The sequence below is a fragment of the Rhodanobacter sp. B04 genome (assembly GCF_002001125.1).
Classification (GTDB): Bacteria; Pseudomonadota; Gammaproteobacteria; order Xanthomonadales; family Rhodanobacteraceae; genus Rhodanobacter.
The window spans coordinates 1-54,767 of record NZ_MUNV01000026.1; the positions used below are offsets into that span (position 1 = coordinate 1).

Annotated in this window: 55 protein-coding genes, 2 pseudogenes and 1 riboswitch (1 of these 58 running past the window's edge); of the genes and pseudogenes, 27 read left to right on the forward strand and 30 right to left on the reverse strand. The window is 65.3% G+C overall.

Features of this window, described 5'->3' with window-relative positions:
• Window positions 1-2,569 (forward strand): annotated as a pseudogene (locus tag B0E46_RS17785) (S-layer family protein); the annotation flags it as partial.
• Window positions 2,570-2,607: 38 nt separating this feature from the next.
• Entirely contained in the window at window positions 2,608-3,717 is a 1,110-nt protein-coding gene (locus B0E46_RS14585) for a hypothetical protein (RefSeq protein ID WP_139350569.1), read from the forward strand.
• 152 nt (window positions 3,718-3,869) lie between these two features.
• On the opposite strand, the gene tssA is transcribed toward B0E46_RS14585, so the two are convergent.
• The 3 genes from tssA to B0E46_RS14600 all read right to left on the reverse strand — a co-directional run bounded on the left by tssA (window position 3,870) and on the right by B0E46_RS14600 (window position 6,028).
• Window positions 3,870-4,946 carry a type VI secretion system protein TssA gene (tssA, locus tag B0E46_RS14590; protein WP_254425177.1) on the reverse strand — a complete coding sequence of 359 codons (1,077 nt, stop codon included), beginning with the start codon at window positions 4,944-4,946 and terminating at the stop codon, window positions 3,870-3,872.
• 215 nt (window positions 4,947-5,161) lie between these two features.
• The gene (locus B0E46_RS14595; RefSeq protein ID WP_077556908.1) at window positions 5,162-5,449 is read right to left on the reverse strand and encodes a hypothetical protein; all 288 of its coding nucleotides are present in this window, start codon (window positions 5,447-5,449) and stop codon (window positions 5,162-5,164) included.
• Window positions 5,450-5,473: 24 nt separating this feature from the next.
• Window positions 5,474-6,028: an NAD(P)H-dependent oxidoreductase gene (locus B0E46_RS14600; RefSeq protein ID WP_077556507.1), complete on the reverse strand. Its 555-nt coding sequence runs from the start codon at window positions 6,026-6,028 to the stop codon at window positions 5,474-5,476.
• A gap of 332 nt (window positions 6,029-6,360) precedes the next feature.
• Between B0E46_RS14600 and dapD the strand changes: the two genes are divergently transcribed.
• The 5 genes from dapD to B0E46_RS14625 all read left to right on the forward strand — a co-directional run bounded on the left by dapD (window position 6,361) and on the right by B0E46_RS14625 (window position 10,985).
• Window positions 6,361-7,188 (forward strand): 2,3,4,5-tetrahydropyridine-2,6-dicarboxylate N-succinyltransferase, encoded by an 828-nt coding sequence (gene dapD / locus B0E46_RS14605; RefSeq protein WP_077556508.1) that lies wholly within the window; start codon window positions 6,361-6,363, stop codon window positions 7,186-7,188.
• Window positions 7,185-7,541 carry a Spx/MgsR family RNA polymerase-binding regulatory protein gene (locus B0E46_RS14610; RefSeq protein ID WP_077556509.1) on the forward strand — a complete coding sequence of 119 codons (357 nt, stop codon included), beginning with the start codon at window positions 7,185-7,187 and terminating at the stop codon, window positions 7,539-7,541. Before dapD ends, B0E46_RS14610 begins: the two co-directional genes overlap by 4 nt.
• Window positions 7,542-7,548: 7 nt before the next feature.
• Entirely contained in the window at window positions 7,549-8,613 is a 1,065-nt protein-coding gene (locus tag B0E46_RS14615; protein WP_077556510.1) for a VIT1/CCC1 transporter family protein, read from the forward strand.
• 77 nt (window positions 8,614-8,690) lie between these two features.
• Window positions 8,691-9,839 carry a succinyl-diaminopimelate desuccinylase gene (gene dapE, locus B0E46_RS14620; protein WP_077556511.1) on the forward strand — a complete coding sequence of 383 codons (1,149 nt, stop codon included), beginning with the start codon at window positions 8,691-8,693 and terminating at the stop codon, window positions 9,837-9,839.
• A gap of 66 nt (window positions 9,840-9,905) precedes the next feature.
• Complete coding sequence (locus B0E46_RS14625) at window positions 9,906-10,985, forward strand: class I SAM-dependent methyltransferase (RefSeq protein ID WP_077556512.1); 1,080 nt, start codon at window positions 9,906-9,908, stop codon at window positions 10,983-10,985.
• 38 nt (window positions 10,986-11,023) lie between these two features.
• Here the strand turns inward: B0E46_RS14625 and B0E46_RS14630 are convergent, their stop codons facing one another.
• Window positions 11,024-13,447, reverse strand: coding sequence for a penicillin acylase family protein (locus B0E46_RS14630; protein WP_077556513.1), 2,424 nt, complete (start codon window positions 13,445-13,447; stop codon window positions 11,024-11,026).
• The gene (locus B0E46_RS14635) at window positions 13,444-14,262 is read right to left on the reverse strand and encodes a phosphodiester glycosidase family protein (protein ID WP_077556514.1); all 819 of its coding nucleotides are present in this window, start codon (window positions 14,260-14,262) and stop codon (window positions 13,444-13,446) included. The genes B0E46_RS14630 and B0E46_RS14635 overlap by 4 nt, the downstream gene beginning before the upstream one ends.
• Window positions 14,263-14,538: 276 nt before the next feature.
• Here B0E46_RS14635 and B0E46_RS14640 point away from each other — a divergent pair, with 276 nt between their 5' ends.
• A complete protein-coding gene (locus B0E46_RS14640) occupies window positions 14,539-15,027 on the forward strand; it encodes an 8-oxo-dGTP diphosphatase (RefSeq protein WP_077556515.1) in 489 nt (162 codons plus the stop codon).
• Window positions 15,028-15,079: 52 nt separating this feature from the next.
• Here B0E46_RS14640 and B0E46_RS14645 read toward each other — a convergent pair whose 3' ends face one another.
• The 5 genes from B0E46_RS14645 to B0E46_RS14665 all read right to left on the reverse strand — a co-directional run bounded on the left by B0E46_RS14645 (window position 15,080) and on the right by B0E46_RS14665 (window position 20,052).
• Window positions 15,080-15,856, reverse strand: coding sequence for a biotin/lipoate A/B protein ligase family protein (locus B0E46_RS14645; protein WP_139350570.1), 777 nt, complete (start codon window positions 15,854-15,856; stop codon window positions 15,080-15,082).
• Complete coding sequence (locus B0E46_RS14650; protein ID WP_077556516.1) at window positions 15,853-16,143, reverse strand: biotin--protein ligase; 291 nt, start codon at window positions 16,141-16,143, stop codon at window positions 15,853-15,855. Before B0E46_RS14650 ends, B0E46_RS14645 begins: the two co-directional genes overlap by 4 nt.
• Before the next feature lie 82 nt (window positions 16,144-16,225).
• Window positions 16,226-16,669, reverse strand: coding sequence for a hypothetical protein (locus B0E46_RS14655; protein ID WP_343124474.1), 444 nt, complete (start codon window positions 16,667-16,669; stop codon window positions 16,226-16,228).
• 108 nt (window positions 16,670-16,777) lie between these two features.
• Window positions 16,778-19,018 (reverse strand): DNA topoisomerase IV subunit A, encoded by a 2,241-nt coding sequence (gene parC, locus B0E46_RS14660; RefSeq protein ID WP_077556518.1) that lies wholly within the window; start codon window positions 19,016-19,018, stop codon window positions 16,778-16,780.
• 164 nt (window positions 19,019-19,182) lie between these two features.
• Window positions 19,183-20,052 carry a TraB/GumN family protein gene (locus tag B0E46_RS14665; protein ID WP_168171222.1) on the reverse strand — a complete coding sequence of 290 codons (870 nt, stop codon included), beginning with the start codon at window positions 20,050-20,052 and terminating at the stop codon, window positions 19,183-19,185.
• A gap of 288 nt (window positions 20,053-20,340) precedes the next feature.
• Here B0E46_RS14665 and B0E46_RS17790 point away from each other — a divergent pair, with 288 nt between their 5' ends.
• Window positions 20,341-20,520, forward strand: a complete 180-nt coding sequence (locus B0E46_RS17790; protein ID WP_168171223.1) for a hypothetical protein — start codon at window positions 20,341-20,343, stop codon at window positions 20,518-20,520.
• A 15-nt stretch (window positions 20,521-20,535) separates the two neighbouring features.
• Here the strand turns inward: B0E46_RS17790 and cfa are convergent.
• From cfa to crcB, 3 genes and pseudogenes are all read right to left on the reverse strand, one after another.
• A pseudogene (gene cfa, locus B0E46_RS14670) lies at window positions 20,536-21,660 on the reverse strand (cyclopropane fatty acyl phospholipid synthase); the annotation flags it as partial.
• A 27-nt stretch (window positions 21,661-21,687) separates the two neighbouring features.
• A complete protein-coding gene (locus B0E46_RS14675) occupies window positions 21,688-22,026 on the reverse strand; it encodes a DUF190 domain-containing protein (protein WP_077556520.1) in 339 nt (112 codons plus the stop codon).
• Window positions 22,027-22,040: 14 nt separating this feature from the next.
• Window positions 22,041-22,427 (reverse strand): fluoride efflux transporter CrcB, encoded by a 387-nt coding sequence (gene crcB, locus B0E46_RS14680; RefSeq protein WP_077556521.1) that lies wholly within the window; start codon window positions 22,425-22,427, stop codon window positions 22,041-22,043.
• Window positions 22,428-22,496: 69 nt separating this feature from the next.
• Window positions 22,497-22,600: riboswitch (Fluoride riboswitch) on the reverse strand.
• Between the two features lie 179 nt (window positions 22,601-22,779).
• Here crcB and B0E46_RS14685 point away from each other — a divergent pair.
• The 4 genes from B0E46_RS14685 to B0E46_RS14700 all read left to right on the forward strand — a co-directional run bounded on the left by B0E46_RS14685 (window position 22,780) and on the right by B0E46_RS14700 (window position 28,846).
• Window positions 22,780-23,337, forward strand: coding sequence for a DUF3228 family protein (locus tag B0E46_RS14685; protein ID WP_077556910.1), 558 nt, complete (start codon window positions 22,780-22,782; stop codon window positions 23,335-23,337).
• A 151-nt stretch (window positions 23,338-23,488) separates the two neighbouring features.
• Window positions 23,489-26,098: a Fe/S-dependent 2-methylisocitrate dehydratase AcnD gene (gene acnD / locus B0E46_RS14690; RefSeq protein WP_077556522.1), complete on the forward strand. Its 2,610-nt coding sequence runs from the start codon at window positions 23,489-23,491 to the stop codon at window positions 26,096-26,098.
• Window positions 26,099-26,270: 172 nt separating this feature from the next.
• On the forward strand, window positions 26,271-27,458 hold the full coding sequence (prpF, locus tag B0E46_RS14695; protein WP_077556523.1) for a 2-methylaconitate cis-trans isomerase PrpF: 1,188 nt from the start codon (window positions 26,271-26,273) through the stop codon (window positions 27,456-27,458).
• A gap of 119 nt (window positions 27,459-27,577) precedes the next feature.
• Window positions 27,578-28,846 carry a multidrug effflux MFS transporter gene (locus tag B0E46_RS14700; RefSeq protein WP_077556524.1) on the forward strand — a complete coding sequence of 423 codons (1,269 nt, stop codon included), beginning with the start codon at window positions 27,578-27,580 and terminating at the stop codon, window positions 28,844-28,846.
• Window positions 28,847-28,894: 48 nt separating this feature from the next.
• Here B0E46_RS14700 and B0E46_RS14705 read toward each other — a convergent pair whose 3' ends face one another.
• On the reverse strand, window positions 28,895-30,049 hold the full coding sequence (locus tag B0E46_RS14705) for a DUF2235 domain-containing protein (protein ID WP_077556525.1): 1,155 nt from the start codon (window positions 30,047-30,049) through the stop codon (window positions 28,895-28,897).
• Window positions 30,050-30,331: 282 nt separating this feature from the next.
• On the opposite strand from B0E46_RS14705, the gene B0E46_RS14710 reads away from it, so the two are divergent.
• Entirely contained in the window at window positions 30,332-30,922 is a 591-nt protein-coding gene (locus tag B0E46_RS14710) for a DNA-3-methyladenine glycosylase (RefSeq protein ID WP_077556911.1), read from the forward strand.
• Window positions 30,923-30,948: 26 nt separating this feature from the next.
• Here the strand turns inward: B0E46_RS14710 and B0E46_RS14715 are convergent, their stop codons facing one another.
• The 5 genes from B0E46_RS14715 to B0E46_RS14735 all read right to left on the reverse strand — a co-directional run bounded on the left by B0E46_RS14715 (window position 30,949) and on the right by B0E46_RS14735 (window position 34,057).
• Window positions 30,949-31,446, reverse strand: coding sequence for a hypothetical protein (locus tag B0E46_RS14715; RefSeq protein WP_077556526.1), 498 nt, complete (start codon window positions 31,444-31,446; stop codon window positions 30,949-30,951).
• A 78-nt stretch (window positions 31,447-31,524) separates the two neighbouring features.
• Window positions 31,525-31,791, reverse strand: coding sequence for a cell division topological specificity factor MinE (gene minE / locus B0E46_RS14720; RefSeq protein WP_077556527.1), 267 nt, complete (start codon window positions 31,789-31,791; stop codon window positions 31,525-31,527).
• 5 nt (window positions 31,792-31,796) lie between these two features.
• Entirely contained in the window at window positions 31,797-32,612 is an 816-nt protein-coding gene (gene minD / locus B0E46_RS14725; RefSeq protein ID WP_077556528.1) for a septum site-determining protein MinD, read from the reverse strand.
• A 48-nt stretch (window positions 32,613-32,660) separates the two neighbouring features.
• Complete coding sequence (gene minC / locus B0E46_RS14730; RefSeq protein ID WP_077556529.1) at window positions 32,661-33,440, reverse strand: septum site-determining protein MinC; 780 nt, start codon at window positions 33,438-33,440, stop codon at window positions 32,661-32,663.
• Window positions 33,437-34,057, reverse strand: a complete 621-nt coding sequence (locus B0E46_RS14735) for a GNAT family N-acetyltransferase (protein WP_077556530.1) — start codon at window positions 34,055-34,057, stop codon at window positions 33,437-33,439. Before B0E46_RS14735 ends, minC begins: the two co-directional genes overlap by 4 nt.
• A gap of 211 nt (window positions 34,058-34,268) precedes the next feature.
• On the opposite strand from B0E46_RS14735, the gene B0E46_RS14740 reads away from it, so the two are divergent.
• The 7 genes from B0E46_RS14740 (at window position 34,269) to B0E46_RS14770 (ending at window position 42,676) form a co-directional block, all read left to right on the forward strand.
• Window positions 34,269-35,492: a sensor histidine kinase gene (locus B0E46_RS14740; protein WP_077556912.1), complete on the forward strand. Its 1,224-nt coding sequence runs from the start codon at window positions 34,269-34,271 to the stop codon at window positions 35,490-35,492.
• A gap of 97 nt (window positions 35,493-35,589) precedes the next feature.
• Entirely contained in the window at window positions 35,590-36,231 is a 642-nt protein-coding gene (locus tag B0E46_RS14745; RefSeq protein WP_077556531.1) for a response regulator transcription factor, read from the forward strand.
• Window positions 36,232-36,518: 287 nt separating this feature from the next.
• Window positions 36,519-37,877: a polyketide cyclase gene (locus B0E46_RS14750; protein WP_077556532.1), complete on the forward strand. Its 1,359-nt coding sequence runs from the start codon at window positions 36,519-36,521 to the stop codon at window positions 37,875-37,877.
• A 198-nt stretch (window positions 37,878-38,075) separates the two neighbouring features.
• On the forward strand, window positions 38,076-39,032 hold the full coding sequence (locus B0E46_RS14755; RefSeq protein WP_077556913.1) for an ABC transporter ATP-binding protein: 957 nt from the start codon (window positions 38,076-38,078) through the stop codon (window positions 39,030-39,032).
• A complete protein-coding gene (locus B0E46_RS14760) occupies window positions 39,029-39,763 on the forward strand; it encodes an ABC transporter permease subunit (protein ID WP_077556533.1) in 735 nt (244 codons plus the stop codon). The genes B0E46_RS14755 and B0E46_RS14760 overlap by 4 nt, the downstream gene beginning before the upstream one ends.
• Window positions 39,764-39,766: 3 nt before the next feature.
• On the forward strand, window positions 39,767-41,668 hold the full coding sequence (locus tag B0E46_RS14765; RefSeq protein ID WP_077556534.1) for a Gldg family protein: 1,902 nt from the start codon (window positions 39,767-39,769) through the stop codon (window positions 41,666-41,668).
• A gap of 129 nt (window positions 41,669-41,797) precedes the next feature.
• The gene (locus B0E46_RS14770) at window positions 41,798-42,676 is read left to right on the forward strand and encodes a cytochrome c oxidase assembly protein (RefSeq protein WP_077556914.1); all 879 of its coding nucleotides are present in this window, start codon (window positions 41,798-41,800) and stop codon (window positions 42,674-42,676) included.
• Between the two features lie 13 nt (window positions 42,677-42,689).
• Here B0E46_RS14770 and B0E46_RS14775 read toward each other — a convergent pair whose 3' ends face one another.
• Both B0E46_RS14775 and B0E46_RS14780 read right to left on the reverse strand, forming a co-directional pair.
• Window positions 42,690-43,208: a copper chaperone PCu(A)C gene (locus B0E46_RS14775; protein ID WP_077556535.1), complete on the reverse strand. Its 519-nt coding sequence runs from the start codon at window positions 43,206-43,208 to the stop codon at window positions 42,690-42,692.
• Entirely contained in the window at window positions 43,205-43,822 is a 618-nt protein-coding gene (locus B0E46_RS14780; RefSeq protein WP_077556536.1) for an SCO family protein, read from the reverse strand. Before B0E46_RS14780 ends, B0E46_RS14775 begins: the two co-directional genes overlap by 4 nt.
• 81 nt (window positions 43,823-43,903) lie before the next feature.
• Here B0E46_RS14780 and B0E46_RS14785 point away from each other — a divergent pair, with 81 nt between their 5' ends.
• The gene (locus B0E46_RS14785) at window positions 43,904-44,281 is read left to right on the forward strand and encodes a DUF423 domain-containing protein (protein ID WP_077556915.1); all 378 of its coding nucleotides are present in this window, start codon (window positions 43,904-43,906) and stop codon (window positions 44,279-44,281) included.
• Window positions 44,282-44,329: 48 nt separating this feature from the next.
• The gene (locus tag B0E46_RS14790) at window positions 44,330-44,692 is read left to right on the forward strand and encodes a hypothetical protein (protein ID WP_077556537.1); all 363 of its coding nucleotides are present in this window, start codon (window positions 44,330-44,332) and stop codon (window positions 44,690-44,692) included.
• A gap of 7 nt (window positions 44,693-44,699) precedes the next feature.
• Here the strand turns inward: B0E46_RS14790 and B0E46_RS14795 are convergent, their stop codons facing one another.
• The 5 genes from B0E46_RS14795 to B0E46_RS14815 all read right to left on the reverse strand — a co-directional run bounded on the left by B0E46_RS14795 (window position 44,700) and on the right by B0E46_RS14815 (window position 47,257).
• Window positions 44,700-45,479, reverse strand: a complete 780-nt coding sequence (locus B0E46_RS14795; protein ID WP_077556538.1) for a CPBP family glutamic-type intramembrane protease — start codon at window positions 45,477-45,479, stop codon at window positions 44,700-44,702.
• Window positions 45,480-45,487: 8 nt separating this feature from the next.
• Window positions 45,488-45,865: a DUF3887 domain-containing protein gene (locus tag B0E46_RS14800; RefSeq protein WP_168171224.1), complete on the reverse strand. Its 378-nt coding sequence runs from the start codon at window positions 45,863-45,865 to the stop codon at window positions 45,488-45,490.
• 28 nt (window positions 45,866-45,893) lie between these two features.
• Window positions 45,894-46,088 carry a DUF4177 domain-containing protein gene (locus B0E46_RS14805; protein ID WP_077556540.1) on the reverse strand — a complete coding sequence of 65 codons (195 nt, stop codon included), beginning with the start codon at window positions 46,086-46,088 and terminating at the stop codon, window positions 45,894-45,896.
• Between the two features lie 19 nt (window positions 46,089-46,107).
• Window positions 46,108-46,299, reverse strand: a complete 192-nt coding sequence (locus B0E46_RS14810; RefSeq protein WP_077556541.1) for an Arc family DNA binding domain-containing protein — start codon at window positions 46,297-46,299, stop codon at window positions 46,108-46,110.
• 88 nt (window positions 46,300-46,387) lie between these two features.
• Window positions 46,388-47,257: an SPFH domain-containing protein gene (locus B0E46_RS14815; RefSeq protein WP_077556542.1), complete on the reverse strand. Its 870-nt coding sequence runs from the start codon at window positions 47,255-47,257 to the stop codon at window positions 46,388-46,390.
• Between the two features lie 160 nt (window positions 47,258-47,417).
• On the opposite strand from B0E46_RS14815, the gene purT reads away from it, so the two are divergent.
• Window positions 47,418-48,599: a formate-dependent phosphoribosylglycinamide formyltransferase gene (purT, locus tag B0E46_RS14820; RefSeq protein WP_077556916.1), complete on the forward strand. Its 1,182-nt coding sequence runs from the start codon at window positions 47,418-47,420 to the stop codon at window positions 48,597-48,599.
• 57 nt (window positions 48,600-48,656) lie between these two features.
• Complete coding sequence (locus B0E46_RS14825) at window positions 48,657-50,177, forward strand: FMN-binding glutamate synthase family protein (RefSeq protein WP_077556543.1); 1,521 nt, start codon at window positions 48,657-48,659, stop codon at window positions 50,175-50,177.
• A gap of 13 nt (window positions 50,178-50,190) precedes the next feature.
• On the opposite strand, the gene B0E46_RS14830 is transcribed toward B0E46_RS14825, so the two are convergent.
• From B0E46_RS14830 to B0E46_RS14845, 4 genes are read right to left on the reverse strand one after another with little or no spacing between them, the layout of a single operon-like run.
• Window positions 50,191-50,904: an arginyltransferase gene (locus B0E46_RS14830; RefSeq protein WP_077556544.1), complete on the reverse strand. Its 714-nt coding sequence runs from the start codon at window positions 50,902-50,904 to the stop codon at window positions 50,191-50,193.
• Between the two features lie 55 nt (window positions 50,905-50,959).
• A complete protein-coding gene (locus B0E46_RS14835) occupies window positions 50,960-51,352 on the reverse strand; it encodes a hypothetical protein (RefSeq protein ID WP_077556545.1) in 393 nt (130 codons plus the stop codon).
• A gap of 57 nt (window positions 51,353-51,409) precedes the next feature.
• On the reverse strand, window positions 51,410-52,276 hold the full coding sequence (locus B0E46_RS14840; protein WP_077556546.1) for an acyl-CoA thioesterase II: 867 nt from the start codon (window positions 52,274-52,276) through the stop codon (window positions 51,410-51,412).
• Window positions 52,277-52,332: 56 nt separating this feature from the next.
• Window positions 52,333-52,893 carry an N-acetylmuramoyl-L-alanine amidase gene (locus B0E46_RS14845; protein WP_077556547.1) on the reverse strand — a complete coding sequence of 187 codons (561 nt, stop codon included), beginning with the start codon at window positions 52,891-52,893 and terminating at the stop codon, window positions 52,333-52,335.
• Between the two features lie 90 nt (window positions 52,894-52,983).
• Here B0E46_RS14845 and B0E46_RS14850 point away from each other — a divergent pair, with 90 nt between their 5' ends.
• A complete protein-coding gene (locus tag B0E46_RS14850; RefSeq protein ID WP_077556917.1) occupies window positions 52,984-53,511 on the forward strand; it encodes an alpha/beta hydrolase in 528 nt (175 codons plus the stop codon).
• Window positions 53,508-54,767: the 5' portion of a bifunctional 23S rRNA (guanine(2069)-N(7))-methyltransferase RlmK/23S rRNA (guanine(2445)-N(2))-methyltransferase RlmL gene (rlmKL, locus tag B0E46_RS14855; RefSeq protein ID WP_077556548.1), read on the forward strand. The gene runs 927 nt beyond the window's last position; 1,260 of the gene's 2,187 nt are visible here — the first part of the coding sequence; its start codon is at window positions 53,508-53,510; its stop codon lies beyond the right edge, outside the window. Before B0E46_RS14850 ends, rlmKL begins: the two co-directional genes overlap by 4 nt.

The following is a 54,767-nucleotide window of genomic DNA, read 5'->3' on the forward strand; positions in this document are numbered from 1 at the left end:
CCTGGGTAGCGGCAGCATTGGCGGCAACCTGCAGGCGACCAGCAACAACGGTGCGGTCAGCGAGAGCGGCGCACTGGCGGTGAGCGGCACGAGCAACATCAATGCGGGGACGGGCGCGATCACGCTGGCCAATGCCGGGAACAACTTCACGGGAGCGGTGAGCCTGACCGGTGGCACGACGCAGATCACGGATGCGGGTGCATTGACGCTGGGTGCATCGAGCACGGGGGCGCTGACAGTGACCTCGGCTGGCCTGGCGATCAATGGTGCAGTGAACAGCACCACGGTGACGTTGAACTCGAGCGGCGCGATCAGCGAAGGAGGCAGCGGCAGCCTGACCACAGGCAGCTTGAGCGGCCACTCGGTTGGTGCGACGACGCTCAACGGTGCGAACAAGATCGGTACGTTGGGCAGCTTCGATGCCGCTGGCTTCAGCCTGACCAATGCACAGGCGTTGACGGTGGACGGTCCCTTGAATGGTGGTGCGAATGTCTCGCTGACGACGACCGCGGGTGATCTGGCGATCAATGGCGCGGTATCTGGCACGACCACGATGCTGACCTCCGCCGGTGCGATCACCGAAGGGGCGAATGGTGCGATCACCGCCGGAACGTTGACCGGAAGTTCGGTCGGCTCGACCGATCTGGATGGTGCCAATCACGTCGATGTCCTTGGCGCTTTCAATGCCGACTTCAGCCTGACCAATGCACAGACATTGACGGTAACCGGCCCGCTGAACGGTGGCCCAAGCGTGACGCTGACGACGACCGCAGGCGACTTGATCATCGATGGTGCGATCAATGGCACGACGACGACGCTGACCTCCGCCGGGGCGATCACCGAAGGAGCGGCTGGTGTGATCACAGCCGATACCCTGATGGGCAGTTCGCTGGGCGCGACCACGCTCAATGGCGCAAACCTGATCGGTACTCTGGGCAGCTTCAGTGCGGCGAATTTCGCGCTGACCAACGCGCAAGGGTTGACGGTGGTTGGCCCATTGAATGGCGGGGCCAGCACTTCGCTGGCGACGACCTCGGGTGATCTGGCGATCAACGGTGCCGTCAACGGCACGACGACGACGCTGACTTCGGCCGGTGCGATTACCGAAGGTACAGGCGGTGCAATCACGGCCGGCACCTTGACGGGCGGTTCGACAGGCGCCACGACGCTGAATGGCACGAACGTGATCGGCACACTGGGCAGCTTCAGTGCAGCAGGCTTTAGTCTGACTGATGCACAGGCATTGACCGTAGATGGTTCGTTGAATGGTGGCTCCAGCACTTCGTTGACGACGACCTCGGGTGATCTGGCGATCAACGGTGCCGTCAACGGCACGACGACGACGCTGACTTCAGCCGGTGCAATAACCGAAGGTGCGGGCGGTGCAATCACGGCAGGCACATTGACGGGCAGCTCGGTGGGCAGCACCACGCTCAATGGTGCGAACAAGGTTGGCACGCTGGGCAGCTTCAGCGCAGCGGGTTTTGCGTTGACCAATGCGCAGAGTCTGTCAGTGAATGGCCCGATCAATGGTGGCGCCAGCACCTCGCTGACGACGACCTCGGGTGATCTGGCGATCAACGGTGCCGTGAACGGTACTGCGACGACGCTGAAATCGGCAGGCACCATCACCGAAGGAGCGAATGGTGTTGTCACGGCGAGTACGCTGAACGGCCAATCGGCCGGAGCAACGACGCTCAATGGTGCGAACAAGATCGGTACGCTGGGCAGTTTCAGTGCGGCAAACTTCGCACTGACCAACGCGCAGGCATTGACGGTGAGCGGGCCGCTGAATGGCGGCGCCAGCACGGCACTGACGACGACATCGGGTGGCTTGACGATCAATGGTTCCGTAAATGGCACGATGACCACGCTGAAATCGGCGGGTGCGATCACCGAAGGGACCGCCGGCGTCATCACTGCAGGCACGCTGAGCGGGCAGGCGGTTGGCCCGACCATGCTCGGCAGCAGCACGCAGACCAATAACAACATGGTCAGCATGCTGGGCAACTTCTCTTCCACAGCCGGTTTCAGCATGACCAACACCACCACGCTGACGCTGGTTTCGGTCGGTGGTAGCGCGTTCAGCGTGAATGCGGGCACCTCGGCGTTCTACCTGTCGGTGACCAATGGCAACCTGTTCCAGACGGGCACCATCTCCCAGAATGGTGCCGTGCAGGTCTCTAATGCCACGGTGTTCGACGGACAGGGCGTATGGGGTTCCACTGGCCGCATGGGTATGGCATCGGCACCGATCTTCGTGGTGGGCACCGGCCTGCAGATGGTCGCCAATGTAGGTATGCCGCCCGCGTACTTCTACGCGGTGGACAGCAGCGGAAACCTGCTGCCCTTGGGTGGCGGTTTTGCGGTCAACCTGCCTACGGCAACGGGCACCGGCAGCGCACAGAACGGCAACCATGGCGACTCTTACATCGATCCGAGCGTGATCACCGCCAACTACCGGTCGTACGGCATCGTGCCGTCCGGTTTGCGCTTGCCTGCCGACCAGCAAAGCGGTTGCGACCCGGATCAGCCGGATCAGCAGGATTGCCAGCAGGATGTTCAGTGATTCCGTGAGTTGATTGGCATGCATGGGATGATTCATTCATGAAAGCAGGCAGGCTCGGCGCAGGCATCTTGTTCGGATTGCTTGCGCCGTGCTTTATCGCTCCAGTACCGGCGCAGATCGCTCCCCGGCTGACCGGAGCGACCATTCTCACCCAGCTTGAAACGGCTCGGCATGACTTGGCTGCCCGCGCCGCAAGCCTGCCCAACTCCAGTCTTGCGGCGACTAGTCAGCGGCTTGCGCAACTTGCGGAAGCACTGCGCAAGGCACTTGGCAATGACGCAGAAAAACCGATCGACATCATCGGCACGGATGCAAAAGCCAGCGCTTATCGCGCCTCTGCAGCAGTCCAGCGCACGCAGGCGTATCTCGATGCGACCAAGGGCTGCCTTACGGCTGATGCGACAACAATGGCGGATGCATTGGCCACGACGGTGGATCTGCTTGCCAGCGAATCCGGTTCGTCCAAGACGCAGCCCGTGATCAACGGGGTCGAGACCATGGATCACCGACAGTTGTTCGTACTGGGCAACGGCAGCAAGGAAGTGGCTTTCGCCTTGGTGGGTACGAATCTGGTCGATACCCAGTGCGAGGATCCGTTGGTCAGCGCGACTGACCGGCAGGGCAAGCGGCTGGCCATCCAGCCCAGTGTCACTGGCGTATCGCCAAGCCGTATCGAGTTGAAGCTGGCGAACAGTGCCGATCTCCAGTCGGGCAGCTATGTATTGCATGTGCAGTCCAAGCACAAGGCGTTCCTGGTGGGCTGTACCGCACAGCCGGAGGCCATCGCCGTCGTGCAGGCCGCGCCGCCCGTGAAGGCTACGGTGAACTACGCGCTCACGGCGACTTGCCGCGCCAATGGTGCCGAGCATGCGATGCCACCCGTGACGGGAACGCTGCCGGATCTCGCCGGCGGCAATACCGTGTCGCAGCAAGTCGTCACGAATGGCTGCAGTGATCCAGTGAGCTACGCGATCACGGCCACCGTGACTTTCAGCGATGGACACAGTGCCTCGATCGGGCCGATCAGCCAGATCGCATCGGCGGGCATCACCGCCGGCTTGCAGGGCGGTTATTCACTGAGCTGGGACCCGTCGGTTCATCAGATTTTCGTGCACACCTCGCCAAGTACCTGCAAGGGTGTTTACTGAATCACCGATCCGGCCCAGGTCGGCCAAGCGGTCGTGGCCATGACATGGTGCGCAAGCACATGCTGAAATGCCGGCATCGGTTGTGTACTGCGTCGAGGATGCCCCGTCAGGGTGGGGCATCCGTGGCACTCCTCGGCCTGAGTCTCCTGGCCTCAGCTATCCTCGGGCTCGCCGGAAACAATCCGCAGTTCCGAGATGCCGCCTGGCGCCAGATCCTTGAGCAGGTCCATGAAGTCTCTGCCGACCAACCGTTGCGCTCGGCGTAGCAGCAGGGGGACAGGGCTCGATGGCTCGCACTTGTTGTAGTAATCACACAGCTCGTCAATTCTGCGGATGACATCCTGCGGCCCGCTGATGGCGCCTGTGGATGCACGGACGGCGCCCCCGCTGCCACCGCCGTCACCCCCGCCGCTGCCATCCTCTTCGCCTGCCACATCCAGTTGCGGCAGGCGCCGTGCGAGCTGTGGATCCAGAAACTTCTTCACTTCGTAGATGTCGCTGAGCAGGGTTTTCAAATCCGGCCCGGCGCTGCCCACGTGATCGGTGAAAATGCGGTCGATGGCCTTGGCGTGTTCGAGCGACTCGCTGATGGCGGCAGTGATCGCCACCAGATCCTCCTCGGGGCAATCCATGCAGCAGGCTTCGATTTCAGTCATCGATGCTTCCGGCCCGCTGCTCTCCGTGGTGGTCTTCAATGTACCGTTGGCGATGCGCAAGTCGCGCAAGGCAAACCGGCCCATGCGGGGCGACTGCACGAAAGGCGTGGTGCGGAAGAAGCGCAGTACGCCCTGCACATCGCCAAGCGGAACGACGGCATTGACGCGTGAAGTCGGATCGTTGTCGTCTTCGGCATCAAGCTGCGGATGCACGTCGTCCCAGAAGTGTTCCAGCAGGCCTCGTACCAGGCCCAGGCCGGCATTCCAGCCTGGCATGCCGGAAGTTCGCATCCAGGCGGTAGTGAGGTGAACCGCGGCGCGCAGGTCCTTGGAGCGGCCGAGCACGGCTTCGGCCAGTTCGATGACCTTGTCCCAATCGGGGTCTTCGGCCGCCTTGACGGTGTCCCCCACCGCGCGCTCGGCCTTGGGCGCGGCGGCACGTTCGAGTGCGAGAAATTCCGCGTCGTATTCCAGGTCGTCACCCGACGGGGTGTCATCGCTGATCGGCGCCAGCAAGGACTCCAGATTGAATTGCCTCATGGCTTTACACCGCAGCTGGAAGGGTTTCGGCATTATCACAAATTATGGATACAAAACCAGTTGTTCAATCCGTTCAGGAGGTGCCCGAAAACCGGTTGGCGGCGGGTATCCATATGCCCGGGCCAGTTAGCCTGCAAATATTGAAAAATGGAATGGAACACAGGCGATCGCAGCCTGATGCGAATCACTCGGGTCTGCTGATCAACCCTGCGCCGCGCGATAGCGAAAATCCGTGCCCGGGATTTTCGCTATTCGTCCTCAGGCTCACCCTGGTCCGGCGCAACATAGTCGGGATCTTCCGAATCGCGCGCGTGTGCGATCGCGTTCTGCAGGCGAAGGTTAAGCCTGTCCCAGGCCAGGATCACCTTGCCCGAGTGAACGGCATCGACAGCTGAGAGCGATACCACGAAATCGCCCGCGTTTTCGATATAGATGACCAGCTCCGGCAGGCCGTGGCGGATTTCGCGAACGGAGCCGACTCCTTCGTCGCCGTCGGCGACGAAGACCATGAATCCCTCGCGGATCTGTTCATGCATGACGCGCTCCACCTGTAGCATTTTTCAGCGGGCGAAGCGCCTTATCCATGCGCTGTAGTTGTCGACAAAGCCCTGCAGGAATTTCCGGGTGCCATCGTTGCTGATCGAACCGTCGTCGGCGATCAATTCGTCCTTGAAATGGATAAACACTTCCGGCTGGGCCAGCACGGGCACGTCCAGATAGGCCAGCACGTTGCGCAGATGTTGTTGCGCCAGTGCCGTGCCAGTCGAGCCGACCGAGGTACCGATCACCGCACCGGGTTTGCCAGCAAACGAGTTGGTGCCCCAGGGGCGCGAGGCGATGTCGATGGCGTTCTTGAGCACGCCGGGTATCGAGCGGTTGTATTCGGGCGTGACGAACAGCAGTCCGTCGGCCGATTCAATATCCTTCTTCAGGCGGATGGCGGCTGCCGGATAGGCGGCATCGAAATCCTGCGAATAAAGCGGCAGATCGTTGATCTGGACATGCTTGAAGCCGAATTCGGCCGGGGCGAGCTTTTCAATTGCACGGGCAAGCCGGCGGTTGAACGAATCCACGCGCAGACTGCCAACCAGTACGGCGATCTTCAGCTGACTCATGGACGCTTCTCCTGTGAGTGGCGCTAAGGCGGACAAGCAACGTACGGTCTTGAAGCGGCGCCAAGGCAATCCGTCGCCCAATAGCTTTTCGGCGGAAAGCGGTGGCACGTGCATTTGTGCATGCGGGTGACCCAATCTACGCCGGTGTGGTGTCAAATCCAATCACGAGGTCGCGCCCGGTAGGGCAGGGTTCCCATACTCCAATCCCCCGTTGCCGAGGACGGGTCGATTTCGCCGGTCGTTGCGGCAACGACTGTTGCAGCCGTGTACTCTTGGCGGTCAGCCAAGGCACCTGCCTTCACCCGTTTGTCTTCAACTCGTGAATAACGCCCATGCAAGCCATTGAAGCCCTGATCGACGATGCCTTCGCGCGTCGTAGCGAACTGACCCATGCCGAAATCGAGACCCACCTTCGCCCCGCGGTGAACCAGGTGATCGAGTTGCTCGAATCCGGCGAGCGCCGCGTGGCCGAACCGGATGGCCACGGCGGCTGGACGGTGAACCAGTGGCTCAAGAAGGCCGTGTTGCTGTATTTCCGCATCAACGACAACCGCGTGGTCGACGGTGGTCCGGCACAGGCATTCGACAAGGTTCCGCTGCGCTTCGCCCACGGCAATGACACCGAGCTGCAGAACCTTGGCGCGCGCGTGGTGCCCGGTGCGCTGGTGCGTCGCGGCGCGCATATCGCGAAGGATGCGGTGCTGATGCCGAGCTACGTCAACATCGGTGCCTACGTGGGTGCCGGCACGATGGTCGATACCTGGGCCACGGTGGGCTCCTGTGCGCAGATCGGCGCTGGCGTGCACCTGTCCGGCGGCGTCGGCATCGGTGGGGTGCTGGAGCCGCTGCAGGCCAACCCGACCATCATCGAGGACAACTGCTTCGTCGGTGCGCGTTCGGAAGTGGTCGAAGGGGTGGTGGTGGAACGCGGCAGCGTGATCGGCATGGGCGTGTTCCTGGGCCAGAGCACACGCATCTACAATCGCGCCACCGGCGAAACCAGTTATGGCCGCGTGCCGGCCGGCAGCGTGGTGGTATCCGGCAGCTTGCCGGCGAAGGACGGCAGCCACAGCCTGTATGCCGCGATCATCGTCAAGCAGGTGGATGAGAAGACGCGCAGCAAGACCGGCATCAACGAACTGCTGCGGAGCGCCGAATGAGCCCGGTCATCTACGGTCTGCCCAATTGCGATACCTGCAAGAAGGCACGCAACTGGTTGGCCCGGTTCAACGTCGAACACAGCTTCGTCGACTACCGCGCGGATCCCGTGCCGGCGGCCACGCTGAAAGCCTGGGCGCAGCAGCTCGGCGGCTGGGAGAAACTGGTCAACAAGTCCTCGACCACCTGGCGCAACCTGCTGCCGCAGCGCAAGAACCCCGGCAGTGATCCGGAGTGGACGCTGCTGCTGAAGGAATACCCGGCGCTGATCCGCCGCCCGGTGGTCGTGCAGGCAGACGGTTCAGTGAGCGTCGGCTACACCGACAACGGCTTCAAGAAACTGTTCGGTCATTGATGCCGACATGACGAATCATCGAGCGCGGCGGTTTGCGAGCAATCTGCGGATCGAGCGCGATAATGGCGCGCTTTACGCACGGCTGGCTGAGCTGGCCACCGATGCGCGATTGAGTCGTGTCTATCGGCGCATCGCCGCTGGCGAACAGGCCAACGCGGGTTTCTGGGAGGCGCGCCTGCGCGAGCTCGGCATGCCTGTGCCGCCCATGCGCGTCGGCCTGCGCGTGCGCGCGTTGAGCTGGTTCGCGCAGCGCTTCGGCACGGAGTTCGTGATGCCGACCGTGGTGCGGCTGGAACATGCCGACCACGACGACACGCCGGTGGATCGCAGCGGTCATCGCGACCATTTCGTGTCGCCGCGCGAGCATGGCATGCTCGATGGCCGGCACCGCACGCAGAGCGGCAATACGCTGCGCGCCGCGGTGCTGGGAGCCAACGACGGGCTGGTTTCCAATGTCAGCCTGGTGATGGGCATGGCTGGGGCAGTATCGGGCGATCGCGCCGTGCTGCTGGCTGGCCTTGCCGGACTGGTGGCCGGTGCCTGCTCGATGGCACTGGGCGAATGGCTGTCGGTGAACAGTTCGCGCGAGTTCTACCAGGCGCAGATCACCGAGCGGGCCGAGCGCCTCGCGGTGGCACCGGAAGATGGCCTGGAGCACATCGCGGGCATTTATCGCGAGAAAGGGCTGGAACCGAATGCTGCCGAACACCTGGCCGAGCATATCGCGGAGACGCCGCGCGCCGCGCTGGACATGCTGGTGCGCGAGGACCTGGGCGTCGACCCGGGCGAACTCGGCGGCTCGGCGTATGGCGCAGCGGTCTCGTCGTTCTGCCTGTTTGCGTGCGGTGCGCTGTTTCCGGTGGCGCCGTACTTCTTCCTTGGCGGCCATGCGGCGCTGCTGGGCAGCATCGGCTCCACCGCGGCCGGGCTGACCCTGATCGGCATCGGCACCTCGCTGTTCACCGGACGCAGCATGCTGTTCTCGGTGGCTCGCCAGTTCGGCATCACCGCGGCGGCCGCCATGATCACCTATGCGGTGGGCCATCTGCTGGGTGTGCTGCTGGGCGGCTGATCGGGCTGACGGCAAGCCGGTGCGCGGGCTTGGTATGCTGCGCAGGCTTTTGCCTCCCTGGTCTACCGTGAGTGTCCATGTCCGACGTCCTTGATCTAGCCTGTGACCTGATCCGCCGCCGCTCGGTGACGCCGGAAGATGCGGGTTGCCTGCCGCTGCTGGGCGAGCGACTGACCCATGCGGGTTTTCGGGTCGAGCATCTGCGTTACGGTGAGGTTGACAACCTATGGGCAACGCACGGCGACAGCGGCCACACACTGGCCTTTCTCGGTCATACCGATGTGGTGCCGAGCGGGCCGGAAGCGTCGTGGCAGAGCCCGCCATTCGAGCCGACGATCCGCCATGGCCGTCTATACGGCCGCGGTGCTGCCGACATGAAAGGTTCGGTGGCGGCGATGGTGGTGGCGCTGGAGCAGTTCGTGGCGGCGCATCCTGATCATCGCGGCCGGGTCGGCCTGCTGCTGACCAGCGACGAGGAGGGGCCGGCCAATCTCGACGGAGTGCGCAAGGTGGTCGAGCATTTTCGTGCCATCGGCGAGCGCATCGACTGGTGCGTGGTCGGCGAGCCGTCGGCGAAGGAAAAGCTGGGTGACCTGATCCGCGTGGGCCGTCGCGGCTCGCTGTCGGGCACGCTCAGCGTGCGTGGCGTGCAGGGGCATGTGGCGTATCCGGAGAAGGCGCTGAACCCGATCCATGCATTCGCGCCGGCCCTGGCCGAGCTGGCTGCCGAGCGCTGGGACGAAGGCAATGGCGACTTTCCACCGACTTCGTTCCAGGTTTCCAACCTCAACGCAGGTACCGGCGCCAACAACGTGATTCCCGGCGGACTGCGGGCGCTGATCAATTTCCGTTATTGCACGGCCAGTCGTGCGGAGGATCTGCGTGCGCGCACCGAGGCGATCCTGCGCCGGCATGGCCTCGACTTCGAGTGCGAGTGGAACCTTTCCGGCGAGCCGTTCCTCACGCCGCCGGGCGGCCTGCTGCGCAAGACCGTGGTCGGCGTATGCCGCGAGCTGTACGGTCTCGATCCCGAACAGAGCACCGGCGGCGGCACTTCGGATGGCCGCTTCATCGCGCCGATGGGCGCCGAAGTCGTCGAGATCGGCCCGGTCAATGCAACGATCCACAAGGTGGACGAGTGCGTCGCACTGGAGGAGCTGGAGCAATTGCCGGCGATATACCGGACGGTTTGTGAACGATTGCTGCTGCGTGAAGACTTGCGATAGGCATGCATCGATTCCGTGTGGCACTGTCCCATCTGGCGATCGGGACTGGAACGTGCGGATCAGTACATGTCGGAAAGCATCGAAAGCGAGTCATCCATGGCACTTGGGCATGCCCCCTGGCCAGCCGACGAACTGGAGCGCGTGGCGACGTGTCCGGTATGTGGCGGCAGTGACCGCGACATGCTCCACGGCGGCCTGGTGGACAACGCCTTCTTCGTCGCTCCGGGCCGCTGGAATCTCTATCGTTGCACGCATTGCCACAGTGCCTATCTTGACCCGCGACCGAACGAGGCGGGCATCGGCAAGGCCTATGGGGTCTATTACACGCACGCCGCCGAAAGCCCGCGTGGCGGGTCGGGCAACCCGGGTGCCGTGCGGCAGCTGAAGCTGGCATTGACGAACGGCTATCTCAATTCCCGCTACGGCACGCGGCGGCAGCCGGCAAGCAGGCTGGGCGTGTGGCTGGCGAAGGTTTTGCCGGTGCGCCGGCAGAAGCGCGATGCGGAGTTTCGCTATCTGCCAAAGCCGCGACCGGGCCAGCGCCTGCTGGACATCGGTTGTGGCAATGGCGACTTTCTGGTGAACGCGCGCGACGCAGGCTGGAGCGTGACAGGGATCGATACCGATCCCAAGGCGGTGGCGGTCGCGCGGCAGCGCAACCTCGATGCCAGGGTGGGTTCGGTCGATTTGTTCGCCAGCGAATCGGCTTGTTTCGACGTCGTCACGCTGAGCCATGTGCTGGAACATCTGCATGAACCCAGGTGCTTCCTCCAGGCCGTCCATCGCCTGCTGAAGCCCGGTGGCGTGATCTTTGTCGATACCCCGAACATCGAAAGCCGCGGGGCGCGATATTGGGGCAGGAACTGGCGCGGTCTGGAAACACCGCGGCATCTGCTGCTTTTCAGTCGTGCCGGATTGCTTGGCATGTTGAAGGCCGCCGGCTTCGAGAGCATCCAAACGAAGCGGCGCACGGCCGTCAGGCGATCGATGTACCTGGCCAGCCTGCGGATGCAGATGGGCAAGTCGCCAGACCGGTCGGAGCCGGCCCGCTTGCCGTGGCTGATGCGCCTCCGTCTGAGCTGGCCGGTGGCCAGCGTGCGGGAGGATGAGTTCCTGACGTTCCTGGCGCGGAAAGGCCGTGCATGAGGAGCACCATACGGCGGTGGGTTTCGCCCGAATCAGGCTCAGCCTGCGGCTGGCTCCAGTATCAACGTGTGCTGCGCCGATCCCGGCAATAACGGGGTGGGGCGGCCCTTGACCCAGTCCGCATGTCCCGCGCCGAAATAAGGCGACAGCGGGTGGTCGCTCTGCCCACCGGGCATCTCCAGGATGCCCTGCGCCTCATGGCCAGGCGCCACGTCGAAGCGTTCGGACGCTCCGAAGCCGGGAGCGGCGACGCGCGGCATGTTGTTGTCGCCAGGCAGCGGCTGGTCGGGCATGTCGATCAGACGGCCGAGCCAGTGCGGCAGGGCCGCAGACAGCGGGTGATTGATCTCGCTGGGGTTGTGCTCGCCCCAGGTGCGTGCGGCGAGCCCGCCAGGCTGCTGGCCGAGTTCGGTGGCCGTCTGGCGTGCGGCGTCGACAAGCAGGGCCGGCCAATCGTGGTATTTCGGATCGAGCAACTGCATCGGTTGGGCCTGGATCAGCGCCCATACCGCGGCTTCGGCGCTGTTTTCGCCGGGCCAGCTGAAGTCGCCGTAGCGCCGCTTCACCTGTGCCGCGAACGGTGCCAGCACCGCCTGGCTGACCTTGCTGCGGAACGCGCGCACCAGGCGGTAGTCGACGCTATCGATCGCGGCGTGGCCTTGCCAGGTCGCGCTGAGCTGACGCAGTTGCTGCAGAGCCGGATCCCGATGGTCGGCCAAGGTCTGCTGCAGCAGCTGTTGCCAGCGGCTCAGCAGCACGGCGCGGTTATCCAGCTGGATATCGAGCAGGTCGGCGGGGGTGAAGCCGGCGCGTGCGCGCAGATCGTCGCGGATCTGCTGCGCGCGCGCGCCAAGGTCGTGGCCGCCATTGCCGAGCAGGGCCAGCGCATCGCCGTCCACCGTGCGGTTGTTGGCCGTCCACAGGCGGCCGTCGGCGGGATTCTCGACACGCGGATACTGCGCCGGGGCGGCCCAGCCCTGCCAGCCGCTGCCGGGTTTGGTCCAGTCGGACGGCAGCTGCGGATCGATGCCGACACGCAGCGGAATGCTGTTGCCGGCCAGGGTCCAGCCGACATGCCCGGCGCTGTCGGCGACCAGCAGGTTCTGTGGCGGCATGCCGAGCCGCGGCGCGAGGTCCAGGGCGCTGACCACGTCAGGCATGCGCTCCAGCTGCATCAGTTCGACGTTGTAGCCGCGCGGCAGCGCGCCGATCCAGGCCAGGGCCAGTGGCGTACCGTCGGTGTCCTTGGCCATGATCGGACCCCAGCGGGTGTCCTCGACCTTGAGCAGGGTATCCGGCCGGCCCTTGACCTGGATGTGCTCGTCATGGCTCTCGATGCGTGCCCAGCCTTCGGGCACCTTGTAGCGGCCGGGATCGGCCGGGTCGCGCAGCACGCGGACCCAGTCCAGCCAGTCGCCATAGCTGTTGGTGAAGCCCCAGGCGATCTGGCCGTTGGAGCCGACCACGACGGCCGGCGTGCCGGGCAGGCTGACGCCGTTGACGTCGCGCAGACCGTTCGGCGCGTGCGGATCGGGGTAGCGCAGGCGCGTGCGGAACCAGATGTTGGGTACCCGCAGGCCCAGGTGCATGTCGTTGGCGAGTATGCCCGCACCGCTGCTGGTAAGCGTGCCCGCGACCGCGAAACTGTTGCTGCCTGGGCGTGCTGGATCGAGCGCCGATGCCAGTGCGGCGAGGCTGCCCTGCGGTACGGCTGGCGCGGCGCGGCGCAGGTCGAATACGTCGGCGGCCGGAATCACCGGTGCAGGCGACAAGGCTCCTTTCAGCGGTGCTTCCCAGTCGGGGTCGGGCGCCAGCAGGAAATCCACCAGTGGGCCGGGTAGCGCCGCGCGCATCTGGGCGATGTGCAGCTCGCGCTCGTTGCGGCCGTCGCCGTTGAGATCCAGGTACATCGCGGCGATCACCAGGGCGGTGTCTTCCGATCGCCACGGCTGCGGCTTGCTGCCGAGCAGCATGTACTCCCACGGCCGCACACGCAGATCGGTGAGGCCGGCGTTGACGCCGTCGCGGTAGCGGTCCAGTTCAAGCTTCTGTGCTGCAGGCAGCTGCGCATAAGCCGCTTCGACGACCGCACGCAGGCGGTGGCGACGATGGTTCAGGTCGAGCTTGAGCGCTGCCGGACCGACCAGCGCGGACAATTCGCCGGCGGCCACGCGGCGCATCAGGTCCATCGCGAAGTAGCGCTCCTGCGCATGCACGTAACCGAGCGCATAACTGATGTCGCTGCGGCTTTTTCCCTCGATGGTGACGGTGCCCAGCGCATCGCGGCTGATGCTGACGCTGGCGCCGAGGCCGGGCAGCGGGCGCTTGCCATCGAGCAGGGCACGGCTGCCGGCGAGCAGCCACCAGCCGGTGGCGAAGGCGCTCAGCAGCAGGGCCAGCAGCGCGAGCAGAATGCCGCGCAGCATGCGCCAGCGGCCAGTCGACCGGGTGTGCGCCGTCATGGCTTGGCAAACACGGCAAAGATGCCTGCATACGGTTTGACCATCAGGGCCGGTGCGCCGGCGTAGCCCTCGCCGTCGACATACAACTGCGAAATACTGCCATCCAGATAGAGCGCGTCTCGGCAGCCCAGCTTGTCGCGGAACAGCCGTCCGAAGGTATGGAAGTTTACGGGGGCCTCGCTGACGGCAAAGATCACCTGGGTCGGGGTTTTCACGCACACGCCGCTGCGCCATTTCAGGCTGGCGGAGTCGTCGACGAACTGCTCGTTGAGCTTGCCGTCGATCAGCAGCATCGGACCGGACTGGGTGGCCCACTGCGCGGGCTTGCCGTCGGCCTTGAATGCGGCGCTGCTGCGTACGGCGGCATGGCCGTCCGGATACACCGCGAAAACGCCGTTCGGCAGCAGCGAGAAATTGCCGGAGGCGGGATTGCCGTGCGACAGGTTCAGCGGCACGGCGGTCTTGCCGTTTTCCACATACAGGCCGAGCGGCGCGAACTGCTTGTCGTAGATCCCCGCATTGGTGGCAAACAGTAAGCGCTGGCCGCGCGCCTCGCCCCACTGGCGCAGCGCATCGATGCTGCCGAACGGCTGGCCGCTCTGCGGGTCGCGCCAGTGCAGGCTCAGCGGCTCGCGCCGGAGATCCAGCCGCACCACGCGGTAATTCTGGCCCTCGAAGGCCACTTCGCGGCTATCCAGCGCCTTGGCCGACGAGGTGCAGCCGGACAGGCAGCCCAGCAGCGCCAACGCCGGCAAGCTGCGGAGAAGGCGATGAGCGAGGCGATCGCGTCGTGATGGTTGAGCATGGGAACGCATGTGTCGATGGTCGCCGCCCAGCCGTGCCGGTGCAAGTCCGGCAAGAGGCCCCTATCGGAACCTCGAAAAATCATCGTCATCCCTGCGAAGGCAGGGAGCCAGTGCCTTTTGATTCAGTCACTGAAAGCCGCTGGATTCCTGCTTGACCAGCCGTTCGGCTGTGAAACCGCAGGAATGAAGAGAAATAGCCCGGTTTCGGGACTGCTTGTGCAGTGTGTGGTCAGGCGCGTGCAGGTGACTGCCGCTAGACTTTGCCTTTTGCCGTGGACTTCATCCATGCCGTATACCCCGATCGTGGCCACGCTCGGCTACGTGCTGTCGCCAGATCGCAGCGAAGTGCTGATGATCCACCGCAACGCGCGTCCGGACGACCTGCACCTGGGCAAATACAATGGCCTTGGCGGCAAGATGGAGGCGGGCGAGGACATCGCCGCCTGCATGCAACGCGAGATCCTCGAAGAGGCCGGCATCGTCTGCGAGTCGATGCGCCTGCGCGGCACGCTGAACTGGCCGGGTTTCGGCAAGCATGGCGAGGATTGGCTGGGCTTCATCTTCGTCATCGATGGCTATCGCGGCGAGCCGCACCGCGGCAATCACGAAGGCACGCTGGAATGGGTGCGGCGCGACAGGCTGATGGAGCTGCCGATGTGGGAAGGCGACCGCCATTTCCTGCCGCTGGTGTTCGACGACGATCCGCGCCCGTTCCATGGCGTGATGCCGTATCGCGACGGTCGCATGCAATCGTGGTCGTATACGCGGCTGTAGCGGTTTGGTCCGGCGCTGGCAGCCTCGACCGCTCCCGCCAGAGTTGCCCGGGCTACGGCACATCGGCCAGCCATGCCGCGCTGGCGAACTTGCCTTGCGCCATGGCTTCGGCGGCGGCCAGTTCGTCTGCTTGCAGGCTGCCATCGGCCAGGCCGTGCAGGCGGCGAAAGGTGGCGATCATGTGTTCGATCACCGCTTCGCGCGGCAGGCCAGTCTGGCTGCGCAGCGGGTCGACCCGCTTGGCCGCGCTGGCGGTGCCCTTGTCGGACAGCTTTTCGCGGCCGATGCGCAGCACGTCCAGCATCTTGGCGGCGTCGATGTCGTAGGCCATCGTCACGTGATGCAACACGGCGCCGCCACGATGCGTCTGCGCCGCGCCGGCGATCTTGCCCCCTGCGGAGGTGATGTCGTTGAGCGGCTGGTACCACGCCTTGATGCCCAGTTCGCCGAGTGCCTGCAGCACCCAGGCGTCGAGGAAGGCATAGGCTTCCTGAAACGACATGCCCTTGATCAGCGAAAGCGGGGCGTAGATCGAGTAGGTGATCGTGTTGCCCGGCTCGATGAACATCGCGCCGCCGCCGCTGACCCGGCGTACCACCTCGATGCCGTGGCGTTGTGCGGCTGCGGCGTCGACTTCGTTGCGCAGCGACTGGAAGCGGCCGATCACTACCGCCGGCGCGGCCCATTCCCAGATGCGCAGCGTCGGGGCGCGGCGATCGGCGCCGACCTCATGGGTCAGCACGTCGTCCAGCGCCATGTGCAGGGCGGGCGATTGCGGAATGGTGTGGATCAGCTGCCAGTCGTGGTCGCGCCAGTCGGTGCGCATCATGCCTCGGAACCCCGGTGCAGGGCACGGCCCACGGCGACCGCGATCGCCTCCGGCGACACGCCGTACATCATCACGTCAGGTGACAGCGCAGCGCGCAGCGCGTTGGCCAACGTGGCCTCGCCGGCATCCGCCGGTTGACCGTCCAGCGCGGCATTGATCCTGTGCAATGCACTGTCAGGCTCAAGGAAGAAGTCGCCGCTCAGCTGCACTTTCGCCAGGCGGCCGTCATGCACGTCAAGGTCGATCACCACCAGCTTGCCGCCGGGCATCTTGTACTCACCGTGCATCGTTCGCTTCCCTACGTTGCGAATAGCTGACCCGGCATGCTGGACTTGCTGATCGCCAGCCAAGCGTCATGTGGCTCCTGGCTCAGTAGCCGTGACTGCCATGGAAATTGCCCTGGCCGACACCGACCGAGAAGCTGATGGCGCCGGTGGGGTGGTCGCAATCGCCGAGGGGCTTGGTGATATTGACTTCGCCGGTCTGGTAGTTGCCGCTCACGTGGTTGCCGGCGACCACGCCCATGCCTACGCTGCCGTGCACCTGGGCATCGTTGTACTTGGAGTCGTCGCAGGTCGCTGCATCGGCGGTTCGGCTATCGCTCATGCGTCCGCTGGTATCGCCGTAATACGTGCCCGGTGCCGACTTGGCGGTTGCTGCGGTGGAGCTGGCGCTTGCCGGCTGGGCGGTGGTCGAGCTGGAGGCCGGTATGTCGCCGGGTGGCAGCTTGAGGTTCAGTGGCTTGGTGGCCGTTTGCGCCCAAGCCGAACCGACCAGCAGGGCGCCTGCCAAGGCGATGATCAGACGTTTCATGTTCATACGTGCTCCGGAGATATGACGTGTTCAACGCACGATGCTGGGTTGGCGTGCACATCCCTATTTGAAACACCGGGCCCCAGGAAGTTCCTGCCGCTCCTCGGGTCAGGCCGTCGTCTCGATCCGCTCCACCCGGCGCAGGCCGCGTGGCAAGAGGCCGCCGCGGGTGGCGCGGTTGCCGCCGTACTCGACCAGGTCTGACCATTTCAGGGTGAGTTTACGCTGACCGGCGTAGAGGGTGACCTCGCCCCTGCCCTCGCTGACCACGGCGACGCCGGCGATGCGTTCGTCGCCGCTGGCGAGTTTCGCCTTCGGCACCTCGATCAGCTTGTTGCCCTTGCCCTTGTCCAGCTCCGGCAACTCGGCCACCGAGAACATCAGCAGGTGGCCTTCGGTGGTGACCACCACGATGCGATCCCGGGCCGGGTCGGCGCTGACCTGCGGCGCAAGGACATGCGCGCCATCGCTGAGGCTGATGATCTGCTTGCCGGCCTTGTTGCGTCCGGTGAGCGACTCGAAGCGGGTGACGAAGCCGTAGCCGAAATCGGTGGCGAGGATCAGCCGGGTATCGTTATCGCCGGCGATCAGCGCATCGAAGCTGGCCCCCGCCGTCGGGCTGAAGCGCCCGGTCAGCGGTTCGCCATTGCCGCGCGCCGAGGGCAGCGTATGCGCCGGGGTGGAATAGCTGCGACCGGTGGAATCGATGAACGCCACCTGCTGGGTGGTGCGTGCCTTCACCGCGGCGAGCAGGCCGTCGCCTTCGCGATAATTCAGGCCTTCGGCGTCGATGTCGTGGCCCTTGGCCGCGCGTGCCCAGCCCTTCTGGCTCAACACCACGGTGACCGGTTCGCTGGCGACCAGCGCACTCTCGTCCAGCGCCTGCGCGGCTTCGCGCTGTACCAGCGGCGAGCGGCGGTCGTCGCCGAACTTGGCGGCGTCGGCACGCAGCTCGTCCTTGATCAGCCCCTTCAGCTTGGCTGGCGATTTCAGCAGCACGCTGATCTTCGCGCGCTCTTCTTCGAGCTGGTCGCGCTCGGCGTTGATCTTCATCTCTTCCAGCCGCGCCAGCTGGCGCAGGCGGGTTTCGAGGATGTAGTCGGCCTGTTCCTCCGACAGCTTGAAGCGGGCGATCAGGACGGGCTTGGGCTCGTCCTCGCTGCGCACGATGCGGATCACTTCATCGAGATTGAGATAGGCGATGCGCAGCGCCTCGAGCAGGTGCAGGCGGCGCTCGACCTTGGCCAGCCGGTGTTCCAGCCGCCGGGTGACCGTGCTGGTGCGGAACGCCAGCCATTCGGTCAGGATGCGCTTGAGGTCTTTGACCTGCGGCCGGCCGTCCAGGCCGATCATGTTGAGGTTGACGCGGAAGCTCTTTTCCAGATCCGTCGTCGCGAACAGGTGCTGCATCGTCTCGTCCGCATCGACGCGGTTCGAGCGCGGCACGATCACCAGGCGAATCGGGTTCTCGTGGTCGGACTCGTCGCGCAGGTCCTCGATCATCGGCAGTTTCTTCGCGCGCATCTGCGCGGCGATCTGTTCGAGGATCTTCGACGGGCTGACCTGATGCGGCAGCGCGGTGATCACGATGTTGCCTTCCTCGCGCTGGTACACCGCGCGGGCACGCACCGAACCGCCGCCGCTCTGGTACATCGCCAGCAGGTCGGCGCGCGGGGTGATGATCTCCGCCTCGGTCGGGTAATCCGGGCCGCGCACATGCTCGAACAGGTCGGCCACGGTGGCGTCCGGGTCGTCCAGCAGGCGGATGCAGGCGCTGGCCAGCTCGCGCAGGTTGTGCGGCGGGATGTCGGTGGCCATGCCCACCGCGATGCCCATCGAGCCGTTCAGCAGCACGTGCGGCACGCGTGCCGGCAGCCAACTCGGCTCCTCCAGGGTGCCGTCGAAGTTCGGTACCCAGTCGACCGTGCCCTGGCCGAGCTCGCCCAGCAGCGCCTCGGCGATCGGGCTGAGCTTGGACTCCGTGTAACGCATCGCCGCGAAGCTCTTCGGGTCGTCCGGCGAGCCGAAGTTGCCCTGGCCGTCGACCAGCGGATAGCGGTACGAGAACGGCTGCGCCATCAGCACCATCGCTTCGTAGCAGGAGCTGTCGCCGTGCGGATGGAACTTGCCGATCACGTCGCCGATGGTGCGGGCGGATTTCTTCGGCTTGGCGGTGGCGGCCAGGCCCAGCTCGCTCATCGCGTAGATGATGCGCCGCTGTACCGGCTTGAGGCCGTCACCGACGAAGGGCAACGCGCGGTCCAGCACCACGTACATCGAGTAGTCGAGATAGGCCCGCTCGGCGTACTCCTTGAGCGGGATCTGTTCGTAATTGGCTTGCAGGTTCATGGGCTTGCATCAATCAGGTAGCGCGCAGGCTGCGCGGATAACCGGACGATGGTGCCAGAAAGCGCCGAACTCGTGTAGGAACGCCCCGTGCCTGATGGTTCTTGCGGCGAATGCGCGAATGGCGTCGCGCACGGGCGTACTCCAAACAAAAGCAGAGGCGCGGATTATTGGCGCGCTGCTTCGATACCCAGCTTGCGCAACTGCGCCTGCACGCTGTCCGGGCCGGCCAGGTGCGCGGCGCCGACGGCGATGAACACGGTGCCGGGCTGCTGCAGCATGGTGGCGATCTTGCCGGCCCAGGCCTGGTTGCGCTGTACCAGCAGGCGTTGATAGAGCTCCGGCGACTGCCGGCGGATCTCGTCGTTCTCGAGTTGCGCGATGTTGTCCGTATCGCCGTCCTTCCATGCGCTGATCAGTCGGGTGAGTTCGGTCGGCCCTTTGTCGATGTCGCGCAGGGCCGAGCGCAGGAAATCCAGCTGCACGCCCGGCGGCAGGTCGGCCAGCATGCGGATCTGCTGCTCGGAAGTCTCCATGCCGTTCACCGGCTTGCCGGCCTGCAGCATCTGTGCCTTGAGCAACTTGTCCACGCCATGGGCAGGGTCGAGCCCGGCCTTGAGCAGCGGCTGCACGGTCAGCGTCAACGCAGCCAGCCACGGCCGCATGATCTGCAGGGTCTGCGCACCGCCAGGAAGGCCAGCGCTCTGGGCGGCTTGTTGCAAGGTGGCGTTTTCGGTGGCGCTGAGCTGATCCGACAGCGGATGGGTTGGATCCAGGCCGTACTGCAACACCAGCGACTGCATGGTCGCCGTATCGTCGTCAGCCAGCTCGATGGTCAGCGAGTCGCTGGCGGCGAGTGCCTTGTCCAGCGCCGGGTAATGCCAGTCGGCATCGTTCGGCAGCAAGTGCACGGTGCCGAACAGGTAGATGGTGGTGTGGGCATTGCGCACGACCCACAGCGCCGGGTTGGCGATGGCTGCCATGGGCAGCAGCAGGGCGACGCATACAAGCAGGCGGGCGAGCGAGACGGGCTTCATGCCTGACAGTGTCGCGGCAAGCGCGGAGCGGATTCAATCACGCCGTGCACGCAGATTTTGCCGTGTGCCGGAAGATGGGCGCATGCCGAGGGCATGTGCCGAGGCGCCATCGAGGTTATTCCGCGGTACTACGCGCCGGGCCAGGATTGAGCACAAGGCCATGCGGGTCGCGCATGTAGCAGCGCGGTACCAAGCGACTTCCTCGATGACCGCGCAGCCGGCGGCCTGCAATCGCCGCCTGGTGGCCTGGATGTCCGTGACGAGAAAGTCGAACACAGGTCCATGCGGATGGCCGCGTTCGACATGGAGGTAAAACGCGCCGGTCCCGAAACCCATCAGCGTGTCGCTGCGGCGGCTGACCGGCAGGCCAAGCAGCGCGCCATAAACGCAATGGCCTCGTCCCATGCATCGGTACGGATGATGACGTCGCGCGAAGACCGGAGGGCTTCTGCCATGGCGGCATCCTGATGGTGATGCACGACGTCAGCGCGCTGCACGATAGCCGCCGGATACGCCGTGCGGGCTCAGCACGAGCTGCCACAACTGATCGCGACGACTGCGGAAGACCGCGGTGGAAACCGACAGGTAGTAGTGCCACATGCGCCGGAAGCGCTCGTCGTAGCGGGTCGACAGTGCCGGCCACGCGGCATCGAAGTTGGCGCGCCACGCGGTCAGCGTGCGGTCGTAGTCGGCACCGAAGTTGTGCCAGTCCTCGACCACGAACAGGTCTTCCATGGCGGCGGTGAGCTGGCTGGCGGCGGGAATCATCGAGTTGGGGAAGATGTACTTGTCGATCCACGCATCGGTCTGCGCGGGTGCGCCGTTGCTGCCGATGCAGTGCAGCAGCGACAGGCCGTCGTCCTTCAGGCAGCGGCTTACCGTCTCGAAATACGCGCGATAGTTCTTGCCGCCGACATGCTCGAACATGCCGATCGAATACACCGCGTCGAAGCCTTCGTTGATGTCGTGGTAATCCTGCAGGCGGATCTCGATCGGCAGTCCGGCGCACAGCTCACGCGCATAATCGGCCTGCTCCTGCGACACGGTGATGCCGACACCCTCGATGCCGTAGTGTTCGGCGGCATACTTCAGCGCCTCGCCCCAGCCGCAGCCGATGTCCAGCACGCGCTGGCCGGTCTTGAGCTGCAGCTTGCGGCAGACCAGGTCGAGCTTGGCCGCCTGCGCGTCGTCGAGGTTGTCGGCTTTTGCCCAGTAGCCGCAGGAATACACCAGCCGCTTGCCGAGCATGGCCTGGAACAGGTCGTTGCCGAGGTCGTAATGCACCCTGCCGATCTCGAACGCGCGCTCGCCGCGTTGCAGGTTGATGAAACGGGCCTTCAGATGGGCGAGCAAGGTGTCGAGGGTCTTCAGTTCCTGGTCCAGCCCGGCGGTGAGCAGCCGGGTGCACAGGCCGGGCAGGTCGTCCGCATCCCACCAGCCGTCCATGTAGGCTTCGCCCAGGCCCAGCGAGCCGTGCGCGAACACGCGCGCGTAAAGGCGCTCGTCATGCACGCACAGGTCGATCGGGGCATCGCCGTCGATGCGGATGCCGGCCTGCTCAAGCAGTTCGCTGGCGCGATTCTTCAAGTCGTCCTGGCCCATGCGTTGCCTCGCCGCGGATGAAGTCCGTGAATGTCAGTGCTTGCTCACCACGGCAAAGCTTGCCGGCCAGCGTGCATATGTGGCGTCGACGTCGGCCACGCGCACCAGTTGCAGCAGCAACTCGGCCTGATCCTCGCGCAGCAGGAACTCGATCTTGACTGGCAGATCGTCGGCCAGCTCAAAGAATTGTTCCTCGTGCAGCACGCCATGCCGACCGAATCCGGCGATCGCACGGAACACCGAGCCGCCGCCAAGGCCATGTTCCTTGGCCTGTCCCAACAACCATTCGGACAGCAGCATGCCGTCGTGCTTCGCGCGCAGATGGCAATAGAAGGTCAGGTGCACGCCCTGTTGCACGTTTTCCTGGTTCATGCGGTGCTCCTGTATCAGTGACGCAGCAGGCTGCGGGTGAGGAAGATGCCGAGCACGGTCATCGCCAACGAACCGACCACATGCACCGCCACGTGACCGCTGAACCACAGGTATTGCTGGCGCAGCAGCAGCGTGGCGGATTCGGCCGAGAAGGTGGAGAACGTGGTCAGTCCACCGAGGAAGCCGGTGAACACGAACAGCCGCAGTTCCGGCGGCAGCGTCTGGAAGTGATCGAAGAGGCCCATCACGCAACCCATCACCAGGCCGCCGGCGAGGTTCGCCGCCAAGGTGCCCAACGGCAGGGTGGGGAACAACGGGTTGAGCAGGACGCCCAAGCCCCAGCGCAGCCAGCAGCCCAAGGCGCCGCCGATGCCAATCGCAAAAAATCCGGTAAAGCCCACGAGCGCGTCTCCTGACAATGAAAGTGTCCGGTTGCCGCGGTGGCAGGCACGCCTGCGCCGCCGGAAGCCGGTGGTGCAGGCATCATCAACCTCAACGACGGACGAGAGGTGGTTTGTTCCGGGAATGCCGCAGGCGCTCGCGAAACGGGAGGCATGCCATCTCCCGTTGCCCATCGTAGTGGATCAGGCGGGCAGAGCGTCAAGGGCTCCGTGTGTACGGGTCGGGGTCGCGAACGTCAAACATCGTCGGCTGTTTCAGCGACGCGGCAGCAGCTTCGTTTGCCGAGTGCGCTCGACGCGCAGGGGAGCAGACAGGCTACCCTGATCCCGGTTTCCCTTTGCGATGTTTTTCATGTCCATTGTGCTCACCCCGTTCGCCCGCACCCGCCTGTTTCCCCGCAACGCTCGCCGCAACACCATCCAGGACTGCACGGCGGAGGAGTTCGAATGCCGCCTCAACGACGACGCCCCGCTGAAGGTGCTCGACGGCTACGCCTCGTTCTGCAAGCTGCATGTGCATCGCAACTGGACGTCGACGCGTTGCCTGACCGCACCCATCACCGAGGCCAACCGCCACTTGTTGCGTTCGGCGTATGAAGCGCGCTCGTCGGCGGAGCTGCCGGTACTGGTGCGCTGGTTCGAAGGGCTGGACGTGCCGGTGGCCAACTACCTCCTGGTCATCCTTTATGACCGTGAGCAGCTGGCCAGGGAAGGCACGCCTATCGAGGCCGACTGGGGTGTCGTCGGCTGCCTCTACACCGAGCTGCCGGAGGAGATCCCGATGGCGCCGATCACGATGATGCGCAATGCACTCGGGGTGGATGAGGGCGGTTCGGGCGTGCCGCTGGACCCCGCGGCGTACCGGCGCAGCGTGGCGTTCTGGGAGCAGAACGCGAACTGGCGGCCGTAGGGCACGCCACGCGACGCAAATGCTGTCGCCGCGGAAGTTATGCGGTGATTCCCCGGTTCTGCCCGGATCGAGCCCGCCCGCTACAATGGTGGATCGGATCGGGCGGTATGTGCCGCACCCGATCGTCCGTTCACGAACTCAGAAGCCAGTCATGAATACAGCCAACCGCAAGCCTTTGCCGGGGACTTCACTGGATTATTTCGACGCGCGCGGGGCGGTCGATGCGCTTCGTCCGGGCGCATACGCCACGCTGCCGTATTGCTCTCGCGTGTTTGCGGAGAACCTGGTGCGTCGTTGCGACCCGGCGACGCTGGACGCATCGTTGCTGCAATTGATCGAGCGCAAGCGCGATCTGGATTTCCCGTGGTTTCCGGCGCGCGTGGTCTGCCACGACATCCTCGGCCAGACGGCGCTGGTGGATCTGGCCGGCTTGCGCGATGCGATCGCCGAACAGGGCGGTGATCCGGCGCTGGTCAATCCGGTGGTGCCGACGCAGTTGATCGTCGATCACTCGCTGGCGGTGGAGGCACCGGGCTTCGACCGCGATGCGTTCGCGAAGAACCGTGCGATCGAGGATCGCCGCAACGAAGACCGTTTCCACTTCATCAACTGGACCAAGCGGGCGTTCAAGAACGTCGATGTGATTCCGCCGGGCAACGGCATCATGCATCAGATCAACCTGGAGCGGATGTCGCCGGTAGTGCACGCGGTCGATGGCGTGGCGTACCCGGATACGCTGGTCGGCACCGACAGCCACACGCCGCACGTGGATGCGCTGGGCGTGATCGCCATCGGTGTGGGCGGGCTGGAGGCCGAGAGCGTGATGCTCGGTCGCGCCTCATGGATGCGCCTGCCCGACATCGTCGGCGTGGAGCTGAGCGGCAAGCCGCAGCCGGGCATCACCGCGACCGATATCGTGCTGGCGTTGACCGAGTTCCTGCGCAACGAAAAAGTCGTCGGTGCGTATCTGGAGTTCTACGGTGAAGGCGCGACTGCACTGACCCTGGGCGACCGCGCGACCATCTCCAACATGACGCCGGAGTTCGGTGCGACCGCGGCGATGTTCCATATCGACCAGCAGACCATCGATTACCTGAAATTGACCGGCCGCGCGGACGAGCAGGTCAAGCTGGTGGAAACCTATGCCCGCGAAACCGGCTTGTGGGCCGATGCGCTGACCACCGCCGAGTACGAGCGCGTGCTGCACTTCGACCTGTCCGCTGTCGTCCGCACCATGGCCGGGCCGAGCAACCCGCACAAGCGGCTGCCGACCAGCGCGCTGGCCGAGCGCGGCATCGCCGGCAACCTGGGCCAGGCCCGCGCGCAGGAGGCCGAAGGCCTGATGCCCGACGGCGCGGTGATCATCGCGGCGATCACCAGCTGCACCAATACCAGCAACCCGCGCAACGTGATCGCGGCCGGTCTGCTGGCACGCAACGCCAACGCGCGTGGATTGACCCGCAAGCCGTGGGTGAAGACCTCGCTGGCGCCGGGTTCCAAGGCGGTGCAGATTTACCTGGAAGAGGCCAAGCTGCTGCCGGAGCTGGAGCAACTGGGCTTCGGCATCGTCGGCTTCGCCTGCACCACCTGCAACGGCATGAGCGGTGCGCTGGATCCGAAGATCCAGCAGGAAGTGATCGAGCGCGATCTGTACGCCACCGCCGTGCTGTCGGGCAACCGCAACTTCGACGGCCGCATCCACCCGTATGCCAAGCAGGCCTTCCTCGCCTCGCCGCCGCTGGTGGTCGCCTATGCCATCGCGGGCACCATCCGTTTCGATATCGAGAAGGACGTGCTGGGCATCGACAAGCAAGGCAACGCGGTCACCTTGAAAGATCTGTGGCCAACGGATGCGGAGATCGATGCCATCGTCGCCGCCAGCGTCAAGCCCGAGCAGTTCCGTCAGGTCTACGACCCGATGTTTGCCCGCAGCGGCATCAGTGGCCTCAAGGTCGATCCCCTGTACGAGTGGCGTGCGCAGAGCACCTATATCCGCCGGCCGCCGTATTGGGAAGGTGCGCTGGCCGGCGTCCGCACGATGACCGGGATGCGCGCGCTGGCCGTGCTGGGCGACAACATCACCACCGACCATCTGTCGCCATCCAACGCGATCCTCGCCAAGAGCGCCGCCGGCGAATACCTCGCGAAAATGGGCTTGCCGGAAGAGGACTTCAATTCCTACGCCACCCACCGCGGCGACCACCTGACCGCCCAGCGCGCCACCTTCGCCAACCCCAAGCTGTTCAATGAAATGGTGCGCAACGACGACGGTTCGGTGCGGCAGGGCTCGCTGGCGCGGATCGAGCCGGAAGGCCAGGTCACCCGCATGTGGGAAGCCATCGAAACCTACATGGCGCGCAAGCAGCCGTTGATCATCATCGCCGGCGCCGACTACGGCCAGGGCAGCTCGCGCGACTGGGCCGCCAAGGGCGTGCGCCTGGCTGGCGTGGAAGTGATCGTGGCCGAAGGCTTCGAGCGCATCCATCGCACCAACCTGGTCGGCATGGGCGTGCTGCCGCTGGAGTTCAAGCCGGGCGTCGACCGCAAGACGCTGGCCATCGATGGCAGCGAGACGTTCGATGTGACCGGTGAATGCACGCCGGGGGCGGAGATGAACCTGGTGATCCATCGGCGGAATGGCGAGCGCGTGGATGTACCCGTGACCTGCCGACTGGATACGGCGGAAGAGCTGCTGATCTATGAGGCTGGCGGTGTGTTGCAGCGGTTTGCGCAGGATTTCCTGGCGTCGGCGCAGGCTTGATGGGTTGTAAGAGCACCCCTCTCCCTCGATCCCTCTCCCGCAAGGGGAGAGGGAGGTGGCACGTTTGCAGGTGCGAGGTTTCTTGAAGCTTTTGAAAGCCCCTCTCCCCTTGTGGGAGAGGGGGTGGGGAGAGGGGGAGCATACTGACATGAACCACGAAACAGGATTCCCGATGAACCACCTTCCCCAGATCCGCATCCCTGCCGCCTATATGCGCGGGGGCACCAGCAAAGGCGTGTTCTTCCGCCTGCAGGATTTGCCCGCGGCAGCACAGGTGCCGGGGGCGGCGCGCGATGCGCTGTTGCTGCGGGTGATAGGCAGCCCCGACCCCTACGGCAAGCAGACCGACGGCATGGGCGGAGCGACCTCCAGCACCAGCAAGACAGTGATTGTGTCTGCCAGCGAGCGCCCGGATCACGACGTCGACTATTTGTTTGGCCAGGTATCCATCGACCAGCCGTTTGTGGACTGGAGCGGCAACTGCGGCAACCTGTCGGCGGCGGTCGGTTCGTTTGCGATCGCCAGTGGGTTGGTCGAGGCGAGCCGCGTGCCGCACGATGGCATCTGCACGGTGCGGATCTGGCAGGCGAATATCGGCAAGACCATCATGGCGCATGTGCCGATGACGGATGGCGAGGTACAGGAAACCGGTGATTTCGAGCTGGATGGGGTGACCTTTCCTGCCGCCGAAGTGCAGCTGGAATTTCTTGATCCGGCCGATGAGGGCGAGGGGGGCGGGGCGATGTTCCCGACCGGCAACGTGGTGGATGAGTTGGACGTGCCGGGTGTCGGCACGCTCACCGCCACGCTGATCAACGCCGGCATCCCGACCATTTTCGTCAACGCCGCCGCCGTCGGCTGCACCGGCACCGAATTGCAGGATGCGATCAACGGCGATGCGAAGGCGCTGGCGATGTTCGAGACGATCCGTGCCCATGGCGCGGTGCGGATGGGTTTGATCAAGCACATCGAGGAAGCGGCGCAGCGCCAGCACACGCCCAAGGTGGCTTTTGTAGCGCCGCCTTCGGCCTACGTCGCCTCGAGCGGCAAGCAAATCGCTGCCGCGGATATCGACCTGCTGGTGCGCGCGATGTCGATGGGCAAATTGCATCACGCGATGATGGGTACGGCGGCGGTGGCGATCGGCACGGCCGCCGCCATTCCCGGCACCGTGGTGAACCTGGCCGCTGGCGGCGGTGAGCGTACATCCGTCCGTTTTGGCCATCCCTCCGGCAGCTTGCGCGTGGGTGCGGAAGCTGCCCTGGTTGATGGTAAATGGCAGGTGACCAAGGCGATCATGAGCCGCAGCGCCCGGGTGCTGATGGAGGGTTCGGTGCGTGTGCCAGGTCGTGCGTTCTGAGCGCACTGGTAACCCAGGCAACCAAGACCTCTCCAGCACGCCGGACTGACGGGTCTGGTCGGGAATAGCTCGTCCGGGGCTTATACTGGCCCGCTTCGCGCTGCCTGGTCATTCTGCTGATGAGTTCCATCACCCGCCCAAGGCTGCGCAGCCTGCCGTGGCTGCTTGCTGCGCTGTCGATGATCGGCCCGTTCTCGATCGATGCGGTGTTCCCGGCGTTTCCGCTGATCGGCGCGCGTTTCGTGGTGGATGACACGGCGCTGCAGCAACTGCTCAGCGTCTACCTGGTCACCTATGCAGCGATGAGCCTGTTCCATGGGGCGATCTCCGATGCAATCGGGCGCAAGCCGGTCATGGTCACCGGCATGCTGGTGTATGCGCTTGCCTCGGTGGGTGCTGCGATGTCGACCTCGTTCGCCATGCTGCTGGCCTGCCGCGGCCTGCAGGGCGTGTGTGCCGGTGCGGGCCTGGTGGTGGGGCGTGCGGTGATCCGCGACACGCTTGAGGGCGCAGCCGCCCAGCGACTGATGTCGCAGGTGATGATGATTTTCGGGGTGGCGCCGGTGATCGCGCCGATGGTCGGTGCACTGCTGCTGCCGCTCGGAGGCTGGCACGGCATCTTCTGGGTGCTGGCGGGGTTCACCACGCTGCTGGCGCTGGCACTCGCCCTGTTGCTGGCGGAGAGTCATCCGCCGGCGCGGCGCACGTCGTTTGCGCCACGGCCGCTGCTGGCCAGCTATGTATCGTTCGGCCGCGATCGCCCGTTCTGGCCGCTGCTGATCTCCTGCTCGGTGAATTTCGCCGGACTGTTTTTGTACATCGCCTCGGCACCGCGCATCGTGCGCGGCTTGCTGCACCTGTCGGCGGCAGGTTTTCCGTGGCTGTTCCTGCCGGTGGTGACCGGCCTGATCGGAGGCGCGTGGCTGTCCGGGCGCATGGCCGAACGGCGCAGCGCTGGTTTCACGGTGAATCTGGGGTATGCGGTGATGCTGCTGGCCTGCGCGCTGCATCTGCTGATGGCGCTGGTATTCCCGGCGTCGCGGCTGCCATGGTCGATGTTGCCGCTGATCTTGCACGGTATTGGCGTCCAGTTGGCGTTCCCCACTTTGACGCTGTTGTTGCTTGACCGCTTCCCGCAGCAACGCGGCAGCATTTCTTCGGTGCAGGCGTTCGCCAGTCTGCTGCTGTGCAGCTTCGTCGCCGGCATGCTGTCGCCACTGCTCTCGGGCACCATGCTGCAACTCGCTCTGGGCGCATCGACGCTGACCGTGACCGGCGCGTTGGCATGGGGCTGGTACCACGCGATTGCACGGCGGGCGCTGGAACATGCGCAGGTGGGCGCCATCCAAGTGGCCGAGCTGCAGGCGCAGATCGCCGAGCCACGTTGAGCTTGATGCGCTGTGGCCTGCCGGCGCAGACCCCGTGCAGACAAGGGACTAGGCCGGTGTCCATGGTGGGTCACCTCGGGCCGGGACGTCCTGCACCACCACGGCCTCGACCGACATCAGCACCACGGCACGGGTCAGCGCCTGCGCCAGCGAGGGTGACCGATAACTCGCATCGGCGAGCCAGCGGTCCCACACCGAGGGATCCACCTTTTCATTGACGCCGGTGCCTATGCAGCGGTCGAAAGGTGGCTTGAACTCCTTGTAGATGCCGCTCATGAATTCCGCGTAGGAATTGCGGGGTACGCCGCTGTCGGCATCGGCGGGCGGCTGCATGATCTCGAGGCAGGCCAGGCCGGCACCGATCGCCTTGCGCTGCAGCCATGCCAGCGACAGGTCCGGGAGTGGATCGGGCTTGCGCCCGGCGCCATCGCGATCGTTGCCGCCGCCGACGTCGGAATGCGAACCGATGAACCAGCGTTGTTCGACCTCGATTTGTTCGAGTTTCTTCGAGGTCAGGCTCTCGCCGGGCTTCACGCTGTCCGGATTGCGTGTCCATACGGCTGGCGCGAAATCGGCGCGGTGCTCGTCCAGCGCCAGCGCCTGATAGGCATATTTGACGATCTTGCTGAGCTCGGTGTCGTGGAATTGATAGTGCGAGCGGGCATACGGAAACCACGAAGCGGTATCCGGTATGCCGAGCGAGCCGACCGTATCCCATACCCCGATGAAGTGGATCCCGATCTCGATCGAGTGGCGGGCGCGAAAGGTTACTGCCGCCGGGTCATCGGGCTTGCTGGTGGTGTCGCGGTAGAAATCGTAGGCGGTGGATATATCCGCGTTGCTTGCGTTGCCGTCGGCGCCGCGCTTGAGCAGGCCGCATTTGCGGATCAGGCCGCCGAGGCTGCGCGCGGTGTAGGCGCCACGGCTGAAGCCGAACAGATAGAGTTCGTCGCCGGGTTGCCAAGTGGCGCACAACCAGCGGTAACCGTCGATCACGTTGCTCGACAGGCCATAGCCGAAAGCGCCGCCGAGCAGATGGGTCAGCCCGGGCTTCACGCCGACGCCGGGAATGTAGTTGACAAGCTGCTCGATGCCGCCGGCGTCACGCGGCGCGATGAGGCGGCGCAGGCGCTCGACGTTGGTATTCGACTCGGGCTTGTTCCAGGTGCCGTCGAACAGCAGCACAAGCCTGCGGTTGACCATGGTGCCCTCCAATGCGATCCGTCCATGTGGAGCCTGGGGGGAACTCTAGGCGGTGACAATGCGCCAGGCCAGTGCCGTGCCGGTGGCCCTTGTGACCGGGTTGGCATGCTGCACAGGCCACGCAGGCGGCGTAATCTTCCGGTTCGATCAGTGGCGATGGGCGGGCAATCTGGATGGACAGGCAAACACAGGCCGGGCGCGCCCTGTCCATGCGGGAAAGGGGCGGCTGCAACAGTCCAGGTTCCAACCTGTCGCATGCGGGCGTGCAACGGCGGCCTGCACATGCCTGATCGGCGCGGCAGGCTTGATCGTGCGTTCTATCGGCGCGATCCGTGCGTGGTCGCCGTGGCGCTGCTGAACAAGGTCCTGGTCAATGCTGACGGTCGCCGCGGGCGCATCGTGGAGACCGAGGCCTACAACGGGGCACACGACCCCGCGGCACATTCATGGCATGGCCGGACGGCGCGCAACACGACGATGTTCGGTGCCCCGGGCCTGCTCTACGTATATTTCACCTACGGCATGCACTGGTGCTGCAATCCGGTATGCGGGGAAGCAGGCGAGGGTGTCGCAGTGCTGCTGCGTGCGCTGGCGCCACTCAACGGGCTCGATGCGATGCGCACCGCGCGACCTGCCTGCCGCCGTGATCGCGACCTGTGCCGCGGTCCGGCGCGGCTGTGTCAGGCGATGGGTATCGATGCTGCGCAGGACGGCGTCGATCTGGTCAGCGGCCGCGGCGGTTTCAGCATTGTCGACGACGGCATGCCGCCACCGGACGTGCCCACGGTGACGGAACGTATCGGCATTACCCGTGCGATGGACAAGCCCTGGCGCTGGTATGTGCCGGGCGACCCGCATGTCTCGTGCCGTTGAGTCGGAGGCGGCCGGGTGACACGCTTTCAGACCAGGCCGCGCGCCTGCAAGAATGACCTTGCCTCGCCTGCGTCGTGCTCGAACCAGGCGCGGGTCGAGCCGAGCCGAAACGAATACCCCCAGGCATCCATGTCGGCCATCAGTCGTGCACGTCCCACGCCGGGCAGTTCGTCGGCCAGCACGATCTGCAGGTAGCAGGTGGCGTCCTCTTCCTCGATCGAGTCGGTCGCATCGGTATGGACGTCCAGACGTCTTTCCGGCGGCAATACGATCAGGTGGCAGGCTTCGTGCAATAGCGAATGCACCGGTGTGTCGTCGCGGGCATGCACGGCATTGCCGATGATGCCGGCTTCCTCGTCCCCCCAGAAACTGCCGGGGATCGGTTGGCCGGGCCCGACCCGGTGAAGCTGCAGGCCGAAGCGGGCAAGCAGGGCTGCGGGCGCGTCGAAGCCGAGCTGGCGCAGCCGCATCACGCCGTCGGCAGGGGCGCTGGATTCTTGCTGGATGTCGGTTTCAGGGTGCATGCGCGTGCGCGGACCGCGCGGGTCGGCAGGCCGGAAGCCAGGCTAGGCATGGCTTCCGGCGATAACGGTTGGCGAACGTTACACGGCCGCCGGCTTGCCTTCGGGCAAGGCGACCGACAGCTCGAGGATCTCGTGACCACTGTCGCGCTCGACGTTGATGTTGATCGCCTCAATGTCGACGTGGACGTATTTCTTGATCACTTCGAGCAATTCATTGCGCATCATCGGCAGGTAGTCCGGTGCGCCGCGGGTGGATCGCTCCTGCGCCACGATGATGCGCAGGCGTTCCCTGGCCACGCTGGCGGTCGCTTCCGGTTTGCGCTTCAGGAAATCAAGAATGCCCATCGTGATCAACCTCCGAACACGCGCTGGAGAAAGCCCTTCTTGGGCACGTCGATGAAGCGCAGCGGACGCTCTTCGCCGAGGATTCGAGCCACGGTGTCGCTATAGGCCTGACCGGCGTGTGAATTGGCATCGACGATCACCGGGATGCCGTTGTTGGAGGCGGTCAGCACGTTTTCCGATTCGGGGATCACTCCGACCACCTCGATGCCGAGGATTTCCTCGACATCCTTCACGCTGAGCATTTCGCCGATCGCGACGCGGGCCGGGTTGTAACGGGTCAGCAGCAGGTGTTGGGTAACCGCGCCTTCGCCGCGCTCGGCGCGCCGGGTCTTGCTGGCGAGCAGGCCAAGGATGCGGTCCGAGTCGCGCACCGAGGAGACTTCCGGGTTCACCACCACGACGGCGTGATCGGCGAAGTACATCGCCAAGTGTGCGCCTTTCTCGATGCCGGCCGGCGAGTCGCACACGATGTAGTCGAAACCATCCTCCGAGAGGCCATCGAGCACCTTCTCGACGCCTTCCTGGGTCAGCGCATCCTTGTCGCGCGTCTGGCTGGCGGCCAGCACGTACAGGTTGTCGTGGCGCTTGTCCTTGATCAGCGACTGCTTCAGCGTGGCCTCGCCGTGCACCACGTTGACGAAGTCGTACACCACGCGCCGCTCGCAACCCATGATCAGGTCGAGGTTGCGCAGGCCGACGTCGAAATCGATCACGGCAACTTTCTTGCCGGCCATCGCCAGGCCGGTGGCAAGCGAGGCGCTGGTCGTCGTCTTGCCGACGCCGCCCTTGCCGGAGGTGACAACGATAATCTCAGCAGTCAATGGCCCATCTCCCGGTGTAGTTCTTGTTGTCGTTCTTGTTGTCGATGATCACAGCTTTGCGATCAACAGTTTTTCGCCTTCGAGCCAGCATTGCACGGACTGGCCTTTGAGGTCGTCAGGAATTTGTTCGAACACGCGATAGTGGCCGGCGATCGCCACCAGCTCGGCGCGGAAGTCGGAGACGAAGATGCGCGCCTTTTCGTCGCCCTGCGCACCGGCCATGGCACGACCGCGCAGGCCACCGTAGACGTGGATGTTGCCGTCGGCGATCACCTCGGCACCGTTGGCGATGGCGCCGGTGACGATCAGGTCGCGATCGCGCGCGTAGATCTGCTGACCCGAACGCACCGAACCGGCATGGTGCTGGGCACCCTGCATGCCGCCGGGCGTCGGCGCGGACAGGATCGGCTCGCGCTGAGCCGGTACCGGCGTCTCGGCGCGAGCGGCAGGTTCAATGGCGACCGGGCTCGGGCCGCCGCTGGCCGGCTCGTAAGCCGCGCGGAATTTGGCGATCAGCGGCAACCCCATGCGCCTGGCCAGCGCCTCGGTCTCGCTGGTGCCATAGGCCAGGCCCACCGGCAGCATGCCCGCGCTGCGCACGGCCTCAAGCATGGCGTCGACGGTGCCGTCGTCCGGCAGATTGAGCAGGTGGCTCAGGTCCAGCACCACCGCGGCACGGGAAAACATCTGTGGTGCGGCATGCACGCGGCGTTCCAGTTCATCGCACAGTGCGGCAGCGTCGACCCGGCGCACACGCACGCAGGCAATGCCGACCTGGCCGAAGCGCAGGTCGCAGGCGTCGTTTGTTGTATCCATTTTTGCATTCATGGGCGCCGCTCTCCAGCGAGGCGGCGCGGGGTGGAATGAGATACGGAAGAGCGGTCGCGCTCGGCCAGCCAGGGCACGTCGGGCAGGCCGCCGCGATCCAGGTAGGTCTCGCGCACGTAGGCGTAGCTGGGCAGGTCCCTGGCCAGCAGGCTCACCTGCGGACCATGTTCGCCCATGCGCTGCTGGCCCACTTCCTGGAAGCCGTAGGTACCGTGGAACAGCACTACCACGTCGTCGCGCGGTTCCAGGAACACCTCGCAGGTGAGCAGCGGCACGCGCACCTCGGCGTAGCTGTGCACGTCGCAATAGAAGATGCGGCCCAGGCCATGGCGACGATAGGCATTCGCGATCACGATGCGGTCGATGTAGACGAATTGCGGGTAATGCCTGGCGAACCAGCGGTAGTTGGGACTTTCGTAATCGCCGCCTTCGCGCAGCGCGATCAGGAATCCGGCGAGGTGGCCGTCGATCTCGGCCACACGGAAATACTCGGCATGCTCGTAGAAATAGCGCAGCCGGGTGGCGTCGAGGGCGAGGATGGAGCGGCCGGCAGCGTTGTTGAGCGCCAGCACGGCATCCAGGTCGTGCTCGCGCACGTCGCGGATGGCAAGGGCCATTCGTTGCTCCGCAATGACATGGGTACAGGAACCAAGGCCGACGGGTCGACCTCATACATGGGCGCATTATGGCATGCGGCCGGGGCCGGCACATCTCGCAAGGGCACATGTAAAGGCTTCGTAAAGCAGCGGTAGCACGGAATTTGCCGCGGCGACAGGCATGACTTCTCGCGCATTGCGCGAAAATCGCGCACGGCCAATGATGCGTCGCATGCGCTGGCCATTTTTCAACCACATTCGTCTGCTCCGCTATGCGGGTTTCTTCACCTACCTGTCGGTGGGCACGCCGCTGATCACCAACTGGGCCACCGAGCGCCTCAATCAACTGCAGCGCCCGAATTTCTCGCTGCTGTTGTGGACGCTGTGCTATCTGGTTTTCGGTCTGATGTACTGGCTGCTGACCAGCAATCTCGGCTCACGGCGTTACCCGGGCCTGAAACTGCTCGGGCTGGCCCTCATGACGGCGGCGGCCATGGCGGTGGGCTGGTACAGCCACAGCGGGCTGTCGGCGATGCTGATGGTGGTCGCCTCGGTGGCGCTGCCCTGGCTGCTGCCGTTCTGGCTCGCGGTGTTCTGGCTGGTGTTCCAGCAGCTGATCCTGGTGCCGATCTTCGCTACCTTTCCGGAGTATGACCACAGCTTCACGCTGAGTTTCCTGCAGGCCAGCCTGTACCTGGGCATCGCCGTGTTGGTGTTTGTGGCCTCGGCCGTGGCCAGCCAGCAGACCGAGGAGCGCGAGGCACAGCGCAGGCTCAATTCCGAACTGCGCGCCACGCGCGCGCTGCTGGCTGAATCCAGCCGCATCGCGGAACGCATGCGTATCGCCCGCGACCTGCACGATCTGATCGGCCATCACTTGACCGCGCTCAGCCTGAACCTGGAAGTGGCCAGCCACCTCACCAACGAAGCTGCCGGTGCGCATGTGCGCAAGGCGCAGAGCACGGCCAGGCTGCTGCTGGCCGATGTGCGTGAAGTGGTCAGCGAGCTGCGCCAGGACGATGCGATCGATTTGACCCAGGCCTTGCGCAGCCTCACCGAGGGCGTGCCTGGACTGAACGTGCACGTGATCATGCCGCCGCGCTTCAGCGTGGAGGATCCGCGGCGCGCGCAAGTGTTGCTGCGCTGCGCGCAGGAGATCATCACGAATACCGCCAGGCATGCCGGTGCGCGCAACCTGTGGCTCAATTTTGCCTATGCCGACGCCAGCCTGCTGGGCCTGCATGCACGCGACGACGGGCGTGGCGTCGACCAGATCGAACCCGGCAACGGCCTGTCCGGCATGCGCGAACGGTTGGTCGAGTTCGGTGGCAGCCTGACGTTGGATACCGCGACGGGACGGGGTTTCGCCCTGACCGTGCGCCTGCCACTGGGCGAACACACCGCACTGGCGCATGCGCCGTCACGATTTGAGCCGCCGGCGCTGAATGTGTCGTAATTAATGTTGATGGCTCACGCCGGCATGGCAGAATGCGTTTTTGCCGGCCTGCCGGTTTCAAATCACCCCCTGAATCACGTTTCTCCGAGGATGCGCGATGATCTCCGTTTGTCTCGTCGACGACCAGAATCTGGTGCGCCAGGGGGTCCGCTCGCTGCTTGACCTGGCTGAAGATATCCGTGTGATTGGCGAATGTGCCGACGGTGCCCAGGCGGTGCTGGAGATCCCGCGGATCAGGCCCGACGTGGTGTTGCTGGATCTGCGCATGCCGAACATGAGCGGGCTGGAGGTGCTGCAGGCACTGTCGGCGCGCAACGAGCTGCCTCCCACCATCATCCTCACCACCTTCGACGACGATCAACTGGTCCTGCAGGGCCTCAAGGCCGGTGCCCGCGGCTATCTGCTGAAGGATGTTTCGCTGGAGCAACTGGTGGAGGCGGTGCGCACGGTCGCCGGTGGCGGCTCGCTGGTGGCGCCGATGGTCACCCAGCGGCTGATGGCGGGGGTGTCGCGGATGCAAAACCATTTCACCAGCCTGGAACAGCCCGATCCGCTGACCGAGCGCGAAACCGAGATCCTGCGGCTGCTGTCCGGCGGCTACAGCAACAAGGAAATCGCCAACTCGCTGAAGGTGGCCGAAGGTACGGTGAAAAACCACGTTTCCAACATCCTTTCCAAGCTGGGCGTGCGCGACCGCACCCGGGCGGTGTTGAAGGCGCTGGAAATGGGCATCGTCTGAGGCCGACTGGCCTGGAGGCTGCCCGCAGGCGCGGCGGCACGGCGCTGGCGAGACAAGTTCGGTGGCAGGTCTTGCGTGGCGCGATGTCTGTTTTTCCTCGTTTTTTTGGCCATCCAGAAGTGCGTGCAGCGGCAGATGGCGTTCCAGCCCGCGAGCAAGTAACATCCGTAGCTTCGGCGTTTGCCGACCCCCTGTCATGGCCCTCGGAACGACCCTTCGGGCAGGCGCGCGTGGCGCTGGGGCGACATCTTTAGGTATGGCGTAAGAGACGCTCGGAGAACTCTGGAATGATGCGTGTCCTTGAATTTCTTGTTGCACTGGTCATCGTCGCGGTGATCGGTGTGGTGGCGGCCGTGGTCATGCCCGGCAGTGGTCATGTGGAACGCCAGCTGGTGATCGGCAAGGACATGCGCCAGGTCTACGATGTGCTCAACAACTTCCGCCGGCTGCCGGACTACGTCGTGCTGCGCAACTATGATCGCAATGCGCAGTTCAGCTTTTCCGGCAAGGCCTTTGGCCCAGGTGCCGAAGTCAGCTGGACCAGCAACGATCCCAAGGTGGGCAACGGTGGCTTGACCGTCGCCAGCGCCACGCCGGATTTCGACAAGATCGACAGCAACACCAAGACTGCCAGCGTCGTCTGGAACCTGGACAACGACTGGCGCGGCTTCGACAAGCATTTCACGCTGGACCTGGAGCGCCAGGGCAGCCGCGGCCAGCTCACCCAGGTGACCTGGTCGTATGACGTGGCCTACGGCTGGAACCTGATCAACCGGTTTTCCAGCATGTACATCCATGGCGATCCCGATGCCTTCGTGCAGTTCAGCCTGAACAACCTGCAGAACGTGCTGGCCGGCGTGGCGAATGTCGATTACAGCCAGCTGGTTCCGTACATCGAGCAGACCCAGCCTACGCCGGTGCTGCTGATCTCCACCTCGACCCAGCGCAAGGATGGCAACGACGCGGTTGATGACGAGGTCGCCAAGGTATCGACCCAACTGCAGGCCGAGGCCAAGAAGCTGGGCGTGAACGTGACCGGTACGCCGATCCTGTTCATCACCAACTTCGGTGACCAGACCTTCGGTTTTGATGTGGCGCTGCCGATCGACTCCAGCACGCTTAGCGTCAATGGCCAGAGCACGCAGCTGACCGCACCGACCGCACCGTCGCTGGATGCATCCGCTGCTCCGGCCGAGGGCAGCAGCGCAGGTGCCGCCAGCAGCGCCACGCTCGCGGCGGGTAGCCATGACCGCTTCGGTCGCCTGGTGGTGGATGGCAATGTGCGCGCCACGCTGGCGTTTGGCGGCGCGGCGCTGAAGGGTGTCTGGAACGGCACGTTCGCCGGCGTCCCGCAGACCCGCGAAATGCTGAAGGCCTATGCGCAAACCCATGGCTACACCTTCGACGAGGTGGTCAGCCCGGTCTACGACATCGTGGCCACGCCGGCGCAGAAGGACGCCAGTGGCAGCATCACCCGCTACGCCAAGTACAACGTGTTCCTGCCGATCACCAACGCGCCGACACAGACGCCGGAGCAGATCGCCGGCATCCAGCCGCCGTCGCCCGATTCGGATGCCCCGGCAGCTTCCGGCACCGCGCCGGCTCCGGCCAGCACGGCTGCCGCACCGGCCAGTGCCGCTCAGTAAGAGCCAAGGCCGGTCGCAAGACTCGAAAGGCCCTTCCGACGGAAGGGCCTTTTCTTTATCGGCATCTGCCAGCGTCTGGCCGCCGGCATCCGCCGAATTTCCCGGGTGTCTTGCGGTACATTGCCGGACACTCCACGTCGTAAACAGCCACGGTTGCCGGCAATCGTTGGTGCGTTCAAGCACAGTCTCACACCGGACATGATCGAAACCGACCAGCTCACCCGATGCTATGGCAACCTGACCGCGGTGGATGCACTGAGCATCCGCGTCGAACCGGGTCAGGTGCTGGGCCTGCTGGGACCCAACGGCGCGGGGAAATCCACCGCGATGCGCATGATCGCCGGGTTCCTGGTGCCTACCTCGGGCACGGCGCGGGTCTGCGGGCACGATGTGGTGCGTGAACCTTTGCAGGCAAAACGCGCGCTGGGTTATCTGCCCGAAGGCGCACCGAGCTACGGCGAGCTGACGGTGCGCGAGTTCCTGCAGTTCATCGTTCGCATGCGCGGCTTCAGGCCGGATGTCGGTTTCCGTCGTTTCGACGAAGTGGTGCACCGGCTGCAGCTGGAGGAGGTGCTGGGCCTATGCATCGACACCTTGTCAAAAGGCTTGCGCCGGCGCGTCGGACTGGCCCAGGCGATCCTGCACGATCCGCCGGTGCTGATGCTGGACGAGCCCACCGACGGTCTGGATCCGAACCAGAAACACGCGGTGCGCCAGCTGATCGACGTGATGGCGCGCGAGCGCACGATCCTGATCTCCACCCATCTGCTGGAAGAGGTGCATGCGCTGTGCAACCGCGTGGTGATCATCGCCCGCGGCAAGCTGATGGCGGATGCCACCCCGGCCGAACTGGAGCAGCGTTCGCGCTACCACGGCGCGGTGTCGTTCAGTGCGCCAGGCAGCGGCATGTCGCAGGAGATGCTGGGTCGCTTGCCGCAGGTGGCGGCGATCGAGGTGGATCCGCTGGATGGCCGCATCACGGTGTTCCCGAAGCCTGGCGAGCGCATCCTTGACGCCGTCGAACAGCTGCTGCGCGAGCAGGGGCTGGAAGTCTCGGAGATCCAGCTCGAGCGTGGCCGGCTGGACGAGGTGTTCCGGCAGATAACAACCGATGCTGGCCGCCATGCCGGCGTGGCGGCAGGAGGCCGGGCATGAGTCAGCTGGGCGCGGTGATGCGACGCGAGTTGCGCAGCTATTTCGTGACGCCGGTGGCCTATGTATTCCTGGTGATCTTTCTGGTGCTGGCCGGCATCCTCACGTTCTACGCCGGCGACTTCTACGAGCGGGGACAGGCCGACCTGCAGCCGTTTTTCGTGATGCATCCCTGGCTGTACCTGATCCTGGTGCCGGCGTTGACCATGCGCATGTGGGCGGAGGAGACCAGGGGGGGTACGCTGGAGCTGCTGCTGACCCTGCCGATCACGCTGTGGCAGGCGATGCTGGGCAAGTTTCTGGCGGCGTGGCTGTTCATCGGGCTGGCGCTGGTGCTGACGTTTCCGATCTGGATCACCGTCAACTATCTGGGCTCGCCGGACAACGGCGTGATCCTGGCCGGCTATCTCGGCAGCTGGCTGATGGCCGGCACCTTCATCGCGATCGGTGCCTGCCTGTCGGCGCTGACCCGCAGCCAGGTGGTGGCCTTCATCCTGACCGCGCTGGTCTGCGTGTTGCTGATCCTGGCCGGGCAACCGCAGGTGCTGGATTTCTTCCAGGGCACCCTGCCGCGCAAGCTGGTCAATGGCGTGGCGCATCTGTCCATGCTGCGGCATTTCGAGGCGATCGCGCGCGGCGTGCTCGATGTGCGCGACCTGCTGTACTTCCTGCTCAGCACGATCGGCTGGCTGCTCGCCGGCGTGCTGCTGCTCGACCTGAAACGGACGCGTTGACGCATGCCCCGCCTGCGCCTGCCACCTGTGTTTTCCGTTCCGCTGCAACTGACCCGGCGCGGCGCGCTGTATGCGGGGCTGATGCTGCTGGTGCTGGTGTTCGTGCCGTTGATCGTGGTCAGCAGCCGCTGGCTGCACGCGTCGCGGATCGATCTCACCACCGACAAGCTGTACACGCTGACGCCGGGCACGCTGCAGATCGTCGACACGCTGCAGCGGCCGCTGCGGCTGACCCTGTATTTCTCCGAGCACGCCACCCGCGACCTGCCGCAGCTGCGCAGCTACGAGCAACGGGTGAACGAGATGCTGCAGGAGATGGTGGCGCGCTCGCATGGCCGCATCCGGCTGCAGGTGATCGATCCGGTGCCGTATTCCGACGACGAGGCCAGCGCCGAAGGCGGCGGCCTGACCGCCGCCAATGGCGGCAGCAACGGCGAGCGGGTGTTCTTCGGACTGGCCGGCAGCGCCACGGTCGCCAGTACCGATGGCGAGACGGTGGAGAAGACGCTGGCGATTCCGTTCTTCGATCCGGCGCGCGAGACGTTTCTCGAATACGACATCGCCAAGCTGCTGTACGAGCTGAACCAGGCCAGCAAGCCGCCGATCGGTGTGGTCAGTGCGTTGCCGGTCGCAGGCAATCCGGCGCTAGGCCAGCCCGTGTGGACGGCGATAAAGCAGCTCGATCAGTTGTTCGACATGAGGATGCTCGATGCGGCCACGCTGAAACATGTCGACGACGGCATCAAGGTGCTGCTGCTGATCCATCCCAAGCAGTTGACGCTCGATGCGCAGTATGCGATCGACCAGTATGTGCTGCGTGGCGGTCATCTGGCGGTATTCGTCGATCCGGATGCGGAGCTCGACGCCACGCCGTACGCCGCCGAAAGTCCGACGTTTCCCGATCACAGCTCGGATCTTCCGCACCTGTTCGCCGCGTGGGGTGTGCTGTACGACCCGCGCAAGGTGGTACTCGATCGTTCCCGCGCACTGCAGATCGAACTGGCCGGCAGCAGCCTCAACCATCCGGCGATGCTCGATCTTGGCGCGCAGGAGCTCAACCGCAACGATGCCATCACCGCCAGCCTGCAGCGCATCAATGTCTCCAGTGCCGGTTATTTCGACCTTGCCGCGGACGCGCATACGCGGCTGATACCGCTGCTGCAGAGTACCGCCGAGGCAGAGGTGGTGCCCACCCAACGCGTGCTGGACGCAAGCAATGACCCGGGCTCGCTGTTGCAGGGTTACCAGCCGGACAATGTGCACTACGTGCTGGCGGCGCGCCTGCGCGGCACCTTCAACAGCGCGTTTCCCGAGCGCGCCGGCGAGGCGGGGCACCTGGCCCAGTCCGCGCCGAATGCCGAGGTGATCCTGGTCGCCGATACCGACCTGCTCAGCGACCGGCTGTGGGTGGAGCCGCAGACCATGCTCGGCCAGACGATGATGCAGGCCTTCGCCAACAATGGCGACTTTCTCACCAACCTGGTGGACAACCTCAACGGTTCCTCGGCACTGCTGTCGATCCGCGGCCGTTCCACTTCGCAGCGTCCATTCACGCGGGTGGATGCGCTGCGCAACGTGGCCGACCAGAAATTCCTGCAGAAGGAACATGAGCTGGAGCAGGAGCTGGCCGAGACCCGGCGCCGGCTGGATGAGCTGCAGCCGTCCAAGGGCAGCCATGGCAGCGCGGTCTCCGCCGAGCAGCGGCAGGAGATCGAGCAGTTCCGTCAACGCCAGCTCGCGATCAACCAGGAGCTGCGCGAAGTGCAGCATCAGCTCAACGCGGAGATCGATGCACTCGGCCTGCGCGTGAAATTCATCAATATCGTGCTGGTGCCGGTGCTGGTGGTGCTGATCGGGCTCCTCTACGGCTGGCGTCGCAGCCGGTTCAGCCGCCGGCGCAGGTGATGGCGCCGGTCGGCCGGAGCATGCCGGCGTCAATCTGCCGCAAGGCAGGCGGCGTGCGCGGCATTATGCTGGAGCGTTGCGGGGTTTCGAGCCGAAGTTCCGGCCCGGATGGGTCGCTGGTGCGCTGACGTGATGGCAACGTTGTTGAAATGGCTGGTGCCGTGGGAGTTCTCGTGGGTATTTCTCGCGATCTTCCTGTCGACCTGCGTGCTCTACGCACGCGGCAGTCGCCGGCTCTCGGTGAGCTTCGGTCGCAAGCTGGCGTTCTGGACCGGCATGGCGATCATCTACCTGTCGCTGCAGACCTATCTGGACTACTACGCCGAGCATGAGTTCTTCATGCACCGCATCCAGCAACTGCTGCTGCATCACCTGACCCCCTTGCTGATCGTTGCCACCTACCCGGCCACGGTATTGCGGGCCGGGCTACCGCTGGCGTGGCGCGTGCGCGTACTGCGGCCGGTGCAGCGATCGTGGCCATGGCGCCTGATCAGCGCGGTGATCCTGAACCCGCTGCTGGCCACGCTGCTGTTCGTCGTGTTCGTGCTGATCTGGCTGATCCCGTCGCTGCAGACACTGGCGATGCTGGACTGGCGGATCTACCGCTTCATGAACTGGACGATGCTGATCAGCGGGTTCGCCTACTGGTCGCTGGTGCTCGATCACCGGCCGCATCCGCCAGGACGGATGACCGCCGGTTTGCGGGTGTTGTCGCCGGCGGTCACCATGACGCCGCAGATCCTCGCCGGCGCCATCGTCACGTTTTCCAAGACGGATCTGTACCCGATCTTCGAGATCTGCGGTCGCGCGTTCACCTTCAACGTGCTGACCGGTCAACTGATCGGCGGCGTGATCACCTGGGTGCCGGCAGCCCTGATCGAGTCGATCGGTGGGTTGCTGGCGCTGCGTCAGTGGCTGCGGCTGTCGCGCAACGGGCGGCTGCCACGCAGCCTGCCGCGGCGGCGTCCGGCAGCGCACGCGGCGGTCGATGCGATCGCACCGGACTGATCGGCAGCGTGGGTCAGTGGCCCGCCTGTGGCATCGCGGCGTGATCCATCGATTTCATGCCCATGGCCGGCATGGCGCGATCTTCGCCGGCATCCACGGCATTCGCCGGGCGTGCGAGGAAATCGGCAGGCAGGGTGCTGCCATCGGTGAACTGGAGGATCAGCCTGACCGAGTCGCCAGGCTGCACCGGCCGCGTCGGTTTCATCAGCATCAGGTGATAGCCGGCTGGGGCCAGCACGGCCGAACCATGGGCCGGAACGCTCAGCGAGTCGACCATCGCCATGCGGCTCATGCCGCCTTCGCTGGAACTCCGGTGCAGCATCACCTCGCCGTACGTCGTACTGTGCGCGCCGCTCAGCGCGGCCGCCATGTCGCCATCGTTGGATAGCGTGACATAGGCGCCCGCAGGCAGGTTGCCTGGCAACACGCGGATCCAGGCGTGGCTGGCATGGACGTGCTCGGCCGCGCTGGCATGCGCGCCACCGGTCAGCAACAGGCCGGCGAGCAGGAACGACAAGCGGCGTGCCCTCATGGCGTGGCTCCGGTGCTGAGCAGCAGGTGCAGGTCATGCACGATGTCATCCTGCGAGGCTGCCGGTGTGGCCAGCGCGCGTGCGCGGCCGTCACGGTCGAACAGATAGATGGCCGAACCGTGGCTGACCTCGTAGTTGCCGTCGGTGCTGGCCGGCTCGCGGGTGAATGACGAACGGTAGCGCTTGACCAGCGCCTCGACCATGCGCGGGCTGCCGGTGAGCCCAACCGCGCGTGGATCGAAGGCATTGACGTAGGCATGCATCACGTCCGGCGTGTCGCGGGTCGGGTCGACGCTGACGAACAGAATGCGCGCGCCATCGGCCAGTGGCCCCAGCCGCTGCATCACCACATGCAGGTGCGCCAGGGTCAGCGGGCAGACATCCGGGCAATGGGTATAGCCGAAATACAGCAGCACCACCTTGCCGCGATAGTCGGCGCCGCTGACCGCCTTGCCGTGATCGTCAGTGAGCTTGAAATCGAGGTCGGGCATGTGGCCGCTGACATTGGTCAGCCGCAGCGGCAACGGCTCGCTGCGTTGGCAGCCGCCGAGCAGCAAGCCGGTGGCAAGCAGCAGCAAGAGCAGGGCGATGCGCAGTGGATGGCGGGGCTTCATGCGAGAATCCGGAATCTTCAAGCGATCAAGCATACGACAGCGGCTGCGGCAGGGGTTCGGCCGCCGGAGAATTCACTGATGCTGCGACAACCTGTCAGTACCCGCGTCGGCCTGCTGGCCGGCGCTGCCGGAGCCAGCGCCGTGTTGCTTGGGGCGTTTGGCGCGCACGCCTTGCGTGGCGTACTCGACGAACATGCCGGCGATCTGTGGCGCACCGCGGTGAACTACCACGCCTGGCATGCACTGGCGCTGGTGCTTGCCATCGGGCTTGGTCGTGGCCGCAGCGGCCGTTTCGCGATGGCGGCTTTCGCACTCGGCATCGTGCTGTTCAGCGGCAGCCTGTATGCGCTGGCCTTGGGCGCGCCACGCTGGACCGGCATCATCACCCCGTTCGGCGGGGTGGCCTTCATCAGCGGCTGGATCGCATTGGGCCTGTCGCTGCGCACCCGCGAGGAGTGATTCCGGCCCCGTCATTCGCCTGTCACGCCGTCGCGTCAGCATGCCGGCATGAACTTCGCGACGATCCTGCGCGCCCATCCATGGCTGGCCGCCTCCGGCATGCTGGCCGGGCTGCTGGTGATCGTGCTGAATGGTTTCGGTCTGGTTCGCCCGTTGCCGGGGTCCGGTTCATTGATGCGCTGGCATGACGCCAGCCACGACTGGCTGCTGGTCGCCGATGATCGGGCCAATCAGCTGATCGTCTACGACGCCACCGATGGACGGCCGTTGCAGCGGCTCGGCCCCAGTGCGGTGGGCGATGTCGCCGAACTGGCACAACACGATGGCCGCCTGTTCGTGATCGATGACGACGGCACGCGGAACGAACTCAAGCTGCCGCAGCTGAAGACGGTTGCCTCCAGCGCACCTTGATATCGCGTCAGAGGCTGGCCGCCAGCGGCAGCGCCACGTGCAATACCAGGTCGGCGCAGAAGTGCGCCAGCATCGCGTGCTCCAGCCCGTACTTCCAGAACAGCGTGCCGGTTACCAAGCCGACCAGCGCATTGAGCAGCACGATGCGGGCGATCGCGAACGGCGCGTGCGCGATGCCGATCGCGAACGCGGCCGGCAAGTGACCGGCGCCGAACAGCAGTGCGGCCAGCACGATCGCGACGACGAACATCCACGCCTGCGCCTGCTGCCGGTTGAGCCATGCCAGCAGCCACACGAACAGGCTGACCAGCAGCAAGCGGCATTCGGTCTCTTCGACGATGCCGCCATAGAACGAAGCCAGCGCACCGCGCCAGGCCGAACCGAAGGCTGTGCCGGTGCCGGCGGAATGCCATGGTGCATGGATCCGGTCGATGCCGATCACCAGCAGCCCGGCCAGCACGCCGAGCATGGCAGCCAGCCACCAGCGCGCGCGCCGGGCAGGATCGCGCGGCTGGCGATAAATCCACGCGCGCAGCCAGGGCGCATCGAGTCCGTGCCGTGCGCCGAGGAACAGGCCCAGCCAGCCCAGCAGCCAGCACAGCACGCCTGCCTGCAGGGCCTGGGCCGGCAGCAGCAGCCATGGCGGTACGGGTGATGCAGCGAATTTCAGCGGCATCAAGGCGACCAGATAGGGGCTCAGCGCCAGCGTTGCCAGCATCGCGGCAAGACCAAGCCACAGCGCCAGCTTCAGGTGCGGTCCACGTATGGCCGGATCGGGCTGCGTCATGCTGGCGCTCAGCGGTGGGGCTTGATGTAGAAACCGCCGATCCTGCCATCGGCATCACAGGCCACCTGCGCGTCGATCAGGTTCTGGCCGTAGTGCAGCGAAGTAATCACCAAGGCATGGCCATCCGCCTGACTGAGTCGAGGCGACTCACGTGTTCCACGCACACCAAATTGTTGTGCGACGGCAGGCCATATCCTGGCCAGCCGGTCGGCGCTTAGCCCGGCTTTCATGCGGTCGTCGAAGTCGGTGGTGGCTCCGGCGTAATCGCCCTTGTCCAGATGATCGAGCAGCCTGGTGGAGGTGGCCTGGCAATCGGCGCCGGCGGCGTGCGCCATGCCGGCGGCGAGGCCGAGTGCGATACAGGTCGTGCAGACGATTCTCTTCATGACGGTTCCTTCCTCGGGATGACGCCGCTCAACGCGGCCGCTTGAAGTACAGCAGGGTAGGTTGTGCAGGGCCGACGCAGACGGCATTGACCAGTTCCCAGCCAAGCGCACCCTCGCGGTTGAGCGCGCTGATGGTTTCATCGTCCGTGGGCGTCAGGCTGAGCTTGAGGCCGCCGCCGCCGTGCTTCAGCGTCACGACCTTGTATTCCCATGTGGCTGTCATCGGGTGCCCCTGGTTACTCTCAGTGATTGTCGTCGTCGGCCGGCGGTGCGGCTTTTTCGGGTTTCAATCGGCCGTTCTTGCGCAGCGCCTCGCGCAGTACGTATTCGATCTGCGCATTGACGCTGCGCAGCTCGTCGTCGGACCAGCGCTGCATCGCATCGAGTACGGCCGCGCTGATGCGCAACGGGTAGGCTTTTTTATCGGAAGCCATGCGCGCTCAGTGCTGCCGGCGATGTCGCGCGATGCCGGCGGCGACTGCAATGGCGATGATGATGAGAATGGCGGCCACGCGGTGCTCCTCAACCGCTGTACAAGGTGCCGGTGTTCACCACCGGCTGGGTGCCGCGCTCGCCGCACAGCACCACCAGCAGGTTGCTGACCATCGCCGCCTTGCGCTCTTCGTCGAGCTGTACCACGCCACGCTTGCTGAGCTGGTCGAGCGCCATCTCGACCATGCTGACGGCGCCTTCGACGATCCGGGTACGCGCCGCGATGATCGCGCCAGCCTGCTGCCGTTGAAGCATCGCCTGGGCGATTTCCTGGGCGTAGGCGAGATGGCTGATGCGCGCCTCGACCACCTGCACGCCGGCCTTGCCGAGGCGGGTCTGGATCTCGTCGCGCAGATGTGTGTTGATCTCGTCGCCGTGGCTGCGCAGCGAGGGCTTGCCGTCGTCGTGCGAGTCGTACGGATAGCTCTGTGCCATCTGGCGCAGCGCCGATTCGCTCTGGATATGCACGTAGTTCTCGTAATCGTCCACGCAGAACACGGCCTCGGCGGTATCCACCACCTGCCATACCACGACAGCGGCGATCTCGATCGGGTTGCCGTCGCTGTCGTTGACCTTCAGCTTGCCGCTCTCGAAGTTGCGCACGCGCAGCGACAGGCGCTGCTTGGTGTAGAAGGGATTGGTCCAGCGCAGGCCTGCCTCGCGTACGGTGCCGGCGTACTTGCCGAACAGCTGCAGCACCTGGCCTTCGTTCGGTGCGACCTGGAAGAAGCCCTTCAGCAGGAACACCTCGAGCACACCCAGGGCGGTGCCGAGAAATATATGCAGCACGGGTTGCGCCGGATCGGCGCCAAAAATCAGTGCCGCACAGACGCCGGCCAGCACGATGCAGAAGCCGATGAAAGGGATGCCGGCGATGGAAAAGCCATTGCGTTCGTTCATGGTGTTGTCTCCCTGAGATGCGAAAAGTAGATATCAAATAGATATCATATGCAAGTGCCGGCCAGCCGTTGCCGTGCAAACTGGCATGGAACCCGGATCGGGCGGCCTGATGGGCCTCCCGGCCGCATACAATGCCGCTTTGCCTGCGCCGGAGAACCCGATGAAGCCGTTTGGTACGCCCCATTCCGATCATGCCCTGCGCGTCCTGCTGCTCGGTGCCGGCGAACTGGGCAAGGAGGTGGCGATCGAGCTGCAACGCTACGCGGTGGAGGTGATCGCGGTGGATCGCTACGCCAATGCGCCGGCGATGCAGGTTGCCCATCGCAGCCATGTGATCGACATGCTCGACGGCAACGCGCTGCGCTCGGTGATCGCGCTGGAAAAGCCCGACCTGGTGGTGCCGGAGATCGAGGCGATCCACACGCCCACCCTGATCGAACTGGAGAAGGAAGGGCAGCGGGTGATTCCGACCGCCCGTGCGGCGTGGCTGACGATGGACCGCGAAGGCATCCGCCGGCTGGCGGCGGAGGAGCTGAAACTGCCGACCTCGCCATACCGTTTCTGCGATGACGAAGCACAGTATCGCGAGGCGGTTGCCGTGATCGGCTACCCGTTCGTGATCAAGCCGGTGATGAGTTCATCCGGCAAGGGCCAGAGCGTGGTGCGCAGTGCCGATGAATTGCAGCACGCCTGGGACTACGCGCAGTCCGGTGGCCGTGCCGGCAAGGGCCGGGTGATCGTCGAAGGCTTCGTGGATTTCGATTACGAGATCACCCTGCTGACGGTGCGCCATACCGATGGCGTCAGCTTCTGCGCGCCGATCGGTCATCGCCAGGAGGGTGGCGACTACCGCGAGTCGTGGCAGCCGCAGCCGATGAGTGAAGTCGCGCTGGCAGAAGCGCAGCGGCAGGCGGCGGCGGTGACCGGCGCGCTCGGCGGCTGGGGCGTGTTCGGCGTGGAGTTTTTCGTCAAGGGCGACGCGGTGATTTTCTCCGAGGTCAGTCCGCGTCCGCACGATACCGGCCTGGTCACGCTGATCTCGCAGGAGCTCTCCGAGTTCGCGCTGCACGCGCGGGCGATCCTGGGCCTGCCGATTCCGGTGATCCGTCAACACGGCCCGTCGGCTTCCTGCGCGGTGCTGGTCGAAGGAAACAGCACTGCGCCGCGCTACCACGGTGTCGGCGACGCGCTGGCCGAGCCGGATACGCAGCTGCGCATCTTCGGCAAGCCGACCGTCAATGGTCGCCGGCGCATGGCGGTGACGCTGGCGCGCGCCGAGTCGCTGGAGGCGGTGGTGGGCAAGGCGGTACGCGCCGCAGGGCGTCTACGCATCGAGTTGTAAGCCTTGGCGATGCGCTAGGCTTGATCGATACGGCAGCTGATCGAGAGGAGAGCAGATATGCAATCGAGCGGATTCGCGCACTGGCTGGTCGTGGTGGTGGAACTCTGCACGGCGTTCGCGTTGCTGTTGCTGGCACTGGCGGTGATGGTGGTGCTGGTGACCTGGGTGGTCGACCGCAACCAGACCGGCAACGCGGTGTTGCGCAACTTCCCGGTGATCGGCCATTTCCGCTATTGGTTCCTGCATCTGGGCGAGTTTTTCCGCCAGTACCTGTATTCCAGCGATCGCGAGGAGATGCCGTTCAACCGCGCCCAGCGCACCTGGGTGTACCGCGCCGCCAAGGACGTCGACAACACCAACGCGTTCGGCTCCAGCCGCGACCTGCGCGGCGAAGGCGTGCCGTTCTTCGTCAACGCACCGTTCCCGGACCTCGGCGTGGATCACGTCAAGCCAGTGCCGGTGACGATCGGCCCGTATGCGCGCGAACCGTACAGCCATGCGCCGTTCTTCAACATCTCGGCGATGAGTTTCGGCGCGCTGTCGGCGCCGGCGGTACGCGCGCTGTCGCGCGGCGCGGCCAAGGCCGGGATCTGGATGGATACCGGCGAGGGCGGCCTGGCGCCGTATCACCTCGAAGGCGGCTGCGACATCATCTTCGAGATCGGCACCGCCAAGTACGGCGTGCGCACCCCCGACGGCAGGCTCGACGACGGCAAGTTGCTGGCGATCTGCGCGCACAAGCAGGTGAAGATGGTCAGCATCAAGCTGGGGCAGGGCGCCAAGCCGGGCATGGGCGGCCTGTTGCCCGGCGCCAAGGTCACTGCGGAGATTGCCGCGATCCGCGGCATCCCGGTCGGTGAGGATTCGCAGAGCCCGAATCGCCATCTGGACATCGGCAACGTGTCGCAACTGATGGACAGCATCAACCACATCCGCGAACTCACCGGCAAGCCGGTCGGCTTCAAGGCGGTACTCGGTGGGGTGGAATGGATCAGCGAGCTATGCGATGAAGTGCACCAGCGCGGCATCGAGAGCGCACCGGATTTCATCATCGTCGACGGCTCCGAGGGCGGCACCGGCGCGGCGCCGCAGACGTTGATGGAAGGCGTCGGCCTGCCCTTGCATGAAGCGTTGCCGGCCTTGCTCGACATGCTGATCGTCAAGGGCCTGCGCGAGCGCATCAAGGTGGTCTGCTCGGGCAAGTGCATCACCGCCTACGACGTGGCGTGGGCACTGTCGCTCGGCGCTGACTTCGTCAATTCCGCGCGCGGCTTCATGCTTGCGCTGGGCTGCATCCAGTCGCTGCAGTGCAACCGCAACACCTGTCCCACCGGCATCACCACGCAGAACCCGAAGCTGCAGCGCGGCCTGGTGGTGCTGGACAAGAGCGAGCGCGTCTACCATTACGCCACGAACGTGATGAAGGAAGTCGGCATCATCGCGCACAGCTGCGGCGTCAGCGAACCGCGCCAGCTCAATCGCGGGCATTGCCGCGTGGTCGGCGATGACGGCTTGTCGATTCCGCTGGAGAAGCTGTTCCCGTATCCCCGGACGCAACAGTCATCCGGGGTGCGATGACCGCCGTCGGGTGTCATGCCCGTGGCATGGATTGCCAGCCCTCGGCCGTGCGTACCTGCAACGGCCTGAAGCGCCGCTTGTAATCCATCTTCGGGTGACCGTCGATCCAGAAGCCGAGATACAGCCACGGCACGCCGCGGCGGCGGGCCAGTTCGACCTGTTGCAGGATCGCGTAGGTGCCGAGGCTGCGTGCGCTTTCGCTGGGGTCGTAGAACGTGTAGACGGCTGAAATGCCGTTGAGGCAGACATCGGTGACGGCTACCGCGAGCAGGCGCTCGCCCTGGCGCAATTCCAGGAACAGCGTGGGGCTCCACGGCGCGGTGAGGAAGCGGCGGAAGTCGCTGGCTTCGGCATCGTCCATGCCGCCGCCGGGGTGGCGGCTTTGCAGGTAACGCTCGTACAGGCTGTGGCGTTCGCGGTTGTAGCCGGGCATGGATTCGCTGACGACGAGGTCGGCGTTGCGTTTCAGGCAGCGCCGCTGGGTGCGATCGGGCTGGAAGTTCGCCACGTCGAGCCGGCACGGCGTGCAGGCGTGGCACTGCGGGCAATGCGGGAAATACAGGTGGCCGCCGGCGCGCCGGAAGCCGCGCTCCAGCGCGGGTCCGTACAGGCGGTCGAGATGCGGCGCGGCCGGATCCAGCACCAGATTCTGCGCCGTGCGCTCGGCGTAGTAGCCGCACGCGTGCGGCAGGGTCTGGAACAGGCGGACTTGGTCGGTGCGGCGCATGGCCCGATTCTATGCCTGCCTGTGGGCGCGGCACCATCGGCGCGTCAGGTTTCCGCTAGACGACGTGCAGGTAGCGCAGCAGCACCATCGCGAACGCGGCGAGCACGAGCATCAGCACGATGCGGCGCACGCGGGCCACGGTGTGGCCGCGCCGCATCTCCGGCGTGGGGTTGCGCGCGGCGGCCAGTTCCTCGGCGTGGCGGATCACCGGCTCGATGCCGATCTCGCGCAGCAGCGCGCGCGCCCTGGTGTAGTCGTCGGCGCTGGTGATCCACACCTGCGCCCAGCTGTCGCGGTTTTCCTGCCGCTGCGAGTAGCTGAAGCGTTGCCAGGTAGGGCGGTTGTAGTTCGATCGATTGGCCACGGAAGCCTCGATGCCGTGTTCGGCCATCAGGGCGACCACGCGATCGATGTTTTCCGGGCGGGGCGAGGTATAGATCTGGCGCATGCGCGCAGTTTACCTCGTTGACCGGCCCTGATCCGGATGGGCCGGCCGTTCGTGCGCTCAGGGCTGGCGGACGCGGATCAATCCTTCCTGCGCAGTGGAGGCCACCAGTCGCCCGTCGCGGCTGAAGATCTGTCCTCGCGCGAGGCCACGGCCGCCTTGCGCGGTGGGGCTGTCGAACGAATACAGCAGCCACTCGTCGACGCGGAACGGGCGATGGAACCACAGCGCATGATCGAGGCTGGCCATCTGCACGTTGTGGGTGAGATAGGAGATGCCGTGCGGCAGAGTGGCGGTGCCGATCAGGTGAAAATCCGATGCATACGCCAGCAGCGCGCGATGCAGGATCGCCGAATCGTTGATCGGCGAAGTCAGCTTGAACCAGATGTGCTGGATCGGCGGCCGCTTGGCCGGGTGGCGCTCATCGCGCGGCCAAACCTGGCGGAATTCGAATGGGCCGTCGATGCCGAGCCAGCGCTGCAGCTTCACTGGCAAGCGGGCCAGCTCATCCGGCGGCAGCGGGTGCAGCGGTTCGATGTCTTCCGGTGCCGGCACCTCGGGCATCGAGGTCTGGTGTTCGACGCCGTTTTCCGGAAGCTGGAACGAGATCGAGCCATTCAGGATCGGCTGGCCGTGCTGGATCGCCAGTACCCGCCGCGACGAGAACGTGCCGCCATCGCGGGCACGCTCCACGCTGTAGACGATCGGCGCATCGATATCGCCGGCGCGTAGGAAGTAGGCGTGCAGCGAATGGGCCTCGCGTTCCGGGTCAACGGTTTGCTGTGCAGCCGCCAGCGCCTGGCCCAGCACCTGGCCGCCAAACACGAAGCGGGTGCCGATGTCGCGGCTCTGGCCGCGGAACAGGTTGTCCTCCAGCCGTTCGAGCTGCAACAGCTCGACCAGTTCGGTGACGTGGTTTGGCGACATGGGGAGGAACTCGTTGTGGCGGCGAAGGCGCGATTATAGCGGCCGCAGAGTGGCGCCTAGCGCGTGCCGATCCGCGCCAGCCCGCTGCCATCCAGCACCGCGGCCCATGGAAACAGCGGGCCGGGATCGAGCTTGCGATGGATTTCCAGCGCGGGGTCGTCGCTGGCCGGCATCATCGCGGTATCCAGGTCTTCGTGGCCGGCGATCTGCCGCAGGTTCGGGAAATCATGGCGCAGCTGGGCCAGCAGGGCACGCAGCGCGCTGATCTGGGCGGCGGTGTACGGCTCGGTCATCTGTTGGTGATGCGAATCCCACCAGTGCGGATAACGACCGAGGTTGACCAGTTCGATGCCGATCGAGTTCGGGTTGTGGCCACGCACGTGGTTCGCCGCGCGGGTCCCGGGAACGTAACGGTACACCGTGCCGTCGCGATCGATGTAGTAATGGCCGCTGTTGCCGCTGCCGTTGTCGTACAGGGCTTTCTCGCCGTATTCGCGGGCGGTGGCCAGGTCCGGCAGTTCGGTGCAGTGGATCACCACCAGCTCAACCGCGCTGGCGGGGCGCTCGGGCAGGCGGGCGACGTAGGGCAGCGGCTGGTCATGGATGGTCAGTGGCATCGGGCAAGTCTCGCATGCGTCAGGGTCGGGCGGAAACGTCGCCTGTTACCATGCACCTCTTGGCTTTTCGAAGTTTTCATGGAGACCGCCATGCGCGGCCAGATCATTCTCTCGCACGGCTCGGATTCCGGCCCGGACGCCATCAAGGTCAGCGTGCTGGCCGCCCTGGCCGAATCGCTGGGCTGGCGCACGCAGCGGCCGGACTACCGCACCGACGATGCGCGCGGCCATGCCGGTTCGGTGGCGCCGCGCATCGCCCGCCTGCGCGCCACCATCGAGGCATTGGATGCACCGCCGCTGCTGGTGGGGTCCAGCATGGGTGCGTTCGTGTCCGGGCTGGTCTCGCTGGATGTGCCGGTGGCTGGCCTGCTGCTGCTGGCCACGCCGAGCGAGATCCCCGGCTACGCGCGCGCGTTCGATCTGCGCCGTGACGTGCCGACGATGCTGATTCATGGCTGGCGCGACGAGGTGTGTCCGCTGGCCGGCGTGCAGGCGTTCGCTGCCCGGCGCCGGCTGCCGTTGCTGCTGCTGGACGACGACCATCGGCTGGGCGCCAGCATGGACATGATCGCCGCGCAGTTCCGCGACCTGCTCGATCGTTTGGCGGTGAGCGCATGAGTCACTACTTTGCCACCTGCCCGAAGGGGCTGGAATACCTGCTGCGCGACGAACTGATCGCGATCGGCGCCAACGACGTGCGCGAGGCGCTGGCCGGCGCGCATTTCTCCGGCACGCTGGAAACCGCCTATCGCGCCTGCCTGTGGTCGCGGCTGGCCAGTCGCATCCTGTTGCCGCTGGCCGAGTTCGATGCAGCCGATGACGATGCGCTGTATCGCGGCGTGCAGGAGATCGACTGGAGCCAGCACCTGGCCGCGCACGCCACCTTCGCGGTGGATGCCGGCACCGCGATGAGCAAGCTCACCCACAGCCAGTTCATCGGTCTGCGCACCAAGGATGCGGTGGTCGACCAGTTCCGCCAGCGTGACGGCAGCCGGCCGGGGATCGACACGGACGAACCGGACATCCGCATCAACCTGCGCCTGCGTCGCGACCGCGCGACCTTGTCGCTCGATCTGGCCGGTTCGCCGCTGCACCGCCGTGGCTGGCGGGAAATGCAGGGAGAAGCGCCGCTGAAGGAAAATCTCGCCGCCGCGATGCTGCTGCGTGCGCGCTGGCCTGAGGTGTATGCCGCCGGCGGTGCCTTGCTCGACCCGATGTGCGGTTCCGGCACGCTGCTGATCGAAGGCGCGCTGATGGCGGCCGATGTGGCGCCAGGCCTGCGCCGCGAGTATTTCGGTTTCCTCGGCTGGCAGCAGCATGACATCGCGCTGTGGCGCGGCCTGCTCGACGAAGCGAAGCAGCGCGCCGAAACCGGTCTGCGCGGATTGCGCAGCGTGTTCTTCGGCAGCGACGCCGACCCGCGCATGGTGCAGACCGCCATCCGCAATGCGCAGGAAGCGGGCGTGGCCGGCTTCTTCACGCTGGACCGGCAGGACATGACGCATGCCGCCCCACCAAGCGGTGTCGATTACGGCCTGGTCATCACCAACCCGCCGTACGGCGAACGGCTGGGCGAGCGCGCCGAGATGCCGAAGCTGTATCGCGCGCTGGGCGACACGTTGCGCACGCGCTTCACCGGCTGGCGCGCCGCCGTGCTGGCCGGCGACGTGGAACTCGGGCGTGCGATGCAGCTGCATGCAGACAAGCGCTATGCGCTGTACAACGGTGCACTGGAAACCGTGCTGCTGACCTTCGACCTGAGCCGGCGCGAAGAAGCACCGCGCGAACCGAAGCCGTTGTCGGCCGGCGCGCAGATGCTGAAGAACCGGCTGGAGAAAAACCTCAAGCACCTGCGCAAGCGGCTGACCCGCGAA

Excerpts from the sequence above, each read along its gene's own strand:
- B0E46_RS14625 (WP_077556512.1), top strand. The coding sequence starts at position 9,906 with ATGTCGGAAAGCATCGAAAGCGAGTCATCCATGGCACTTGGGCATGCC.
- B0E46_RS14755 (WP_077556913.1), top strand. The coding sequence starts at position 38,076 with ATGATCGAAACCGACCAGCTCACCCGATGCTATGGCAACCTGACCGCG.
- B0E46_RS14790 (WP_077556537.1), top strand. The coding sequence starts at position 44,330 with ATGAACTTCGCGACGATCCTGCGCGCCCATCCATGGCTGGCCGCCTCC.
- B0E46_RS14600 (WP_077556507.1), bottom strand. The coding sequence starts at position 6,028 with ATGAGTCAGCTGAAGATCGCCGTACTGGTTGGCAGTCTGCGCGTGGAT.
- B0E46_RS14685 (WP_077556910.1), top strand. The coding sequence starts at position 22,780 with ATGTCCATTGTGCTCACCCCGTTCGCCCGCACCCGCCTGTTTCCCCGC.
- B0E46_RS14765 (WP_077556534.1), top strand. The coding sequence starts at position 39,767 with ATGCCCCGCCTGCGCCTGCCACCTGTGTTTTCCGTTCCGCTGCAACTG.
- B0E46_RS14635 (WP_077556514.1), bottom strand. The coding sequence starts at position 14,262 with ATGCGTTCCCATGCTCAACCATCACGACGCGATCGCCTCGCTCATCGC.
- B0E46_RS14815 (WP_077556542.1), bottom strand. The coding sequence starts at position 47,257 with ATGAACGAACGCAATGGCTTTTCCATCGCCGGCATCCCTTTCATCGGC.
- B0E46_RS17790 (WP_168171223.1), top strand. The coding sequence starts at position 20,341 with ATGGCCGCGTTCGACATGGAGGTAAAACGCGCCGGTCCCGAAACCCAT.
- B0E46_RS14615 (WP_077556510.1), top strand. The coding sequence starts at position 7,549 with ATGACGAATCATCGAGCGCGGCGGTTTGCGAGCAATCTGCGGATCGAG.
- B0E46_RS14835 (WP_077556545.1), bottom strand. The coding sequence starts at position 51,352 with ATGCGCCAGATCTATACCTCGCCCCGCCCGGAAAACATCGATCGCGTG.
- B0E46_RS14665 (WP_168171222.1), bottom strand. The coding sequence starts at position 20,052 with ATGAAGCCCGTCTCGCTCGCCCGCCTGCTTGTATGCGTCGCCCTGCTG.
- B0E46_RS14655 (WP_343124474.1), bottom strand. The coding sequence starts at position 16,669 with ATGAAACGTCTGATCATCGCCTTGGCAGGCGCCCTGCTGGTCGGTTCG.
- B0E46_RS14760 (WP_077556533.1), top strand. The coding sequence starts at position 39,029 with ATGAGTCAGCTGGGCGCGGTGATGCGACGCGAGTTGCGCAGCTATTTC.
- tssA (WP_254425177.1), bottom strand. The coding sequence starts at position 4,946 with ATGCCGAAACCCTTCCAGCTGCGGTGTAAAGCCATGAGGCAATTCAAT.
- B0E46_RS14805 (WP_077556540.1), bottom strand. The coding sequence starts at position 46,088 with ATGACAGCCACATGGGAATACAAGGTCGTGACGCTGAAGCACGGCGGC.
- B0E46_RS14610 (WP_077556509.1), top strand. The coding sequence starts at position 7,185 with ATGAGCCCGGTCATCTACGGTCTGCCCAATTGCGATACCTGCAAGAAG.
- dapE (WP_077556511.1), top strand. The coding sequence starts at position 8,691 with ATGTCCGACGTCCTTGATCTAGCCTGTGACCTGATCCGCCGCCGCTCG.
- purT (WP_077556916.1), top strand. The coding sequence starts at position 47,418 with ATGAAGCCGTTTGGTACGCCCCATTCCGATCATGCCCTGCGCGTCCTG.
- parC (WP_077556518.1), bottom strand. The coding sequence starts at position 19,018 with ATGAACCTGCAAGCCAATTACGAACAGATCCCGCTCAAGGAGTACGCC.
- dapD (WP_077556508.1), top strand. The coding sequence starts at position 6,361 with ATGCAAGCCATTGAAGCCCTGATCGACGATGCCTTCGCGCGTCGTAGC.
- B0E46_RS14840 (WP_077556546.1), bottom strand. The coding sequence starts at position 52,276 with ATGTCGCCAAACCACGTCACCGAACTGGTCGAGCTGTTGCAGCTCGAA.
- B0E46_RS14735 (WP_077556530.1), bottom strand. The coding sequence starts at position 34,057 with ATGGCCCTTGCCATCCGCGACGTGCGCGAGCACGACCTGGATGCCGTG.
- B0E46_RS14850 (WP_077556917.1), top strand. The coding sequence starts at position 52,984 with ATGCGCGGCCAGATCATTCTCTCGCACGGCTCGGATTCCGGCCCGGAC.
- B0E46_RS14705 (WP_077556525.1), bottom strand. The coding sequence starts at position 30,049 with ATGGTCAACCGCAGGCTTGTGCTGCTGTTCGACGGCACCTGGAACAAG.
- B0E46_RS14715 (WP_077556526.1), bottom strand. The coding sequence starts at position 31,446 with ATGCACCCTGAAACCGACATCCAGCAAGAATCCAGCGCCCCTGCCGAC.
- B0E46_RS14830 (WP_077556544.1), bottom strand. The coding sequence starts at position 50,904 with ATGCGCCGCACCGACCAAGTCCGCCTGTTCCAGACCCTGCCGCACGCG.
- minE (WP_077556527.1), bottom strand. The coding sequence starts at position 31,791 with ATGGGCATTCTTGATTTCCTGAAGCGCAAACCGGAAGCGACCGCCAGC.
- prpF (WP_077556523.1), top strand. The coding sequence starts at position 26,271 with ATGAACCACCTTCCCCAGATCCGCATCCCTGCCGCCTATATGCGCGGG.
- B0E46_RS14650 (WP_077556516.1), bottom strand. The coding sequence starts at position 16,143 with ATGCACGGTGAGTACAAGATGCCCGGCGGCAAGCTGGTGGTGATCGAC.
- B0E46_RS14645 (WP_139350570.1), bottom strand. The coding sequence starts at position 15,856 with ATGATGCGCACCGACTGGCGCGACCACGACTGGCAGCTGATCCACACC.
- B0E46_RS14825 (WP_077556543.1), top strand. The coding sequence starts at position 48,657 with ATGCAATCGAGCGGATTCGCGCACTGGCTGGTCGTGGTGGTGGAACTC.
- B0E46_RS14630 (WP_077556513.1), bottom strand. The coding sequence starts at position 13,447 with ATGACGGCGCACACCCGGTCGACTGGCCGCTGGCGCATGCTGCGCGGC.
- B0E46_RS14740 (WP_077556912.1), top strand. The coding sequence starts at position 34,269 with ATGCGCTGGCCATTTTTCAACCACATTCGTCTGCTCCGCTATGCGGGT.
- B0E46_RS14710 (WP_077556911.1), top strand. The coding sequence starts at position 30,332 with ATGCCTGATCGGCGCGGCAGGCTTGATCGTGCGTTCTATCGGCGCGAT.
- B0E46_RS14750 (WP_077556532.1), top strand. The coding sequence starts at position 36,519 with ATGATGCGTGTCCTTGAATTTCTTGTTGCACTGGTCATCGTCGCGGTG.
- B0E46_RS14700 (WP_077556524.1), top strand. The coding sequence starts at position 27,578 with ATGAGTTCCATCACCCGCCCAAGGCTGCGCAGCCTGCCGTGGCTGCTT.
- B0E46_RS14780 (WP_077556536.1), bottom strand. The coding sequence starts at position 43,822 with ATGAAGCCCCGCCATCCACTGCGCATCGCCCTGCTCTTGCTGCTGCTT.
- B0E46_RS14795 (WP_077556538.1), bottom strand. The coding sequence starts at position 45,479 with ATGACGCAGCCCGATCCGGCCATACGTGGACCGCACCTGAAGCTGGCG.
- B0E46_RS14745 (WP_077556531.1), top strand. The coding sequence starts at position 35,590 with ATGATCTCCGTTTGTCTCGTCGACGACCAGAATCTGGTGCGCCAGGGG.
- B0E46_RS14800 (WP_168171224.1), bottom strand. The coding sequence starts at position 45,865 with ATGAAGAGAATCGTCTGCACGACCTGTATCGCACTCGGCCTCGCCGCC.
- B0E46_RS14640 (WP_077556515.1), top strand. The coding sequence starts at position 14,539 with ATGCCGTATACCCCGATCGTGGCCACGCTCGGCTACGTGCTGTCGCCA.
- acnD (WP_077556522.1), top strand. The coding sequence starts at position 23,489 with ATGAATACAGCCAACCGCAAGCCTTTGCCGGGGACTTCACTGGATTAT.
- B0E46_RS14775 (WP_077556535.1), bottom strand. The coding sequence starts at position 43,208 with ATGAGGGCACGCCGCTTGTCGTTCCTGCTCGCCGGCCTGTTGCTGACC.
- B0E46_RS14595 (WP_077556908.1), bottom strand. The coding sequence starts at position 5,449 with ATGCATGAACAGATCCGCGAGGGATTCATGGTCTTCGTCGCCGACGGC.
- B0E46_RS14675 (WP_077556520.1), bottom strand. The coding sequence starts at position 22,026 with ATGAACCAGGAAAACGTGCAACAGGGCGTGCACCTGACCTTCTATTGC.
- B0E46_RS14845 (WP_077556547.1), bottom strand. The coding sequence starts at position 52,893 with ATGCCACTGACCATCCATGACCAGCCGCTGCCCTACGTCGCCCGCCTG.
- B0E46_RS14585 (WP_139350569.1), top strand. The coding sequence starts at position 2,608 with ATGAAAGCAGGCAGGCTCGGCGCAGGCATCTTGTTCGGATTGCTTGCG.
- minC (WP_077556529.1), bottom strand. The coding sequence starts at position 33,440 with ATGAATGCAAAAATGGATACAACAAACGACGCCTGCGACCTGCGCTTC.
- B0E46_RS14810 (WP_077556541.1), bottom strand. The coding sequence starts at position 46,299 with ATGGCTTCCGATAAAAAAGCCTACCCGTTGCGCATCAGCGCGGCCGTA.